This is a genomic window from Achromobacter sp. 18P8.1.1, assembly GCF_057799415.1.
In genome coordinates, this window is sequence record NZ_JBYOKH010000014.1 from 57672 (window position 1) to 113317 (window position 55646).

Genomic DNA, 55646 nt, shown 5'->3' on the forward strand with positions numbered 1-55646 from the left:
GTCCAGCGCGTCATCGGCACGCAAGAGGCGCTTCAGGCCATTCACACCCCAGACGCAGACGACACCGGCGATCACACCGATGACCAGCGCGCCGACCGGGCCCACCAGGCCAGCGGCGGGGGTGATGCCCACCAGGCCGGCAATCGCACCCGAAGCGGCGCCCAGCATCGAGGGCTTGCCCTTGACGGCCCATTCCGTGAACAGCCAGGCCAGGACGGCGCCAGCGGTGGCGATCATCGTGTTGAAGAAGGCCAGGGTGGCGTTCTCGTTGGCTGCCAGGGCCGAACCCGCGTTGAAACCGAACCAGCCCACCCACAGCAGGGCAGCGCCCACGAAGGTCATCGGCAGGTTGTGCGGCTGCATGGCTTCGCGGCCATAGCCCACGCGCTTGCCGACCACATAAGCACCCACCAGGCCGGCCACGCCAGCGTTGATGTGCACCACAGTGCCGCCGGCGAAGTCCAGCGCGCCCTTGGCGTTGAGCAGGCCCGGCGCCGTTTCGGAGGCGAACCACACCATGTGGGCGATCGGCACATAGGCGAACGTGAACCAGATCACCGTGAATACCAGCACCGCCGAGAAGCGGGCGCGTTCGGCGAAGCTGCCGACGATCAGCGCGCAGGTAATGCCGGCGAACGTGGCCTGGAACGATGCGAACAGCAGCTCGGTCAGGGTGTTCGACATGGCGTACTTGCCGTCAGCCGGCGTGAACATGCCAGAGAAGAAGGCGCGCGACAGGCCGCCGAAGAAGGCGTTGCCCTCGGTGAACGCGAGGGAATAGCCGTAGATGAACCAGAGAACCAGGCCCAGCACGAACGTGCACAGCACTTGCAGCAACACAGAGAGCACGTTCTTGCTGCGTACCAGGCCGCCATAGAACATCGCCAGACCGGGTACGGCCATCATCAATACAAGCAGGGTAGAGACGAGCAACCAGGAGATATCTGCTTTATCCATTTTCAGGCTCCAATGAGTCTTCTTTATTTATTTACAGCGCAGCTTCGCCAGCTTCACCCGTTCGGATACGGATCACCTGTTCCAGGGGGGCGGCGAAGATCTTGCCGTCGCCGATCTTTCCGGTACGGGCGGCTTGTTCGATCGCTTCGATGACCTGATCGACAAGGTGGTCGGGCACCGCGGCTTCAACCCGCAGCTTGGGCAAAAAGTCGACGGCGTATTCAGCGCCGCGATACAGCTCGGTGTGACCCTTCTGGCGTCCAAACCCTTTGACTTCGGTAACAGTCAGACCTTGGACGCCGATTCCGGATAGAGCCACCCGCACTTCGTCGAGCTTGAAGGGCTTGATGATGGCGATGATGAGTTTCATGGCATTTCCTCTCATGGTTGCACGTTGGCTCCGTCTATCAAGCAAGTTCCATGCCATGTTTGTTGAACCCGGGGAAGCGGGGTGGAGGCGCTCGAGTTGTGCTTGATTGCACCAATGCGGTGCGTCATGCACCACACATCAGCCTCAAGATGGTGCGTAAAGCGGGGAATCAGGGCTTGCAACGAAATATGTTTCAAGCCTGACATTTGTAGCCAGTTGATGCTGCCATTGTTGCGGTTTGTCGTGAATTTCGGACCGGGCGGGCTTGTCGCACGTTGACGCGCTTCGGGCCGCACAGCGTTACAGGCCGTGGGTGTGGCTTGAATCAGGGGGCGATTCAGCCGCCTGCCAGCCAAGGGGCTGGCCGCCCGAAAATGGGGATGCGCTTGATACCGGGGTTTACACGGATACGCTTGTTGCCAAGGGGCCACTGAAGAAGAATCAGCAACAGCTCATGGCTCATCCAAAAGGGTCAGGGCGAATCGGGTCGCTGGAGACGTTCCCGGTGTGGCGGCCCGCCCTAATAAGAAGCAAGAACGGAAAGAGGACACCATGAAGATTCAACGCAAGATGATCGGCATCCTGGCGCTGGCCGCATCGGTGGGCGTGCTGGCGGGTTGCAACAAGAGCGACGAAAAGGCGGCCCCGCCGGCCGCGTCGACGACTCCGGCACCGACTGCCACCCCGCCGGCGTCGACGCCGCCTGCGGCGACGCCCGCGCCGACGACGCAGGCACCACCCACCGCCTCCACGCCGCCGACCGCCAGCACCTCGCCTTCCGTGCCTGCGGAGTGCGAAGCGTATCTGGCCAAGGTCAACGCGTGCATGGACAAGCTCGGCAGCAGCAACCCGGCAGCGGCCAGCATCAAGCAGCAGCTCGAATCGGCCAAGTCACAGTGGGCGGCGATCCCCGACAAGACCCAATTGGCGGCGCAGTGCAAGCAATCGTCTGACCTGTTCTCGCAGTCGGCATCCCAGATGGGCTGCCCGTAACGATGTTGGTAGGGGGTTGCCGCCATGGCAGCCCGGTTTTCTCCTGTGCTTTGATGGGCGGTCACCGCATGCGGCCCGCCCTCTTTTTTTGCCCATTCGTCCTGCAGCGCGGGGCCCGAAGCACTACACTTGAGGCATCAAGAACACCGAGAGGCCGCTATGAACAATCGCACCCAGTGGATGGAAGACATCCAGAAGAACATTTCCGACCTGATCGCCCGCAGCCCCGCTGCCGACGTTGAAAAGAACGTGCGCGCAATGATGGCGCAGGCGTTCACCAAGATGGATCTGGTCACGCGCGAAGAGTTTGACGTCCAATCGGATCTGCTGGCGCGCACCCGCGCCCGCGTGGATCAGCTGGCGGCGCAAGTGCAGCAACTGGAAGAGCGTCTTTCGGCGCTGGACAAGTAAGCTCCCGCCTGTCTGCATCGCTGCATTGACGGCCGCCAAGCGCGGCCGTTTTTCATTTGGGATCCCGGCGGGCAAGGGACGAATACGTCCCTGCCTTGGCCACGGCGTTCTGCTGATTGCCGATACTGACGGCCTTGTTCCTTCGGGAGAGCGTCGTGACGCTTGCCGTTCTTGCCAGCCGGGCGCTCAGTGGGTTGCATGCGCACGCCGTCCGGGTTGAAACGCATCTGGGTCCTGGGCTGCCCAGCTTCAACGTCGTGGGGTTGCCCGACACCGAGGTGCGCGAAAGCCGTGAGCGCGTGCGTGCCGCCATTCTCAACAGCGGTTTCGAGTTTCCGGCCGGCCGCATCACGGTGAATCTGTCGCCCGCTGATATCCCCAAGGAATCGGGCAGGTTCGACCTGCCCATTGCGCTGGGGCTGCTGCTGGCCTCTGGCCAGTTGGCCGCGCCCACCGACGGCGGCGGGCCCGATCTGCCCGCGCCTGATCCTTCCCTGGCTGGCCTGGTGCTGGCAGGCGAGCTGTCCTTGACCGGTGCGCTGGTGCCGGTGGCGGCTCCCTTGGTGATTGCGCTGAGCGTGGCGCGCGAGGTGCCGGACGCCACCTTGATCCTGCCGGCGGGCAGTGCGGAGCAGGCGGCTTGGGTGCCGGGGCTTGGCGTGCTGTCGGCGCGAAGCCTGGCGGACGTGGCCGCACACGTCACGGGGGCCTGCCGGTTGCCGGATGCGGTCCCTAAGGCGTGGCCGGCATCGCCGCCCGCGCCCTGCCTGTCGGACGTGCGGGGTCAGCCCGGCGCGCGGCGGGCGTTGGAAGTGGCCGCGGCCGGTGGCCATAGCTTGTTGATGATCGGGCCGCCTGGCGCGGGCAAGAGCATGCTGGCGTCTCGCCTGCCGGGCCTGTTGCCGCCCCTGCAGCGCAGCCAGGCGCTCGAAGCCGCCGCCGTGGCTGCGCTGGCGGGCTTGTCCGAGGCGCTGATGGGCCATCGTCCGTTCCGGTCGCCGCATCATTCCGCGTCCGTCGCGGCGTTGGTGGGTGGCGGCAGCCGTCCGCGTCCGGGCGAGATCAGCCTGGCCCACCACGGGGTCCTGTTTTTGGATGAGCTTCCCGAGTTCAGCCGGCGCACGCTGGAGGCGCTACGCGAGCCACTCGAGACGGGCAGGGTGGTGATCGCCCGTGCCCTGCATGCCGCCCAATTCCCCGCGCGCTTTCAGTTGGTCGCCGCCATGAACCCGTGCCCTTGTGGCTGGCGCGGGCACCCGGGGCGCGCCTGCGTTTGCACGCCGGACCAGGTGGCGCGTTATGCGGGAAAGATTTCGGGCCCCTTGCTGGACCGCATCGACCTGCACGTGGCGCTGCCGCCATCCGACCCCGAATCCATGGGTGGTCCGCCCGGCGAGGCCTCCCGCCCGGTTCAGGAGAGGGTGATCCGTTGTCGCGACCGCCAGCAGGCCCGCCAAGGCAAACCGAACGCGGCGCTGGCCGGGGCGGAACTCGACCAGCATTGCGTCATGGACGGCGAAGCACAGGCGCTGCTGTTTCAGGCCATGCGCCGCATGGCGGGTTCCGGGCGGGCCCTGCACCGGACGTTGCGGGTGGCCCGCACGATCGCCGATCTGGAAGGGGCGGACGTGTTGGGCGCGGGGCATGTGGCGCAGGCGGTGCAGTACCGGCGCCCGGGGGTATGATGGGCGGCTGAAACTCCTGGCTGGGCGTCAGAGGCAGTCCCTTCCTCTTTTTGCCGCGCCCGACTCGACAAAGACCAGGAAATCACCATATAATCAAAGGCTTTCCCGGATCTGGCGTACCTTTTTGCCAAGAACCGGGAGGAACCCGTGCCTGGCAGCGATGCCATAGCCCGGGGGGAATCGACCCAGCAGTAACCCCGAAGTACCCCCAAGAAGTGACAACAGGTCTACAAGTTTTGCCGTTGCATCGGTGCTAGCCCTAGGGCTTTTTGCCAGCAACGCCAAGCACCTCGCGTCATGTCAAATCAACTACGAGTTTAAGTTTAGGGAATCATCATGCCCAAGATGAAAACCAAGAAAAGCGCCTCCAAGCGCTTTAAGGTTCGCGGCAGCGGCTCCATCAAGCGCGGTCAGGCGTTCAAGCGCCACATTCTGACCAAGAAGACCACCAAGGCCAAGCGTCAACTGCGTGGCTCGGCAGCGGTTCATGAATCCAACGTGGCCTCCGTCAAGGCCATGATGCCTTTCGCTTGATAAGGGAGATCTAATATGCCTCGCGTCAAACGCGGCGTAACTGCCCGCGCACGTCACAAAAAAGTCATTGCCGCCGCCAAGGGTTACCGTGGCCGCCGCGGTAATGTGTTCCGTATTGCCAAGCAAGCAGTCATGCGCGCTGGCCAATACGCCTACCGCGACCGTCGTAACAAGAAGCGCACGTTCCGTGCTCTGTGGATCACGCGTATCAACGCCGCCGTCCGCGAACATGGCGTCAGCTACAGCGTGTTCATCGCTGGTCTGAAGAAGGCTTCGATCGAACTCGACCGTAAGGTCCTGGCCGATCTGGCCGTGCGCGACAAGGCCGGCTTTGCCGCCATCGTGCAGCAAGCCAAGGCTGCCTTGGCTGCCTGATCGCGCGCTTTAACTCATCGCGCATCGCTGCAAACGGGGCTGTAATAGCCCCGTTTGCGTTTTGAAGGCTGGATTTCATGACTCTATTGGTTGACGACCTGGTCTCCCAGGCGCAAGAACGGTTCGCCGCGGCTACGGATGCCGCCGCGCTTGAGAACGCAAAGGCTCGATTCCTGGGTAAGGAAGGCGCACTGACGGTGCTGCTGAAAGGCCTGGGCAAACTCGATCCCGAGCAGAAGCGCGAAATGGGCGCCCGGATCAATCAGGCCAAGCAAAAAGTCGAAGAGCTTCTGACTGCTCGCCGCGCCGCATTGGCGCAGGCGGAATTGGACGCCCGACTGGCCTCTGAAACCATTGACGTCACCTTGCCTGGCCGTGGTCGCGCGCCGGGTGGTATCCATCCGGTGATCCGGACCTGGGAACGCGTGGAAGCCATCTTCCGTTCCATTGGCTTCGATGTGGCCGACGGCCCCGAAGTGGAAAACGACTGGACCAATTTCACCGCGCTGAACAACCCGCTGGACCATCCTGCGCGTTCCATGCAGGACACGTTCTACGTCGACATGAACGACGCCGACGGCCTGCCGCTGCTGCTGCGCACGCACACCAGCCCCATGCAGGTGCGTTACGCCCGCATGCACAAGCCGCCCATCAAGGTCATCGCGCCGGGGCGCACCTATCGCGTCGACAGCGACGCCACGCACTCGCCCATGTTCCATCAGGTGGAAGGGCTCTGGATCGCCGAGGACATCTCGTTTGCCGATCTGAAAGGCGTGTACACCGATTTCCTGCGTTGCTTCTTTGAAAGCGACGATCTTGTCGTGCGTTTCCGTCCGTCGTTCTTCCCGTTCACGGAACCGTCCGCCGAAATCGACATGATGTTCACCTCGGGTCCCAACCGCGGCCGCTGGCTGGAGATCTCCGGCTCGGGCCAGGTGCACCCCGAAGTGGTGCGCAATTTCGGTCTTGATCCCGAGCGCTACATCGGCTTTGCCTTCGGTTCCGGACTTGAGCGCCTGACGATGTTGCGCTACGGCGTGAACGATCTGCGCCAGTTCTACGAAGGCGATTTGCGCTTCTTGCGCCAGTTCAACGAATAACAGACGGCTGATCATGCAATTTCCTGAATCCTGGCTGCGTACGCTGGTCAACCCTCCGATCGCAACCGATGAACTCGCGCACCGGCTCACCATGGCCGGCCTGGAAGTCGAAGAGACCGTGCCCGCCGCGCCCGCCTTCACCGGCGTGGTCGTGGGCCATATCGTCGACATCGCGCCGCACCCCGACGCGGACAAGCTGCGCGTCTGCCAAGTGGACGACGGTTCCGGCGAACGCCTGCAGATCGTGTGCGGCGCGCCGAACGCGGCCGCCGGCCTGAAGGTTCCGCTGGCCCGCGTGGGCGCGGAGCTGCCTGGCGGCATGAAGATCGGCGTGGCCAAGATGCGCGGCGTGCAATCGTCGGGCATGCTGTGCTCGGCCCGCGAACTGGGTCTGTCGCAAGACCATGCCGGCCTGCTGGAACTGCCTGCCGACATGGTGCCCGGCCAGTCCATCCGCGACGCGCTGGACCTGGACGACACGCTCTTCACGCTCAAGCTCACACCCAACCGCGCCGATTGCCTGTCGATCCTGGGCGTGGCGCGCGAAGTCGCGGCCTTGACCGGCGCGCCGCTGTCGGTGCCGACCGCCGTCGCCGTGCCCGTCACGCTGGATGAGCGCGTGCCCGTCAAGATTGAAGCGCCCGACCTGTGCGGCCGTTTCGGCGGCCGCGTGATCCGCGGCGTGAACGCCCGCGCGGCAACGCCCGACTGGATGAAGTCGCGTCTTGAACGCGCCGGCCAGCGTTCGCTGTCCGCGCTGGTGGACATCTCCAACTACGTCATGCTGGAACTGGGCCGCCCGTCGCACGTGTTCGATCTGGACAAGATCGGCGGCGACATCAGCGTGCGCTGGGCGCATGAAGGCGAAACGCTGGAACTGCTGAACGGCCAGACCGTCACGCTGGACCCGAAGGTCGGCGTGGTGGTGGCGGGCGATCAGGTGGAAAGCCTGGCCGGCATCATGGGCGGCGAAGCCACCTCCGTGACGCTGGACACGCAGAACATCTATCTGGAAGCCGCGTTCTGGTGGCCGCAAGCCATTGCCGGCCGCGCGCGCCGCTACAAGTTCAGTTCGGAAGCCAGCCACCGTTTCGAACGTGGCGTGGACTACGCCAGCATTCCCGAGCACCTTGAATTCATCACCCGCCTGATCGTCGATATCTGCGGCGGCCAAGTCGGTCCCATCGACGACCAGATCGTCAACCTGCCGGCTCGTCCGCCGGTGCGCATGCGCCTGGCGCGCTGCCATCGCGTGCTGGGCGTGCCCGTCACGCAAGAGCAGGTCGCCAAGATCTTCGGCAGCTTGGGGCTGGAGTTCACGGTTGAAGGCGATGACTTCGTCGTCAGCCCGCCGTCGTACCGTTTCGACCTCGTGATCGAAGAAGACCTGATCGAGGAAGTGGCCCGCATCTACGGTTTCGAGAGCATCCCCGACGTGCCGCCGATGGCGCGCGCCAAGATGTTCTCGCAGCCGGAAGTGCATCGCGGCGCGCATGCGCTGCGCCGCCTGGCCGCCGCGCAGGACTACCAGGAAGTCGTGAACTACAGCTTCGTCGAAGCGGATTGGGAACGCGATTACGCAGGCAACGAGACGCCGGTTCGTCTGGTGAACCCGATCGCCAGCCACCTGTCGGTCATGCGGTCTAGCCTGATCGGCGGCCTTGTCGCCAACATCCGCCACAACGCCAACCGCAAGCAGTCGCGCGTGCGCCTGTTTGAATTGGGCCGCGTATTCATGCGTGACGCGTCCGTCGAGGACGGTCCGCTGGAAGTGGCGGGCGTGAATCAGCCGATGCGCCTGTCGGGTGCGGCCTGGGGTCCGGCCATGGAAGAGCAGTGGGGCGTTCCGACGCGCCAGGTGGACTTCTATGACGTGAAGATGGATGTCGAAGCGCTGTTCGGCGCACGCGGCCGCCGCCTGCGTTTCGAACCCGCTGCGCATCCGGCGCTGCATCCGGGCCGTAGCGCCCGCATCGAACTCGACGGTCGCGCGATTGGCTGGATCGGTGAACTGCACCCGCGTTGGGCGCAGCAAGCCGACCTGGCGCACGCGCCCGTGGTGTTCGAATTGAACGTGGATGCGTTGTCCGAAGGCGAGTTGCCGCAGGTGCGCGAGCTGTCGCGCCAACCGGTGGTGGTGCGCGATCTGGCGTTGTGGGTCGATGCTCCCGTGTCCACGCAATCGATGCTGGACACCGTGGACGCGGCCGTCAAGGCGGATGCGCAACTGGCCGTGGTGCAGGATGTGCGCGTGTTCGACGTGTGGCGCGAGAAGGCCCAGGGCAGCGAACCCGTCACCGAGAAAAGCCTTGCTTTCCGTTTCTGGCTACAGGACACTGAAGTTACGCTGGACGAAGCCCGTGTGGCGGATTGCCTGTCCCGCATCAAGGATGCATTGGTCAGTGCTCACGGCGCGCGCCAGCGTGCTTGAACCATGGGGAACAGTATGCTTGCTGCCGAGCCGCGCACTCTGACCAAGGCTGAGCTGGCCGAACTGCTCTTTGAGCGGGTCGGCCTGAACAAGCGCGAAGCCAAGGACATCGTCGATACGTTCTTCGAGGAAATCCGCGATGCCCTGGCTCGCGGAGACTCGGTCAAGCTTTCGGGCTTTGGCAATTTCCAGGTGCGCGACAAGCCGCCGCGCCCTGGCCGCAACCCCAAAACCGGCGAGACCATTCCCATCGCCGCACGCCGCGTGGTCACGTTCCACGCGAGTCAGAAACTCAAGAGCGTGGTGGAGCAGGCGACCCCTGCTGCACCCGACGCCGCGGAGTGATACGCTTTGTCGGTAATTGTTATCGGCTTCCAGCGCCCGCGCGGCATAAAATTCGCTTATGACACGTACTGAACCCACCGTTACCTTACCGCCCATTCCCGCCAAGCGTTACTTCACTATCGGTGAGGTCAGCGAGCTGTGTGGCGTCAAGCCCCACGTCTTGCGGTACTGGGAACAGGAATTCACGCAACTCAAACCCGTGAAGCGCCGCGGCAATCGTCGCTACTATCAGCATCACGAAGTGCTGCTGATCCGTCGCATCCGTTCGTTGCTGTACGAACAAGGCTTCACCATCAGCGGCGCGCGCAATCGCTTAGGCGACGCGCGCGACATGCCGCATGATCAAGACGCCGCCGTGCGCTTGTCGGGCGCCGAAATGCAAGCCTTGCGCAACGAGCTCGGCAACGTTTCGACGATGCTGGCCGACGTGTTGGGCATGCCGGCAAATGCCGCCGCCAGCGTCACCCCCAGCAATGCGGGCTCGGCCGTTTAAGCGCTGAATTCTTGTCGTCCAAGATTGTTTGATTGAACGCAGTATCTGCAACGCGCGTGGCTCTTGAAGCAACGCGCATTGCATCAAGCAGTACGTTGCGCCTCGCGCGCGCCGCCTTGCACGAAGCTCGTGCAGGCGACGAAGATGAGGCGCAAATTTTTTTGAGTATTCAGCACTTTTTTGCACCAATGCGTGCAAACTTATTTTTGTTCTGCTATACTCTTTTTCTTTCGGGGCGTAGCGCAGCCTGGTAGCGCACTTGCATGGGGTGCAAGGGGTCGCGAGTTCGAATCCCGCCGTCCCGACCAGCAATACCCTAGGGGGTTAGTGATGAAAATCACTAACCCCCTTTCTCATTTGCGTGACTTTTGCGTGACGTCTCCATCAGGCGAGTCGGCGCTTTAGCATCGTTAACGCAGGCGTGTGGGTTGCAGTGGCTGCAACTCTGTCAGCAAACTCAATCAACTTTCCCAGCTCTGCCGCAGAGTAGTGCGACGTCACGCTGCCATTGGTGTGACCCAACAGCACCTGCCTGTCTTCATGCGGTACATCCGCAGCCCGCAACCGGCGCCCGAAGGTGTGCTCAGGTCATGCACGCGCAACCGCTTGAATCCCTCGTGAGCCGGTTGGCCGTGGATTTTTTCCCACTTTTCTGCGGACCGCTTCCTGGCCTTGCGCCAGGCGCTATCGTTCATGCGATGCAGCGCGCCACCGTCATACGGAAACACCCACTCGGGGTGCTGGCCGCGCTGGCCCTCTATCACTGTCAGCGCCACGCGATTTTAGTATCACCAGACGCTCCTGGCGATTCTTCACCCCGCTATCGTCGAACCGACCGCCGAAGTCCGAAGGCAGCAAAAAGACCGAGGTCCGCAGCGTTGGTACGGGGATTTCCCATTCCCATCGCAGCTTGCAGACCTCTTGCTCGCGGCAGCCGGCGTTAACTTTATAAAGCGCCATGCGACGTAGATGGGCAGGTAGTTCACGGAAGAACACATCCTGCTCATCCCAGCCAATAGGGTAGGGCTGTCGGCTGTTTTTCTCGCTCAGCATTTCGATCATCGGCACTGAGTCCAACCACGGCCGCTTGCGCTCATCACGCCACTTGCGAGTGCATAGGTTCAAGATTCGAACCACGCGCTGCAATGCAATGTTGATCGTTCGGTTCGCCCGACCAGCTTCCAGTCGGTCCTCGATGTAGGACTCCAAGCTCTCGTTGTCGATCTCCCGGATTGGCAGATCTCCGATATAGGGGTCTAGCTGCTTGAGGTAGATGGCCGAATGCCAGATAGAGGGCTGGTCGGCATACTCCTCCCAAAATCTGGTCGCTGCCTCGCGCCAGATGCGGTCTTGGCGCACCCCATAGATAGTGCTCTGGCGGATACCTTCCAAGCGAAAAATTAGAAATTTCTCGGCTTCTTCGTGGTCGCTCGTTCCAGTGCTTTCGCAAAGTCGTCCATACCCCTTGATCTGTTTGTCGATGTGCCAGAGGCCGCCACGGAGTTGCAGGCCCGTGATCGTCTTTCGTGCCATAGGTCGTTTCCTCGTTTGCTATGAGCACGGCGACTGTTGCCTTGACCTGCTCCACGTGATTAGTACGAAATAGATGTAGAGTCCGTTCACAAAGGAACGGCAATGAAGAAACGATTTACGGAAGAACAGATCATCGGGGTGCTGAAGGAGGCCGAGGCAGGGGCCAAGGTGGCCGAACTGTGCCGCAAGCACGGGATCTCGGAGGCCACCTACTACAACTGGAAGGCGAAGTTCGGCGGTATGACCGTCTCGGACGCCCAGCGACTGAAGGAGCTGGAGCAAGAGAACAACAAGCTCAAGAAGCTGTTGGCTGAATCGATGCTGGACAAGGCTGCGCTTCAGGACCTTTTGAGCCGAAAGTAGCAAGCCCGCAGGCCAAACGCGAAGCGGTCAGGACGTTGATGACCGAGCGCGGCATGGGTATCACCCGGGCCTGCGGGCTGGTAGGCATTTCCCGGTCGCTATTCGCTTATGAAAGTAAGCGTACGGGCGTGTGGCATTGACCGAGCGCATGAAGGAGATGGCAGCGCTCAAGCGACGCTACGGCTATCGGCGCATCCATATTCTGCTGCGCCGTGAAGGCTGGCAGACGAATCACAAGCGGGTCTGGCGGCTTTACAGCCAAGCCGGTTTGAGCGTTCGTAAGCGTCGCCGCAAGCGCATCGCTCCCGCAGAACGAGTAGTTCGTCCCGTTGCGACGGCGCCGAATCAGAGCTGGTCGATGGACTTCGTGTCCGACGGTCTGGCCTATGGCCGCAGGTTCCGGTGCTTGAACATCGTCGATGACTACACGCGCGAGTGTCTTGCCATCGAGGTCGATACATCACTGCCGGGATTGCGGGTGGCGCAGGTGCTGCAACGGCTTGCGCAACTGCGTGGGCTGCCCAAATCCATCACCGTGGACAACGGCCCGGAGTTTGCCGGCAGGGCCTTGGACGCTTGGGCCTATCAGGTCGGCGTGAAGCTGTCGTTCATCAGACCAGGCAAGCCCGTGGAGAATGCATACATCGAGAGCTTCAACGGAAAATTCCGCGATGAATGCCTGAATGAGCATTGGTTCATGTCGCTGCGTCAACTCAAATCCTTGATCGAAGACTGGCGCGTCGAGTACAACACCGAACGCCCGCATAGCGCGCTGGGATACTTAACGCCAGAGCAGTTTGCTCAGGCGCATCGGCAACAACGGTTTTTAACCCTGGACTCTATGTCGGTGCCGTACTAAGTCTGGGGGCAGGTCACCCATGGTCATGACGTGGATGTAGCGCTCGCATGATGGAGTACATGCGGGTCTGGCCTTATACGGGCAGGCGAGGGGCATTGTGTCGGCGCTTCTCGGCAGGGGCCAAGTGCCCGCTTGAATCTTCCCCAATTTCTGGCCCCTGTTGGACCGTGCGCCAGATTCTTAACGGCCGGCCTAAAGGTCGCTTGCTCCATATTCTCGCGCTGCCCCCCGGCGGCCGTATCCTGGACGGCCCCGCAGCGCCCGTCACGACTGCCTTTCGGCCGTGCCTCTGCACAGTACGTAAATTTTCGATACATTGGCACCTGCGCGAAATCACGGAGTCGAGAAGTGCCCATACCAAAACAAAACAGTGGCAAGCCGTCAAGCAACCAACGTGGCGGCCGCAGGCTGATCGTTGTCGAATCAGACGAAATCGTGGCTGCTGCTCGCGAGAGACCCTATTCGTCACTTTCCGATCTCGTGGATAAAAGTCCGAAAACTCTTCTTTTAGGAATGTACGCGCTTACGGTTCCTGCATTTCTAGGACTGAAGGTCGCGAGGGACGCTACTTCTACCGTCATGGATGCATGGAATTCGGGGCGCGCAGGCGACCCGAGCGTTCAGCGGATCAGTTACACCGAAGCAAAAGCTCTCCAGATGCCGCCTGGCCATCCTGTCTTGGGAACTGTATATGCTGCTCATCCGTGTCTCGACAGCCGCTATTACGCGATTGCCTCTTTTCACAGCAAGGTTTTCGAGGACAAGGTCGCCGAGGCGAAGAGGCTTCTCATGAGCTTGGGCGCGACTAGCATTACGATTGAGCACGTCTACGGATGGGACAAAAACTTTAGCGTCAGTGCCACAGCACAGGCTGCTGGCGTCGATGCGGGCGCGGAAGCCGGCCGTACTGCGACCTCGTCGTCCAATCTGCGGTTTGAGGCCACCTTCGACAATGTCGACCCACCGGCATTGCCGAAGAACCTGCATTGGTATGCACATGAGCCGCTGTGGCAAGAGGTAGTCGAGGGGCGGCTCAAGCATGGCATGCGCAGCTTCTCTTTGGCAATTACCTACGACGAAGATCACAACGTCAACGCAGGATTGAAAGTAAAGCTCGAAAAAGCGGGCCTAGACCTCGGGGGCACCTTCCGAGAGCACGTCGCGACCACGTGGAAGATGACCGGCACGTTCAACGACAGGAAACCGGTCTGAAACTGCGGGGCGCGCGGCTCCGCTCCTACCGTGGCGCCATGCCTTTGTTGCGCCTCGCGCAATCCTCCACTCGCTCGGACACGTCACGGTCGCGCTCAATCACACAGGACTCCATGCGCAGGGCCGCCATGAAATCGTCATATAGCACCGCCGTCACGCAGGGCGGGCGCTTGAAGTCGTTGGGGAACTGGGGGGGCGCGCAGAAGCACCGAGCGCATCTGCTTGATTTCCCACAGCAGGGTGATCACGTCAGGATTCGCGGGCTGGCGCTCGCGGATGGCCCGAAGATCGGCATGGATGAGGGGGGGGCTTTGAACGGCATAGTCGAAAAAGCTGTACGAGTATACGGTTTGATGGGCGATAAAAAGGACCGGAAGATCCGACCACTGCGATATGGGCTTGAACTTGCCTCGGAGCAGCAAAAAGCGGCTACCAGAGCGGCCTCGACAGCCGCTAGATCTGGCCATGGAACCCAATCGCTGTTGGGCGCTGGACTGCATGCATGATGCGCTCTACTGCGGCCGACGGTTCCGGACACTGAACGTAATCGACGAGGCGAATCGGGAATGCTTGGCCATCGAGGTTGGCATTGTCCATTCCTTCGGCGCGCCTGATTCGCGTCTTGAGCCGCCTGATCGATTGTTATGGGCCTCCCGACGCAATACGCCTGGACAACGGCCCGGAGATGATTTCTGACGCTTTTACCGAATGGGCCGCTGCCAAAGGCATTTCGATCCGCTATATCCAACCTGGCAAGCCGAACCAAACCCCCTTTATCTAGCGCTTCAATCGCACTTATCGCGCTGAAGTGCACGATGCACATCTGTTCGCCAACCTTGAGCAGGTCCAAACAATCACTGAGCCGGATCGCCAGTCTGGTTCAAAAATTGCGTCGGCCGAGATGACGCGGTGTTGCACACCTCGCCAGGCGTTCCCGCAGGTGAAGGATTTGGGCGTTATCTTGCTGCGCGCGTTGACCTTGGACAGTTGCAAGCCTTGTCCAAGCTGACAGGTTTTGCCATGGCGCTGATAAAGCCCTATCGTGTGGCAACGGCTTCGCTCTCCTGTACTGCTTCGTCGGCAGCATCATGTTCCGCGGGCTGCAGCAAGAACATGCCTTGATATGGTTTTAACGAAAAAAATGGGAGAGTCCACAGGTTTATTCTTGAGCGCGGCATTGGGGCAGGAAAGCAATTCTTTGTTGTTGGAAAATACTCCCGAAGTCCAGCTCTGAAATTTTTTTCCGTCAATTATCATTGTGCCGTCCGGTGCCAGTCTTCCAATTATATTTTTTTCTTCGTCTAGCGAAACGGTGCACTTTCCAATGATTCCATCTGATCGGATAACAAAGCTGTTGACTGCCGCCGCGTAGCAAATTTTGGAACTGTCCTCTAACGGGAAGTGTGATTTTTGTGGTGCGCTAGATATAATTTCTCTGTATGCCCTGAGCTTTGCTTCTTCAGATGAGAACGGATCAATGGATTCATTTTTTGGACCGCCTAGCGCGTTTATTGAGTGTGGCAAAATTAAGAAGCGGCTGTCGGTCAGAAATAACTTGCTCAGCTCTTCTGCGTATTCTGCGATGTCTTCCCAGTTTGATGGTGTGAAATGGCAGCGAAGGGATATTTGAAAGTCGAGATTCGACTTCAGGGCTGCCCTCAGGTTATGCATTATTTTAGAATATGTCCCGCTACCATTACGCCTATGGCGGCTCTTATCATGCAGCGCCTGCGGTCCATCTAGTGTGACTTGAAAATTCTTGATGCCGAGGCTCAGGGCCCACGACAAAGTTTTTAAGTCTAATAGATATCCATTTGTAGTCATTTGACCGAAGTGGGAAAATCCGTGAATTCGACTTTGGCGCAATGCATGAGTTGAAATCGCTTCGATCACACGGGGGGCGATCAGGGGTTCACCGCCGAACCAACTAATCGCAAGTTCATTGAGAGTTGTAGCGCGATGGGATATCAAAGAAGTAATGCCGGACACAACCTGTTCGGACATTTCTCCTCGTTCAAACCGTTCATAGCAGTAGGTACAACGAAAATTGCATTGCTCGGTTGGCAGCAGGATTAAGTGAAGCCGATTCGGATTCAGTGCTCCTAGTCGGGCTTGATCGACATTTTGAAGCCAATGTTCAAGAGCTGCTAGCATGCTACACCAGTCGTACACTGGCCGATGTTAAGTTCCGGCCCTCCGCCATCCTCCGGCGTTCGGATAGCCTGTACTTTCTTAAAAATACTTGCGACTGATTTCCCGCCGATCACTAAATGGCCATCGCCATCGACCTCAACGTCATTAAGGTTCAAGGGTCCAAAGTCAGAATCAACTGTTGGTGCAGTCGCCTTTACAAACAGCTCAGTAAGAGCAGGCGAGGCAGGAAGTGTTAATTTCTGATGAGCATCATCAAAATTTAGCTCATCGGGAAGCACCCTAACCGATTTAATCATGGTTCACCTCAAGTTTGGCCGCCGCGGACGCGGATGTTGATGTGTGAAGCTTGTGTTCGTATTTCTACAACGAACACACCCCTAGAGCAATGAGAAAATAAAGGGGTGCATCCAGATTTGACGGAACCTGGCTTGGTTTGGTCTGAATGGGCGATAAAAGCGGATAGCCGTGGTTTATTGGATGTGGACTAAAGTCTTATTTTTGATATTTAGGTTGTGAGGCAGCGTGGATAACGTCTCACGCGACTTGCGGAAGGCAAAGCTAGGCAACGTGTGTCAGTTTATTTGGCTCGTCGCCTGCTTCGACCGTAGGTATGCGCGAAAATTGGGGAATTTTGCCACGCAGTAACGTCGGGTTCATGTCGGGGAAATGTTGGCAGTATGCGCAATTCCTAGTATCAGGCAGGCGATTACGAGATTTGAAGGTCAACATATCATCGACTCGCGGCACCGCGATAATCGTGCCCGTTGAGTCATAATTTGTTGGGGCCAGTTCGAATCTTGGGACCTCAACGATGCGCCGGTCTCCGTCGGAAAGCGTCTCCAACGAGCTGGGTAGAATGCTGGGATAGGAGGAGGCGTCCAGGCGGCAAGAAAATGGTCGCAGTAGTCGTGGCGCGATCGCTCTGTCTGTCGTAGAGCAAGTAAGGGGTAAAGATGAGGGTCAAGGGCCAGGCGGGTGAGGCCTAGAGCCTTTGTGGTCAATGTCCTGTGCTGCGCTTCCGCTTCCAATTCCGACTACTAAATTTGTGTAAGCAGCGACATACGCCGCCTGGATCGCATAGAGGACGGCGGCCAATTTGGCCTGCGTGACTTTTGCGTGAGTCCGTTGAACATCATGTGGCGGCGTTGACCTTGGTAATTGCGGCTGATTTCGCTAACTGCTTGATAAATAAAGAACTAAGTTCCTTCGTCATGCATGGGGTGCAAGGGGTCGCGAGTTCGAATCCCGCCGTCCCGACCAGCAATACCCTAGGGGGTTAGTGATGAAAATCACTAACCCCCTTTCTCATTGGCGCTTCGGAATCTTCATATTGATGGACAAGCATTGCTGATGTCGCAGACATTACGAGCATTCACTCAGCTCTTTGCTGTGCGCGTTATCAACGCTTAGCATTGTCAGTATTGTGGGCGAATCGCGTCGACATGCCGAACACGGGAAGTGCTGGTATAACACCAGCGGATTAGGTCAAATATCTTCGCGCAAAGGATCCCCGTGACGACCAAGCTTCCGGCAAGCCGCTATTTCGCACTGACGGCAAGTACGCTCCGGCAACGGGGCGGCGCGCTATGGCGGTCTACGCCTTGGGCATTCGCCGTGTTCGTCCTGACGCTGCCCATCGCGCTGCTGTTGCCGCACCTGTCCTTGGTGTACTCGCCATTCTTCTTGCTTGTTGTCGTGAACGTGCTGGCGTTGACGCGCCTGTCGGTCTCGTGGCTTCGGCAGACCGTGGCGGGCGGCCACGCGGATGATGCGGATTGGCGCTTGGGCAAACCGGAGTGGAAGGTCGTTGCCTTGCTTGCGCTGCTTATCGCGATAGGCATGGGGTTGATGTACGCCACCGCTAGAGTGCCGATCCTTCTTTATTTTTCATTTGACGCCAACGCCGATAGCGTGTTCTTCGTATGCCTGTTTCTGGCGCTTGCGGCGATATGGGCGCCTGTGCTGTATGGGGTCAGCACGTTTGCGCCGAGCCTTGCACGCGTTGCGGTATCGGGCCAGTACGATTTCTGGCGGACGCGTCAGGCGCGGCGTGTGCATGCGTGGCCGATGATGAGCATGCTGTTCCTGCTGGCGGTGTTCGTGGTGATCACGGGCGCCTTTCTATCCACCGCCGTTTCTGACATGTCGGCGGCCGCGATCGCACTTGGTCTCGCGGGCATCCTGCTGTGCATCGCGCTGGTGATGATGGCCACGACGATGTCCGCCGTGGCGTATCGCGAGCAGGCGGCCGGGGTCGCGGGCGCCGGGAATTGATTCGCCAGCAGTTCACGCCGTACGCACCGGGGTTTATTCCCCCAGCAGTTCGCGCAATTCGTCGGCCCTTTGAATGTTCAACAGCATGGGGCAATAGCCGAACATCGGTGAGCCCACATAGGATGTCGCCAGGTCGCATTGGCCATTGCGGTATGCGAGCCATGCCTTTTGCGTTTGCTCCAGCTTGTTGGCGTCTTCCGCCGATTGCTGAGCCAGGCGCGCATGCAGTTTGCTGTACAGCGCATTGATTTCCGCTTTGACCGACGCGGACACCGTACTGGAGCAATTCAGCACCGAAGTATTGTTGGTGGCGCCGGCCTCCGACAGGCAGCGGTCGTATTGGGCGGTGTAGTCTTTCGCGCCGGCGGCGTGGGTGGCGGTGGCCATCAACATCAGGGCAAGGGCGGTCAGCGGGCGGATCATGGGTGTGGTGTGTGATGAAGTTGCGCTGGGCACCAGTTTCCCATGAGCCAGAGGTGTTGTGTGGGGCAGCGGTATATTGGTCGCTTCGCACTCCCTCCCAACGCCTGACGTCATCCACTATGGCTTTCACGCATCAGATCAAATCCGGCCGCGCCCTGTTGGCCGTGGAAGTTGTTGGCGCCGGCGATCCGGTCATTTTCCTGCACGCGGCCATTTGTGACCGCCGGATGTGGCGAGCGCAGATGGCCGCCGTTGGCGCGACGCATCAAGCCATTGCGTACGACCGTCGCGGCTTCGGCGAGACGCGCGCAGAAACGGAGGACCATTCAGCCGTGGGCGATCTGTTGGCGGTGATGGATGCCGTTGCAGATGGCAAGGCGGTGACGCTGGTGGGGTGCTCGCAAGGCGGGCGAATCGCGCTGGACACGGCGCTTCTGCATCCCGCCCGTGTCCGTCGCCTGGCGCTGATCGCACCGACGGTGCCGGGCGCGCCCGAGGCGGCGTGTCCGCCCGGCGTGCAGGCGCAAATGGCGGCGTTGAAGCAGGCCGAAGTCAGCGGGGACCTGGACCAGGTGAATGCGATGAAGGCGCGTCTGTTTCTGGACGGGCCGCGAGAAGCCGAAGGACGAGTGGGTGGCGCAGCCAGGCAACTGTTCCTGGACATGCATGGCACCGCAATCCGATCGACGCCGGCAGGGGCCAGCCTGGATGCCCTGGATACGTTTGGCCGATTAGGAGAGATCACCGCACCGACGCTGGTGATGTGGGGAAGTTTTGACTTTCCCCACATCCAGGAGCGGTCGCGGCGGGTGTCGACGCTGATCAGGGCGGGCGTAGGCAAGGAAGTGCCTGACGCCGCCCATCTGCCCAGCCTGGATCAGCCCGAAGTGATCTCACGCCTGCTGGCGGATTTCATTTAGCGCCGCTTGTCTGCCCGCCGTGGCGCGGGCGGCAGCGGATTGCCGACATGGCTGGCCAACCAGTGTTCGATCTTGTCGTCCCGGCGGGCGGCCCAATCCTTGCCGATTTCCAGCACCAGCATGTTGCGGGTGTCGCCGTAGTCCTGGCCCGGTTCCTTCTGGAACATTTCACGCCAGATGTCGGACGCGACCAGATCCGTCGTCAACAGCACGCCGATGCCCTTGGCGTCGATCCACAAGGGCGCGGCCCGTTCGTCGACGTGTTTCTTCAGGTTTTCCAGCAGCTTCTGGGCGAGTGAGGCGTTGTCTTTCGAAGCCGAAATCAGGACCAGATATTGCCGGTGGTCGCTGGAGGGTTCGTCGGAGTCGCCAAAAGGGTTTTCCATGGTGTATTCCTTTCGGGTAAGCGTGCATTGGGGCGCAGATGCGTCCTTGGAGGACAGGTTACTCGACCGGGGCGCTGGTCCGGGGGTTTGCGGGGGCCGGGGACGGAGCTGTTATGACGAAAGTTCTTTCGATCTGTGCCTGTCGCGCGCTGGGGGCCCCTTGCATACTGGGTCTTTCCCCTTGGACAAGAGAAGCTCCCATGCGCTACCGATACGTCACCGCCGATGTTTTCACCACCCAGCCCTATAGCGGCAACCCGTTGGCGGTGGTGCTGGATGCCCACGGCTTGGAAACCGCGCAGATGCAGCGTATTGCGCGTGAATTCAATTATTCGGAGACCAGCTTCGTGCTGCCGCCGAAAGACCCTGCGCATACCGCCTGGGTGCGGATCTTCACGCCGGATCGTGAGGTGCCTTTCGCCGGGCACCCGAACGTGGGCACTGCCGTGGTGCTGGCTCGTGAGATGGTCGCTGCCGGACGTCCGGCGCCGGACTCGTTCATTTTCGAAGAGGCTGCCGGCCTGGTCCGGATCTCGTTGAAAGCGGGCGCCAAGGGCGTGGAAGGCGTAGAGCTATTGGCGCCGCAGCCCTTGTCCCGCGCCAGCGAGGCGCCAGTGGCGGCGGTGGCCCGGGCGTTGAAGCTTGCGCCGTCCGATATCGACACGTCCGAGCACGCTCCGCAGGTGGTCTCGGTGGGGCTGATCTTCCTGGTCGTGCAATTACGCAGCCGGGATGCCCTGCGCCGCGCGGCGCCGGATTCTGATGGCTATGCGGCCCTGCTGCCGCTGGATGGCGCGAAGTCCATCTATGTGTACACGACCGATACCGGTGGGGACACCGTGGACGCGCCGACGGACATCCAGGCTCGGATGTTCACCGGACGCATGACGGAAGATCCCGCCACGGGCAGCGCAACGGCGGCGATGACGGCGTTGCGCGCGGCGCTGCGCGGCGAGGGGACGTTGCACTTGCGCGTGGGGCAGGGCGTGGACATGGGCCGCGCCAGCCTGTTGCTGGCGCATGCCGAGCCGCGCGCCGACGGCGTATGGGCGGGGGTGGCGGGCCAGGCGGTCATCGTTATGGAAGGAACGCTGCCCGCGCCTGACCTCGCCTGATCGGCATTGGCCTGAGCCTGCCAGCCATGTCCGCTCGCGAGGCGGATCAAAATCAAGGCGTAATCGCGCCGTCATCACCCAAGCCGGCGCGCAAGTGCACGATGTCGCGCTTGACCGCGTGCGTGAACGCTCGCCATGCGGCGCCGGACTGTTGTTGGCGGCCGTCCACCCACATCAATTTGTGGAAGAAGGGCGGCGATACGACGGGAACTACGAACAAGTGCGGGTCGCGGCGCTCGCTCAGCAGCCCGGCAGACTCGAAGATGGTCACGCCCACGCCGTCGCGCACCAGCAGCATGCGAGCGCCCAGGGCATCGACTTCGTGCACGATGTTCGGCGCCAGCGGCACCTGCTTCATCGCCTGATCCAGATCCAGTCGCGTGCCATGGCGGCGAGTGGGAATGAGCAAAGGCAGCCTCGCCAACTGATCGAGCGTGAGCCCCTGGGACAGGTCCAACCCATAGCGCCGGGCCAGTTCGCGCGACCCCACGACAAAGACCGGCTCAAGGAACAGCAGGTCCCCGGCCAGCTGGCGTGGCCGTTTCGGTTCATAGATGACGGCCGCCGACAATTCACCGGCAAGCAGCCAGTCGTGCAGGTCGCCGCTGTGCCCCTCGCGAACCACGAAGGTCAGGGCGGGGTACTGGCGCTGGACGCTGGCCATGAGCTTGGGCGCGATGGACTGCGAAAAGAACATCGGCACGCCCAGCTTGAACACGCCGGACAGATCGCGGTCGGCGGCTTTGCCGGCCGCCTTGATCTGCGCCACTTGCTGCAGGAACACGCCCGCCAGCTCCAGCAGCTGCTCGCCGGCCTGCGTCGGGGCAACGCCGCGGCCATGCCGCCGCAGCAACGGACATCCCATTTCCTGTTCCAGGGCGGCGACCTGCCGGCTCAGAACCGACTGATTCAGGCCAAGCGCGTCGGCTGCCCGCGAAAAACTGCCCAGGCGCACTGCCTCTTTCAGATATTCGAGTTGCTGCGTATTCATGAGTGCCGAGCCCGTTGCGCCATGCATGCCGGGTCGACGCGACCACGTTTGCTGCAAGCTATGCAAATAATGCATGGCTGATAGTAGCGTAACAGGCTAGGTCCAGGCCAGGGCGCTCCGTAGACTTCCTCCACGTTCTCACATGCCGAGACGACACATATACAAGGGGAATTCATGCGTCTGCCTACTCTTCTGGCCGGCCTTGCGCTGGCTGCCATCACCGTGTCCGCGAACGCGGCCTCTACGCTGGACACAATCAAAAGCCGGGGCACCGTGCGTTGCGGCGCCTTGAACGACATGCCGGGCTTTGGATCACCGGACAGCCAGGGCGCGCTTCGCGGCATCGACGTGGACTTCTGCCGCGCCATCGCCGCCGCCACGCTCGGCGATGCCAATAAGGTGACCTTCGTGGCCACCTCGCCGCTGAACCGCTTTTCCGTGCTGCAGTCGGGCGACGTGGACGTGCTGATCCGTCAGACCACCCAGACGTTCACGCGTGACACACAGCTTGGCCTGGTCTGGGCCGGCATCACCGTCTATGACGGCCAGGGTTTCATGGTCCGCAAAGACATGGGCGTGAAATCCGTCAAGGAATTGGACGGCGCCAGCATCTGCCTGCTGCCGGGCAGCAATACGGAACAGAACATCGCCACCTTTTACCAGGCCAATGGAATGCGCTACAAGCCCATTTCCATCGACAATGCCGACGCCCTGCGCCGCGCTTTCTTCGAGGGCCGCTGCGACGTCTACGTGGGCGACAGGGCGCAACTGGCGGCCAACCGTTCTGTCGCGCCCAAGCCGGACGACTACGTCATCCTGCCCGAAGTGCTGGCCAAGTCCCCGCTTGGCCCCATCGTCCGCCAGGGCGACGACCAGTGGCTCAACATCGTCAAATGGACCATCTACGCAACGCTGCTGGCCGAAGAAAACGGCGTGGACAGCGCCAACGTGGACGCCAGGCGCGCCTCGGATTCCAATGCTGAAGTCTCGCGCCTGCTGGGCAAGACGGTGGGCCTGAGCAAGCAGCTTGGCCTGTCGGACGACTGGGCCTACCAGATCGTCAAACAGGTGGGCAACTATGCCCAGATCTATGACCGCTCGCTGGGCGAGAAATCCCCGCTCAATCTGCCGCGCGGCCTGAACAAACTCTGGACCGAGGGCGGACTGCAATATGCACCGCCGTTCCTGTGAACCGTGCCATGACGGATGCGACGACGATGCCGCCGCCGGTGGAGCGCGCCGCGCTCCGTACGCCCGCCGCGCTGCGCAGCAAGCTGTGGCAATGCGCGGTGGGAGCGGTGCTGGCGCTGTTGCTTATCGCCAGTGGTTTCATCCTGCGGGAGAATCTTCAGAGGTTGGGGCTGTCGGTCGGCTTTGACTTCCTGCAGCGGCCCGCGGGATTCCAGATCGGCGTATCGCTGTTGCCGTACGTCCCGACGGACACCATCGCGTATGCGATCCTGGTCGGGGCGCTCAATACAGTGATGCTGGTGGTGCTGGCGGGCCTCTGCGCTACCGTGCTGGGCGTGGCGATCGGCCTGGCGCGCCGTAGTGTCAATCCCATGGTGCGCGGCTTGACGCTGGGGTATGTGGAGCTGCTGCGCAATACGCCGCTGCTGATGCAGATCCTGCTGTGGTCGGCCGTGCTGCTGAAACTCCCGCCCGCCGCCAAGGCGACCGAGTGGGCCGGCCTGACCCTGAGCCAGCGCGGCATCTATTTCCCTGTGCTGCACTTGGCGCCGGAGCGCGGGCTGGCGCTGGCGGCCAGCCTTGCTGCCGCGCTGGGTTGCGCGGCGGCGGTGCGGATCCTGTTGCGCCGCTTGCGTCCGGGCGCAGGCCGTGGCATGTGGACCGTGTGCGCGACTGCCTCGGGGCTCGGGATGCTGGCGCTCTGCTGCGCGGCGCTGGGCGTGTTCGAGGTCAGCGTTCCGGTGCGCCGGGGCTTTAACTTCCAGGGCGGCGCCAGTCTGTCGCCCGAGTTCGCGGCCATGCTGATCGCCCTGACGTTGTATTTTGCGGCATTCATCGCCGAGATCGTCCGCAATGGCGTGGAGTCGGTGGCGCGCGGGCAATGGGAAGCTTCCCAGGCCCTGGGCCTGTCCGGCATGACCACGATGCGGGAGGTCGTGTTCCCGCAAGCCCTGCGCATGATGGCGCCCGCGCTCATTGCCCAATACGTATCGCTGATCAAGAACTCCAGCCTGGCCATCGCCATCGGCTATCCCGACCTGTTCTGGTCCGTGTTCACAACCATCAACATCACGGGTCACGCCATCGAGGGCGTACTGCTCCTGGCAGGCGCATATCTCGTGCTGACGCTCGGCACGTCGTGGGCGTTGAACCTCTGGTACGCGCGGCTGCGCCGTAAAGGATGAATCCATGACGCTTCCACTTTTCTTGCGGCCGTACTTCGGCACGGCCGGGCGTACGGCGCTAACGGTCTGCAGCCTGATCGTCCTCTACGGCCTGGCGCTGCCAGTGTGGCGCTGGGCCATCGCGGACGCCGTCTGGTCGGGCGATGCCCAGGCGTGCCGTGCCGCGGCGGGCGCGTGCTGGAGCTACGTACATGTCAAGCTGGACTTTTTCCTCTTCGGCTTTTTTCCGCAGCAGGAGCAATGGCGCGCCGGCATCGCCATGGCGATCCTGGCACTGGTCGTGGTGGCCAGTCTGTTGCCGCGGTTTTGGCGCGCACCCCTGCTCGCAGCCTGGGCGGGCAGTGTGGTGCTGGTGCTGTGGCTGATGGGGGGCGGGGCAGGCCTGGCTCCTGTCGCTTCCGACAGCTGGGGAGGCCTGCCGCTGACGCTGCTGCTGGCCGCTTACGGCCTGGCACTGGGCTATCCGCTGGGCATCCTGCTGGCGCTGGCTCGTACCGGCAGCATCCCGCTTCTGCGTTACGTGGCCGTCGTCTTCATCGAGGGTCTGAGGGGTGTGCCTTTCGTGGCCATCCTGTTCATGGCAAGCGTGACGTTGCCGCTTTTGCTTCCAGATGCGGCCACACCAGGCAAGCTGTTGCGTGCGTACATCGCCTATAGCTTCGTGGCGGCCGCGTATTTCGCCGAAGGGTTCCGCGGCGCGCTGCTGGCCATGCCGCGTGGCCAGACTGAAGCGTCCAGCGCACTGGGCATGGGATATTGGCTGACGATGCGGCATGTGATTCTGCCGCAATGCGTCAAGAATTCGCTACCCATGCAGGTCAACACGGTCGTCAGTTTTTTTAAGGACACCTCTCTGGTTGTCATCATCGGCTTGACCGATTTCCTGCGCGCCGTGTCCGCAGGGTCGCGTGACGCCGAATGGCTCGGATTCGACGTTGAGGGCTACGCCTTCGCCGCCGCCACCTACTTTTGCATCTGCTTCGCCATGAGCCGTTATTCGGCCTGGCTGGAAGGACGTCGCGGCGGGGTGGCCGTCATTGGCTCCGCGCCCGCCGCGGGGCAGACGCCGTAATGGAGAACACGATGGTTCAACACAACAAGCAAGCCGGGGCCCTGGCAGTGAAGCTCAAGGATGTCGAAAAGTGGTATGGCCGCATGCACGTGCTGCGCGGCATCACGCTGGACGTCGCGCAAGGCGAGAAGCTGGTCATCTGCGGCCCCTCGGGTTCCGGCAAGTCGACGCTGATCCGTTGTATCAATCAGCTCGAAGCGCACCAGCGCGGCAGTATCACCGTGGAAGGGATCGAACTGTCCGACGATCCGAAGACGCTGCGAAGCATCCGACGGGAAGTCGGCATGGTGTTCCAGGGGTTTTACCTGTTCCCGCATTTGACCATCCTGGAGAACTGCATCCTGGCACCGATGCGCGTGCGGGGCCTGGACCGCAAGACGGCGGAGCAGACTGCCATGCAATACCTGGAAAAAGTCCGCATTCCCGACCAGGCTGCCAAATACCCCAGCCAGTTGTCGGGCGGCCAGCAGCAGCGGGTGGCGATCGCCCGGGCCCTGTGCATGCAGCCGCGCATCATGTTGTTCGATGAACCCACTTCCGCGCTGGACCCGGAAATGGTCAACGAGGTGCTGGACACCATGATGGAGCTGGCGGGAAGCGGCATGACGATGCTTTGCGTCACCCACGAGATGGGATTTGCGCGCAAGGTCGCCGACAGGCTGGTGTTCATGGACCAGGGGCAGATCGTGGAGGAGGGTGCGCCCGACGCGCTCTTCGATAACCCGCGATCACCTCGCCTGCAAGCCTTCCTGGGCAAGCTGATGCGGCCTGTCGCGCCGGCCCAATACGCGCCGGCGGCGCATTGATCGATCCGAATGCCTACGCGCTCGATCGGGCGCCGTTCCTTCAATTCACAGCTATCAACATGACCGTTCATCCCTTATTCGACCCTTGCGATTTCCGTATCCCCGAGGGCGTTTCCCATGTCTGCGCCGCAGGCGAAACGGCGTTCCTACGTCGGCACGACGAGGCCTACGGCCGCTATGTGCGCGATAAATCTGCCGGCGCGCGAGGACGCACTGCCCAGGAGGAGGTTGTCGAGCGCAGCCGCCGCCAGCTCGCGGCGTTGTGGGGCATGGATGCGGGTGACATCGGCTGGGTCGGCTCCGTGGCCGAAGGCGTTTCCCTGGTGCTGGAGAGCATCGATTGGCGCCCGGGCGACAACATTTGCGCCATGTCCACCGAGTATCCCTCGCTGGTGGCGCCCTTCCTGGCGCGGCAGCAAGCCCCTTACCAGGTGAAATTCGCCGATCCGGCGACCGCCGAGGACGTGGCAGCCCTGGTGGACGAGCGCAGCCGCGTGATTCTGGTCAGTTATGTTTCCTACCTGAATGGCGAACGTTTCGACCTCGGCATCCTGCGGCGGGCTGCTGATGCGGTGGGCGCGCTACTCGTCGTGGACTATACGCAGGCCTCCGGTTACCTACCCATTTCGGCCGACGTGGCGGACTTTGCATTCAGCGCCAGCTACAAATGGATGCTGGGCATGACCGGCGTGGCCACGGCCTGCTGGAACCGCCGCCGCCAGCCGGACTGGGCGCCTTCTACCGCAGGGTGGTATTCGCTGGCTAACGACAACACCCGTTTTGACGCCGGCATCACCTTGCGCGGCGACGCGTTGCGCTTCACCCGCGGCAATCCGGCACACGCCAGCCTGTACGTGTTGTCCAGTGCGTTGGATTACCTGTCGCAATTCGACACCCAGGCGATCCAGGCGCACGTGCAACGACTGACGGCGGACCTGCTGGCGCGGCTGGCCGGCTTGGGCATCCACTCCTCCACGCCCGCCGATCCCGCCCGGCACGGCGCGAGCGTCTGCGTTGCCCGCGCGGACGCCAAGGCGCTTCACGGGTTCCTGGACCGCGAACAGGTGTTGGCCTGGAACGGCCGGGGACGCCTGCGTATCAGTTTCCATGGCTACAACGGCACGGCTGACGTCGACAGGGTGGAAGCCGCCTTGGCCAAGGCGCTTGCCGAGGTGGTGGCCTAGCTTGGCGTGGTGGTTTGTAGCCGAATGGGTCGGCGACAACCCGCTGCGGCATGACTTGCAATGAGGGCCATCGCCTGCGTTGCGCTGGCGTGGTAACGATAGCTCTGCTGCCCCCCTTGCGGGAGGGCAGGCAGAGGCAACGGCGCATGACGGACCTGAATCCGGATAGCTGCCCAGGCGGTTCAGGCCACTTTACGATTGGTGCTGAAGCCGTCCTGCTTGCCCAGCACCGCCGCCGGATGGTGCAGGTCTTCTTGCCACAGCAGCGATTCCATGAAGATGTTCAGCGGTTGGTCCTGTACCGTCAACTCGTAGACGTAATCGTCGTACGAAGCATGATTGTGCACTGCCCAGCCTGGCGCCGAGAGCATCAGGTCGCCCGCCTTCCATTCATAGCGGTTGCCGGCCACCATGCTGTACCCGCTGCCCGAAAAGTAGTAGTTGATGGCCGCCGAGACGTGACGATGCGGACGGTCCACGATTTTCGGTGGGCGGATCGTCATCGTCGCGAAGAAATTGGGCGTGATCCCATTGAAGCGCCCGGTCGCCGGGTTGTAGTACATGTACAGGCGGCGGCCGATATAGTCCTTGCCCAGCGCTTCCAGCTTGTCTAGCTGTGGCTTGACCTTGTCCCAGGCGAAATGCAGCGCCCGCGATTCCACGGCGGTCGGGTTGATCAGCGTTTCATACGGCATCAATAGGCCGCCGTCTTCCGACACCGGAAAGGTGCCGAAAGGGTTACGGCGGCGCGGGTCGGCGGCATCCCCGGACGCTTCGGCCTTGGGTGCCGGTGCGGCCCATTCGCTTTCAGCCACGTAGACGTCCATGAACTGCAGCAGCGGCACGTTGGAGTAGGTCAGCCGCACCTGGAGCGTATCGCCGTCGTTGACGTGCGAATAGTCGCTGTAGCTGGGATGGTTCCAGACGTCGTATTGCTTGAAGGCGATCTGACGGCCACCGACGTCGCAACGGCCCGACCCTGCGATGCAGAAGTTCACCTCGGTGGCGTTGTGCCGGAAAGGCGCCGTGCGTTCACCGGGTTTCAGCACCGACAACCGGACCTGGATGCCAGGGGCCATGCCTGGCGCGAAGTCGCGGCTGTTCGGATGCACGATCAGCGATTCGCGGCGTCCCGATGGGGGCAGGTCGACGCTGGCCAGACGCTGCACCTCGGCGTCGATCTCCTCCTTGGTGATGACGATGGGGGCCCACTGGGTATTGCGCGATTGCGGTGCGGCGCCTCCCAGATCCAGGAAACGGCCGTTCAGGCGATCGAAGTCGCGGCGCAATGGATTCATGATTGTGCTCCAGAGTATGAAGTTGACGGCGCGTCGGCCGCGCCAAAGAATCGGGGTTTGCTTTTGACGGGCATGGCGATGACTCGGCCGATGTCCGACTGGCGCGCGCGCAGCAGGACCTCGACGCCTAGCGCCACATCGGAGATGCCCATGCCCATCGCCTTGAACAGAGTCAGGTCGCAATCGGCTGCACGGCCCTTGCCCGCCAGGACGAGGTCGGCCAGGCGGCTGACGCTGGCCCAATTGCCGTCTTGCGCATCGCCGTAGCGCGTGCGGAATTCGCGCGACAGGTTTTTCACGCTGGTCACATCGTCAACCGCCACCACGCGGGCACGGTCGAAGACATCTTGAAAGAACTCTTCCCGATCCGGCGCAATCGCGCCGACGGCGTTCAGATGCGATCCGCGTCCGAGCAGGGCGGCATGCAGGAAGGGTTCGCTGGCGCGCGTGACAAGTGTCACGACATCGGCGCCGTCAGCCGCCGCTTCCATCGAGGCGCAGCTACGAGTTTGCACGTTGCGGCCGGCGAATTCGGTGGCGAGCAAATTGGCGAATGCGATGCGCGATGCTTCGGTGGGGCTGTAGACGCGAATTTCGGCAATATCGCGCACGGCCAGCACTGCGGCCACCTGTGACAACGATTGTTTGCCCGTGCCGGCGATCGCCATGATGCGGGCGTCGGGCCGCGCCAGCCAATGCGTGGCGACGCCCGACGTGCCGCCCGTGCGCAGGTTGCCCAGCGCGAAGGCTTCGATCACGGCGGCCAATTGTCCATCCGAGGCGTTCCACAAAAGTAGCAGCGGGCAGGTTCCGCCTTGCGTATGGGCCCACGTTTTGGTGCCGACGTAGTCACCCACGCGTGCGCCCAACGCGTGCAGATTGTTGCTATCGAATTGCAGCATCGTCTTGGCCATGTTGGCCGCGCTGGATTCGGCTTGCAGCCGCAAGCCTCGCTCGAGCGCAGGAATGGCTTGCTCGAGGGTAAGCAGCTGGGTGACCTGGGATTCGCTGATCCAGAGGGGAGGGGACATCGTTTTTCCTAAAGGGACGGGGAAGGCGCCGGCGTGTCGGATCCGAAGCCGTCTTCCCAGATGGAGGGAACCGGTGGAGAAAGCCGTAGCGTGTTGACCATGATGGCGTGGGTGATGTAGCGGCCAATCAGCATGGCAATGGCCACGGCCTCTTCGGCGGGCAGACGCCGCACTACCTCTTCGAACGCGCCGTGCGCATTCAAGCCGCGCGTTTCGACGGCGGCAATGGCGTAACGTTGCACCGCCCGCTCGTTGTCGGACAGTAGGGAAGGCGCGTCGGGTTCGAGGCGTTCGACATCGCGCACCCAGTCTCGCGACATGCCGGTGCGTACGCATAGCCGCTCGTGCTGATTGCGTTCATAGGCGTTTTGCATCAGCGTGGCGGTAGTCAGCACGGCCGTCTCCGCCAGGTTGTCGGGTAGCGCGGCTTTCAGTGCGTCCGTGAACTGCATGAACCCCAGCAGCACCTGCGGCGCATGGCCGGCCACCTGGAACAACTCGCCCAGATAGCCCAGGCGCTTGACGCGCGGCGCCAGGTAATGCGCCAACTCAGGCGTGAACTCGGGCATTTGTAAACGGGTAAGGGCGGTGCTCATGGCGTCAGTCCACAGTGATGCGGTATTGATCGGCCAGCTTCTTCCACTTGACCAGTTCGTCGGCGATCTGTCGGCGCAACTGTTGGCCGTCCAGGCTGACGGGCACGAAGAGCCGGTCGGTCAGGGCAGTTTTCATCTCGGGGGTCGAGGCCAGTTCCAGCGTCTTCTTTTGCAGCAACTCCGTGACCGCGGCGGGCGTGTTAGCCGCCGTGAACACGCCTAACCAGACGGAAAAGTCGTAGCCTTCGAAGCCGGGAAGCTCCGCGATGGCCGGCACGTCCGGATAAAACGGGACACGGTCCTTCGTGGCGACGGCCAGCAAGCGGATCCGGCCGCCCTTGACCTGCGGGCTGATATTGGTGATCGCGTTGAACATGACCGGCACCGTTCCGCCCAAGCCGTCGTTCAACGCCGGCGCGCAGCCCTTGTACGGAACATGCACCATATCGATCCCCGCGCGGTGCGAGAACTCGACGCCCGCAAAATGCTGCGCGGTGCCATTGCCGCAGGACGAAAAACTCAGCTTGCCCGGATTCGCCCGGCCATAGGCGATAAGTTCCTGCACGGTGCGCACCGGGAGGTCGGCGTTGACGGCCAGCGCCACCGGCGTGACGGCGATGGCCGCGATCGGCTGCAAGTCCTTTTGCAGATCGAAACTTTGCCGCACGCCCAAAGCCGCGTTGATCGTCATGGTGTTGTTGCCGATCAGCACGGTATAGCCGTCCGGCTTGGAGCGCGCCACGTACTCGCTGGCGATGTTGCCCGATGCGCCGGCGCGGTTCTCCACCACGAACGTTGTGCCTAGCTGTTCACCCAGGCGCGGCGATAGCAGGCGCGCGATCACATCGGTGCTGCCGCCTGCGGGGAAGGCGGACACCAGCGTGACCGGATGATCGGGGTATGCCGCGTTGGCGACGCTGACGGCGCCCAGCGCAAGCAGCGCGCAAATGCGCCTTGCTGCCGCCGCGGCCCGTCTCGGGACGCCAGATTCAATGACCCACATGCATGTCTCCTTGGCTTTATGGATTCCGCTTCTTGCCTATCGGCGCCGGTTGGAGGCGCCGAGGGGCGGATGCATGGATCTTAGATAGTCAATCAATGTACGTATAGCTTGATTTACAATCAATGCCGACAGACGTGGGGTGCTTGAATTCCCTGAAGCCGCCCTGTCAGCCACGATAAAGCGGGGCATGCCTATCGGCGTCGCCAACAGGCCCCTTACCGTGCCAATCAATGTCAAGTCCGGTGACGATCTGCGCGGGCAGCCCAGGCCTGCCGAGAGGGGTTACCGACTCGGCGGTGGCTTCCGGCGGAACGCGGGCGCCATCATGGCGCGGCGTTTGATAGCGCTTGCGCGCTTACACGAAACGAAAGCGCAGCTCGCCCAGCGCGCCATAATCGACTTCGAATACGTCGCCAGGCCGGGCTGCCACCGGACGCGTGAAGGAGCCAGCCAAAACCAGGTGCCCGGGTTCCAGGCTATCGCCCAAGGGCGCAAGCTTGTTGGCCAGCCAGGCGACTCCTATCGCGGGGTGCCCCTGAACCCCGGCCGCCAACCCGGTTTCTTCCACCACCCCGTTTTGACGCAAGACTGCCCCGCACCAAGGCAGGTCGAGCGAGGCAGGGTGCGCGTGCTTTCCTCCTACGACCACGCCTGCATTGGCGGCGTTGTCGCTGATCGTGTCGTAGACCTTGCGCATCTGTTTGCTGTGACGGTCGAACTGTTCGATGCGAGCGTCGATGATTTCCACCGCCGGCGTTACGTAGTCGGTGGCGGCCAGCACGTCTTCCAGGGTCACCGTCTTTCCATCAGGCAGGCCTGGGCCGCGTAGAGGCGACCTGAGCACGAATGCCAACTCAACTTCAACACGAGGCGCAATGAATCGACAGGCGGGTATGTCCAGAGTCGCTCCTGGCGTGCAGGTATAGAGCATGGAGTCGAGCAGTGTGCCGAAATCCGGTTCATCTATCTGACTTGCCATTTGCATGGCACGCGAAGTCAGACCGATCTTGTGGCCAATAACCTTTCGCCCGGCCTCGATCTGCAAGCGTACCCAAGCGCGCGATACCCGGTACCCATCTTCGATGGTCATCCCGGGATATTGTTTGGAAAAGTGCTCGATCTGTACTCGGGTTTTTTCGCTGATATCGAGATCTTGGGCAAGCTTATTCAATAGGTCGGCGGAAAACATGCGCACTCCATCCCAATGGGCTCATGAAGTGCGAATTCTATATCCGCAATCAATGCTTGCATGCGTTGATTTACAATCAATGCACTACAAGTATGGCGCCGATGGGCGTGTCGATGGAAGCGTCGAGCATCTCAATCGTTCTGCTGCATGCGCATCCACGCGGCTGATGTCGTCTTTGGCCTCGCCTGCGTATTCGCACTTCGCTCCGGCGCGGCGACGGTGCAAAGAGGACTATGCGTTTCTCGCATAGGGTGGATTAGGGCCATCTATTGGACAGCCGCCAAAGCCAGGCCCTATCTTTCGTCTCCATGAGGTGACCGAGGTCATCCAAAACAGGCTCCATCATAAAAAGGGGCAGGAGACAAAATGAATCACGACCACAAGCCTATTCGCAGCGGCATGGGCCGCAGTACGCCTGATCGCATTTTCGTCCGAGGACACGATCTGGTCCATGACGTCATAGGCAGCATCAACCTGGGTGACATGGCCTATCTGGAGATGACAGGCAGGCTGCCCGATGCGCACCAGTCTCGCGTCTTCAATGCCATCCTGGTGACGCTGGTCGAGCATGGAATGACGCCGATGGCTATTGTGTCGAGGCTCGTCTACCTGGGGGCACCGGAGTCCCTGCAGGCGGCGGTTGCGGCCGGGCTGTGCGGGATGGGCACGACGTTCGCCGGAACCGCCGAAGGCGCTGCGCGGATGCTGCACGAAGCCTGGGACGAGCATGGCGACCAGAATGTTGACGCCCTCGCTCGCGACATCGTGGCCGGCTTCCGCGCCCGGGGACAGTCCATTCCTGGCCTGGGCCACAACCTGCACAAGCCGCAAGACCCCCGCACTGCGCGGCTGTTCGCCGTCGCCTCGGAGGAGGGGCTTGCGGGCCGCTACGTCGCGTTGATGAGCGCGATCGGTGCGCACGCCCAGGCGGCGTATGGCAAGCCGCTGCCCGTCAACGCCACGGGCGCCATTGGCGCATTGTGTTGTGAGCTGGGCATCTCCTGGAAAGCTGCCCGCGGGATCGCGGTGATCGGACGGGCGGTGGGCCTGGTGGGGCATCTGGTGGAAGAGCAGGGCAACCCCATCGCACGCGAAATCTGGCAGCGTACCGAAGCGGAGACGAGCCGCCAGGACGATACCGCTGTTGGCTCCGGCTGCTAGGAGGCGCCATGTTCTTCAGGAAAAACGCGGTCCTGGCGGTGGCCGCCGTCGGCTTGCTGCTGGGGGCGCAGATGGCGTGCGCCGCCTGGCCCGACAAGCCCATCCGCTTCATCGTTCCCTATCCTCCCGGCGGCGGCACCGACATCGTGGCGCGCGCCGTGGGCAAGCGGCTGTCCGATAGTCTCGGACAGCCCGTCATCGTCGAGAACCGCCCCGGGGCCAGCACGATCATCGGCACGGACGCCGTGGCCCGTGCGGAGGGTGATGGCTACACCATTGGCCTGGTCACGGATTCGCATGTGCTCAATCCGCTGTTCTACCCCAAGCGGCAGCCCTATGACGCGCGCAAGGACTTCGCGCCCGTCGGCCAGTTGGTGTCCGTGCCGTTCATCCTGGTGGCCAATCCCAAGACAGGCTGGACCGATGCCAGCCAGATGATCGAGGCCGCCCGCGCGCGGCCGGGCAAGATTACCTACGCGTCGATCGGTAACGGCACCCCGCATTACCTGGCCATGGAACTGACCCGCGCGCTAGCTGGCGTCGATATGGTGCACGTGCCCTACAAGGGCGTTGCGCCGGCGCTGGCCGACCTGCTGGGCGGACAGGTGGACGTGATGTTCACCGGCATGTCCACCGGCCTGCCTCAGGTGCGCAACGGGCGGTTGACGGCGCTCGCGGTGTCGGGGCCGAAGCGCTCGCCGATCGCGCCGGACATTCCGACAGTGGCTGAGTCGGGCCTGCAGGATTTTTCCTTTATGACGTGGTACGGCGTGGTGGCGCCCGCCAGCACACCGCCCGACCGGATCGAGCGCTTGAGCGCCGAACTGCGCAAGGCGATGCAGGACCCGACGCTGCGGGAACAACTGGACCAGTTGGGGGTCGAGGCGGCGCCGTCCAGCCCGGCGGAGTTCGCCCGCTTCATGGACGAAGAATCGGCCAGGTACGAACAGATCATCAAACTGACGGGCGCAAAGGGTGAATAGTGGAACTGACTGAAGAGCAGCGGCTCATCCGCGACACGGTAGGTGCCCTGGCGCAGGCGCGATTCGCGCCGACGGCCGCGAATGCCGACAAGGAATACCGACCGCCTATCGAGAACCTGAAGGTCCTGGCCGAGCATGGCTACACGGGCGCCTTCCTGCCCGAGTCCCATGGCGGCGCTGGCCTGGGCATGCTGGAAACCGTGCTGATCGTCGAGCAACTGGCACGTTCGTGCGCCAACACCGCCATGTTGTTCTCGTGCACTGACGGGGCTACTCCGCGCGCCATCCTGCATATCGGCTCGGAGGCGATCCAGCGCCGCTATCTGCCGGCGTTCGCCAAGGCGGAACGCTACGCGGCGTGGAGCATGTCCGAAGCCAATGCCGGTTCGGACGTCGGCAACGTGCAGACCAGGGCTGTCCTGTGTGGCGATCACTATGTATTGAATGGCAGCAAGCTATGGTGCAGCGGTGCCCAGGTCGCCGACGTCTTCCTCGTGCTGGTGCGCCTATCCGATGAGCCGGGCATGAAGGGCGTCGGGGCTTTGTTGGTCGAGCGGGGCACGCAGGGGTTTTCGGTGGGCCGCCATCTGGACCTGCTGGGCCTGCGCGGCACAGGCATGGCCGAGCTGGTGTTCCAGGATTGCCAGGTGCCGGCCGAAAACCTGTTGCTGCCGGCCGGCAGGATGAAGGATCTGCTCCAGGTGTTCGACGCCGATCGCATCATCGGCAATCCGCCCATTTGCCTGGGCCTGGCGCACGCCGCCCTGGCGCAGGCCGTGCAGCATCTTAAAGACCGGGTCCAATTCGGCCGAGCCCTCGCTGACAACCAGGGCCTGCAATGGAAGCTGGCCGACATGGCGATCGATCTGGAGGCGGCGCGGGCGCTGGTGTACGAAGCGGCCGCCAGCCTGGACCGCGGCCAGCATTCGGTCGCCCAGGTGTCGATCGCCAAGACCTTTGCCAATGAAATGGCGGTACGGGTCACCAACCAGGCCATGCAACTAGCGGGGGCCTTTGGCCTGTCCGAAGAGTATCCCTTCGAGCGCTATTTCCGCGACGCGCGCGGCATGTCCATCGGCTATGGCACGACAGAGATCCATCGCAATGCGATCGCCCGCGAAATACTGAAAGGCAATTACCTGGCCTGAGGCCAACGAGGATTCCATGCACTCCGGATTTGAACCTATCGCGGCCGGCGACGGCCACACGTTTTCCGCCTACCTGAGCGTGCCTGCGCAACCCAACGGCAACGCGGTGATCATCCTGCAGGAAATATTCGGCGTGACCGACACCATCCGCGCGTTGACGGACCGCTACGCGGCCGAAGGTTATCTTGCGCTGGCGCCGGACCTGTTCTGGCGCATGGAGCCTGGCGTTGAACTGCCGCACGACAAGGCTGGCGTGGCGCGGGCTTTCGGCTACCTGGAGCGCTTTGACGAATTGGCGGGCATCGAGGATATCGGGCGGACGGTGGCGCATGTGCGCGCCATGCCGGGGTTTTCAGGAAAGGTGGCGGTGGTGGGGCTGTGCCTGGGCGGCAAGCTGGCCTATCGGGCGGCGGCCAGATTGGACATCGACGCGGCGGTGACGTTCTACGGCGTGGGGGTCGAAGCGCATCTGGACGAAGCCGCCAGACTGGCGTGCCCGTTGATGCTGCACTACGGCGACCGTGATCGCTATGCGCCGCCGGACGCCGTCGACCGCATCGAAGCGGCGTTGCCGCCCGCACCGCAGGCCGTGCTGCACCGTTACCTGCATGCCGACCACGGCTTCTATACTCGCGGCGCCGGCCCGGATGCCGACACGGCGCACGCGCGCACGCAGCAATTCCTGCAAGACGCGCTGGGGGAAGGGCGATGAAAGTGCTGCAAGGCCTGCGGGTCCTGGACCTGGGCAATTTCATTACTGCGCCGCTGGCGGGCATGCTGTTGGGCGAGCTGGGCGCCGACGTCATCAAGATCGAACGGCCGGGCACGGGCGACCCGTTCCGTGCCTTCAAGGGGGGGCTGTACAGTTCGCAGTTCCAGGCGCACAACCGCAACAAGCGCAGTCTGTCGCTGGATTACACCCGACCGGAAGGACTGGCCGTGCTGGACCGGCTTGTCCTGCAGGCCGATGCCATCATCCTGAACATGCGCCCCGGGGTGGAAGAAAAGCTGGGATTGGGCGCACAGCGCCTGCAGGCGCTCAACCCACGCCTGGTGTACTGCTCGATCACGGGCTTTGGCGCCAGCGGACCCTACGCCTCGCGTCCGGCCTACGACAACGTGGGCCAGGCCGCATCGGGCTGGCTGTCCATGTTCCATGCCGGCACGGATCCGAAGGTGGCCGGTCCGGCGGTATCGGATGCGGTGGCCGGCCTTTACGCCGCGTTGGGTCTGCTGGGCGCGCTGGTCGAGCGTGCCGGGACCGGGCGCGGACGCAAGGTCGAAGTCAGCATGCTGGAGGCCATGATCGCCCTGGCGTGCGAGCCGTTGGGCGCGATGATGGCGACGGGCCAGGCGCCGTCCCTGCATGGCCGGGCCGCGATGTCGCAGTCATACATCGTGACCTGCCGCGATCAGCGCCGCATCGGCTTGCACCTGTCGTCGCCCGAGAAATTCTGGCTCGGCCTGGTGGCAGCCATCGAACGCCCCGACCTGTTGACGGCCTACCCCACGCGCCTGGAACGAGTCGAGCGCTACTCGGCGCTGGCAGCGACCCTGGCCGAGGTGTTCGCCGGGCACGACCGCGATTATTGGGAGCCGCGGCTGGAGCAGCACGACGTGCCGTTCATGCCGGAACGCCGCCTGGATGAGCTGGCCGATGATCCCCAGGTCCGCCATCAGGCCGTGTTCTACGAGCAGGTTCATCCGCGCCACGGCACCTTGCGCGCCGCCCATCGGCCCGTTCGGTACGACGGCGACAACCGCAGCGATTTCCGACCGCCGCCTGACCTGGGCGAACACTCCGGCGAGGTGCTGCGCGAGGCCGGGCTGTCGGATCAGGAACTGGACATTTTGCAGCAGGCCGGCGTGGTCTGATCCGCAACGAAGAGAGGCTCTCATGTTCACTCGAATGCAATGCGCGCGCGGCCTGGCCGCGCTGGCGCTGGGATTTCCCTGCGCGGTCGCTTTGGCCGCCTGGCCCGACAAGCCCGTCCGCCTGGTGGTGTCGTCGGGGGCGGGCGGCACGGCCGACATCCTGGCCCGGGCCCTGGCCGAGAAACTGGCGACGACGTTTGGCCAGACGTTCGTCGTGGAGAACAAGCCTGGCGCGGGCGGTCATCTGGGAGCGTCGCAGGTGGCGCGCTCGCGGGCTGATGGCTACGTTTTTCTCGTCAGCGGCAGCCCGACACATTCAGTCGGACCGCATCTCTATAAGAATCTGACTTACGACCCCATGCGCGATGTGCCGCCCGTGGCCATGGTGGCGGTGGCGCCCAACATGCTGGTGGTCGGGTCCGGCTTGCCGGTCGAGTCCTTGGCCGAACTGGTCGCGCTGGCCCGGCAAAAGCCCGAGGAATTGACGTATTCGTCCGCGGGCCGCGGCACGTCCGGCCACCTGGCGGGCGCCATGCTCGCAAGCCTGGCGCATATCAAGATCAAGCACGTGCCGTACAACACCGGGCCGGAAGCGGTCACGGCGGTCATGGCGGGCAATGTGTCCATGACGTTCTTCACGCTGCCGGGGGTAATGCCGCAGGTGCAGGCGGGCAAGCTGCGGGCCCTGGCCGTGACCTCTCGAGTGCGGACCCCGCTGGCGCCGGCGGTGCCGACCGTGGCGGAAGCGGGCTTTCCGAATTTCGAGGCGTTGGCCTGGTACGGCCTGTTCGCGCCCAAGGACACACCGCCCGACGTGGTAACCCGGCTAAGCGCGGAAATCGGGCGGATCGTGCAGCAACCCGACATGCAGGCCAGGCTGGCCCAGCTGGGCACCGAACCGCACTACCTGGACGCCGAGCAGGTGAAGGCCTTCGTGGCGGTGGAGTCGCCCAAATGGAAAGCCTTGATCGATACCTTCGGTGCGGAGCAGGACTGATGGATGCCCATTTCCCCGATCCCGAACCCATCACCGGGTGGTGCGTGTATGTGCGCCGCCTGGCCTATGAACACGCTGTGCAATGGAGCGACCTGAGCGAGACGTCCGCCACGTTCGTGGTGTTGCGCATCGAAACGGCATCCGGCTGTGCGGGAGCCGCCGAGCTGGCGGTCAAGCCGACCTGGGTCGGCGCCACGGCCGCCAGCATGGTCTGCGTGCTGGCCGAAATGTTCGAGCCGCTGGTGCGCCAGCAGCGGCTGTCCGACCCGCGTCAGCTGCGGGCCGTGCTGGACGCCATTCCTGGCAACCAGCCGGCCAAAGCCCTGATCGACAACGCCTGCTGGGACTGGCTGGGCGCCCGCACGGGCATGCCGCTCTGGCGCCGGATGCGGGGCCGGGCCAAGGTGCCGGTATCGTGGGCGGTAACCCGCCAGCCGCCCGCCGCAATGGCCAACGAGGCGCGTGAGCGGGTCGCGCGCCACGGCTTTCATACCCTGAAGATCAAGGGCGGACAGGGGGTGGCGCTGGACCTGGCCTGCCTGGATGCCGTCCGGCAGGCCGTCGGCGACCACGTCGCCCTGTATGTGGATGCCAACGGCGCCTATCCGGCCGCCGAGGCAGCGGGGTATGTCGCAGCCCTGAGCAAGGCTGGCGCGGTCATGGTCGAGGATCCCTGCGCCTTCGTGCCTGACCACGGGTTCACCGCCTTGCAGCTCGCGGCAGACGTGCCGCTGCTGGTCGACTTCGGCATGACCGGGGTCCGCGATGCGCATTTGTTCCTGGAGCGCGGGGCAAAGGCCTTGAGCATCAAGCCGGGGCGTTTTGGCCTGTCGGACGCGCTACAAATGCTGCAACTGACGCAGGGCGCCGACGCTGCGGCGGTGGCGGGCTTGATGGGCGAGAGCGCGTTGGGTACGTGGGCAGGCCTGCAATTCGCCGCCGCCTTGCCGCCTGGTGTATTGCCGGCCGAATTGACTTGGTTCCTGGCGATGCGCGAGCAAATGATCGCCGACGAGCCCGCCGTGGTCGATGGTGCGATCGCCATGCCCGACTGGCCATCCGTGTGCGAACGCGTCGATTGGGCGGCGATGGCCGATTTCAAGGTGGCGTCATGAATCCGGTGTCCTTTCACGACCTGGAGGTCGGCGCGAGCTATGCCAGTACTGCTCGTACCTTGACGCAAGCCGATCTGTCTCTGTCGTGCATGCTGACCGGCGACTGGCACCCCATCCATGCCGACGCGGACTATTGCCGCGATCACGGCATTCCGGGCCCCATGTTCCACGGGCCTTACGGAATCCTGCTGGCGCTGGGGATGTCGACCCGTTTGCCGGAATTCGCAGAGCCGGTCGTCGGCGCGTTGGGCCTGCGGGAGTGGCGCTACAGGCGCCCGTTGTTGGCGGGCGATACCGTGCACGTGCGCGCGTCCATCAGCGCGAAGCGGCTTGTCTCTGACGGCGGGCGCGCCATCGTCGAGCGGCATTTCGAGCTACTGGATACCCAGTCGCGAATCGTCCAGGAGGGCTTCGGCAGCACCTTGCTGCTCCTGGCTACGGGAGGGAATAAAGCATGATTCTTGGCGACGTCATCGAGCGCAATGCGCGCTGTTATCGCGATCATCCGGCCTTTCTGTTTGAGGGGCGCCATATCACCCACGGCGAATTCGCCGAACGTGTCAGGCGGCTTTGCAACGCCTTGATCAGCCTGGGGCTGGAACGGGGCAGCCGGATCGCAATCCTGGCGCAGAATTGCCCGCAGTACCTGGAGATCTACGCCGCGGCGGGGACCTGCGGATTCATTGCCGTGGGAATCAATTACCGGCTGGCGGTGGCCGATCAGGCCGCCATCCTGCGCGACTGCGAACCTGGCTTGCTGATCCACGAGCCCGAGTATGCCGAGAGCGTGGCGGCCTTGCGCCCGGCGTTGCCGGCGCACGCCAAGGTGCTGTCCCTGGGGGGCGGACAGGGCGACGGCAGCTACGAGCGCGCCCTGGCCGGCGCTGGCATGCAGCCGCCGCGGTGGCGGGCCCGGCCAGACGACACCATGCTGCTCATCTACACCAGCGGCACCACGGGCGTGCCAAAGGGGGTCATGTTGGCCAACGGCGGGCAGGTGGAGCAGGCTCGAATGCTGGCGCTGACCCACGCCTCGGGGCAGGATGATCGGATGCTGATCGTCATGCCCCTGTATCACATCGGCGGCACCACGGAATTGCTGAGTTATCTGATAGGTGGCGCGACGATCGTGCTGCACCGCAGGTTCGATGCCCGAGAAGTACTTGCCAGCATCGCTGCACACCGTGTGACGTCCGCGCATTTTGCGCCCGTCATGATCCAGGCACTGGTCGACGCGCAGGCCGAGGCGCCCGTCGACGTGTCCAGTCTGCGAGTGGTGTGCTATGCATCTGCTCCCATGTCGGTGACCTTGTCGCGGTTGGCCCGCGCGACCTTCGGGCCGATTTTCATGCAGACCTACGGTATGACGGAACACGGGCCCGGCACCGTCCTGCTCAAGCACCAGCACGTGCCGGACGGTTCGCCGGCAGAGGCGGCGCGCATGGCGTCGGCCGGGCAGCCCATCCTCGGCGTTGACCTCCGCATTGTCGATGACCGTGGGGGGGCACTGGCGGACGGTTGCATCGGCGAAATCCAGCTGCGGTCCGCCGCGGTCATGCAGGGCTATTGGCGCAAGCCCCAGGAGACCGCGGCGGTGCTGGTCGACGGCTGGATGAAGACGGGTGACATCGGCTATGTAGACCCGGACGGTTACCTGTTCATCGTCGACCGCAAGAAGGACATGATCATCTCCGGCGGCGAGAACATTTATTCGCGCGAGGTCGAAGAGGCGCTGCTGCGGCACTCTGCCGTCAGGGAGGCCGCTGTCATCGGCGTGCCGGACGAGAAGTGGGGTGAATCCGTCAAGGCCTTCGTCGTGCTGAAGCCGGATGCGCAGGCCGGCGAAGCCGACTTGATACAGCATTGCCGCGATCACATTGCCAGTTACAAGAAGCCGCGAAGCGTCGAATTTCTGGATGCGCTGCCGCGCATGGCCAGCACCGGCAAGATCGACAAGAAGGCGCTGCGGGCGCCGTACTGGGTCAAGGCGGGCAGGCAAGTGGCCTGACGGTCGACCCGCAACCCCAAGAGGAGACAGACATGGCCAGGTTCAAGATGCTGGCGGCAGGCGTTGCCGCACTGTTGCTGGGCACGGCGCAGGCTGCGCCGGCCACTGCGTTTCCCACGAAGATGGTGCGCATCGTCGTGCCTTTCACGGCGGGCGGGTTGGCCGATGTGCTGGCCCGGGGACTGGCGCAGGAACTGAGCATGCAGTGGTCGCAACCGGTCATCATCGAGAATCGCCCGGGCGCCAATACCATTATCGCGGCGGAGTACGTGGCGCGCTCGCAACCTGACGGCTACACCTTGTTGATGGCCAATGACCCCACGGTGTCGTCCAATCAATTCCTGTATCGCAAGCTGCCCTATGACCCGGTCAATGGGTTCACGCCTGTCGCGGGTGTGGCACAAACGCGCGAAATCCTGTTGGTCAGCAACGAGTTCCCGGCTCGTGGGGTGGGCGACTTGGTGACGCAGGCAAAAGCCCGCCCGGGCCAGGTGACCTACGGCTCCTATGGCCATGGCAGCAAGGCGCACCTGGACGCCGCCGCATTCTCCGCGCAGGCGGGGATCGAATTGAACCATGTGCCGTACAAGGGCGTCGCCGATGTCATGACGGCGCTGGCGGGCGGGCAGATCAATATGGCGATGGTGGGCGTGCCGCCGTCCATTCCCATGGTCAAGGGCGGCAAGGTGCGCCTGCTGGCCGTGGCCGCGCCGCAGCGGATCGCGGCATTTCCTGATACCCCCACGTTCGCCGAATTGGGGTTTGCGAAAATGGTGTCGCAGTCGTGGTTTGGTCTGGTTGCGCCGGCCGGCACCCCGCCCGCCGTGGTGGCCGATATTGCCGCGGCGGTGCGCAAAGTAGCAGCCCAGCCTGCCTTCCAGGAAAAATTCATCACCAGCGTCGGACTGGAACCGCTGGATCTCGGACCGGACGAATTTGCGCGCTTCCTTGCGCGCGACCGCCAGGAATACGAACACGTCATCCGTAGCCTGGACATCAGGCTGGATTGAGCGCTGGAGCCTCCCATGGATTTCCAATTGCCGTCTGAATTGCGCCAGCTACGCGATTCCACCCGCCGCTTCGTGACCGAGATGCTGATGCCGCTTGAGGCCCGCTATGGCAACGCGCCCGATATTCCGGACGATGTGCGCCGGTCCTTGCAGGACAAAGCGCAGGCGCTTGGGTTCTGGGCCTTTGACCTGCCACAGGCCGTGGGAGGAGGTGGCGTCGGCCCGGTCGGGATGTGCGTCGTCTTCGAAGAACTGGCGCGATGTACCGTGCCTGCGTTTCGCGCCCCGACTGTATTCACGCCATACCTGGGGCCCGTGCTGTTCCACGGCGACGACCGGCAGAAGGCGCATTACCTGATGCCGGTCGTGCAGGGCGACAAGCGCACCTGCTTTGCGCTGACCGAGGCGGAGGCCGGCTCGGACCCCGCCGGCATGAAAACTACCGCGGTGGCCGATGATGGGGATTTCGTGATCAACGGCGCCAAGATATTCATCACTGGCGCCGACAAAGCGGATTTCGTGCAGCTGTTTGCCCGAACGATCGTGGACGGCAAAGACCTCGGCGTGTCCTGCTTCCTGGTCGATCGTGGCACCCCCGGCATGCGGCTGGGGCAGTCGTTCGAGATGATGTCGCCGGATAAACCCTGGGAACTGTTGTTTGAGAATGCAAGGGTGCCCGCCAGCCAGGTCGTCGGCGGCATCGGCAAAGGGTGGCAACTGGCCAGGGAATTTCTCGACTCGGGCCGCCTGGCTCATGGCCCCAAGGCAATCGGCCGGGCCCAGCGTGCGTTGGATCTGGCCATCGCCTACGCCAATTCGCGCCGCACATTCGGTCTGCCGCTGGCCCAGCGGCAGGCCATTCAGTGGATGATCGCGGACTCCATGGTGGAGCTGCACGCGGCCCGTGCCATGGTCTACCATGCGGCCTGGAAGGCCGAGCAGGGCTTGAACTATCATCTCGAAGCGTCTGCCGTGAAACTCTACGCGGACGACATGTTGGTCAGGGTCGTCGACCGGGCAATTCAGATTCACGGCGGCATGGGGCTGTCGCGCGAGTTGCCGCTGGAATTGATGTTCCGCGACGCTCGCAGCCGAACCATCACGGAAGGGTCGTCCGAGATGCAGCGGATGATCATTGCGACGGGCGTGCTGTCCGGCAGGGAAGGGGTGAACCGCTACGAGTTCTGATCTTCTTGCGCCGCCGCTGGCGGGCCGGGACCCGCGCTACGGACAATTGCGATGAATATCGAGAACATCGACCTGAATCTTCTTGTGGCGTTCGACGCGATGATGCAAGAGCGCAATGTCACGCGGGCGGGCCTGCGGGTAGGGCTGTCGCAACCGTCGATGAGCCATGCGCTGGTCCGGCTCAGGCAATTGTGTGGCGATCCGTTGTTCGTCCGGGTCAAGACCGGCATGGAGCCTACGCCCTTCGCTCATCGTATTGCGCCGGCCGTGCGGGCAGGGCTGGCCGTCCTGCAGGCCGGATTGCAGAACGCCGTACCTTTCGATCCCGCGCAGTCCGCGCGTACTTTCGAGGTGCTACTGAGCGATCTGGGCGAAGTCGTCTTCCTGCCGCGGCTGATGCAGCATCTGAAGGCGGTGGCGCCCGGGGTCAGCCTGCGCATCCGGCAGTTGCCGCGGGAAAGCTATCGTGACGCGCTGGAAGCGGAGGACGCCGACCTGGCTATCGGCTTCCTGCCGGCATTGTCGGCAGGTTTCTACCAGCAACGCCTGTTCGGCGATCATTATGTCTGCCTGATGCGCGCCGGCCATCCCCGGATCGGGCAGCGCCTGGGTGTTGAGCAATTTGCAGCGGAATCGCACGTGATGATCGAACCTGCGGGTTCCCGTTATCGTCGCGCCTCGCCGCAGTCGTCGACGACGACATTGATCGAGCAGTACCTGGAGAAGCAGGGCTTGCGTAGGCACATTGCACTGCGGGTTCCACATTTCACGGTAGTCCCGGAAATCATCGAGACGAGCGACCTGCTGGCTGTGTTGCCCAGCACAGTGGCGCGCATCATGGCGCCGCAGCGACGCATCAAGATCCTGCCGCTGCCGCTGGAAAATCCGCCTTGCTTCGAGGTCAAGCAGTTCTGGCACGAGCGCAACCACCAGGACGAGGGCACGCGCTGGTTGCGTGGCGTCATCGCAGAGCTGTTTATGGAGCAGCGGTAGCCCGTAGCGGGGCGGGTTCGGCCGCGTGCAGGCCTGTTACGCAACCGAAGCCGGGTAGCATGCGCAACATGGCGCGGCCGGCATCCGCCGCGGCGTCACTCGAAAATCCGGGTATCGCTCAGGACTGCCGCAACCTCCTTGTTTCTTTCGGAATAGCCGTCAAACGGCTTGCCTTGCTCGTCGACCCGCGCCAGCACGTCGGCCGCCGGGTCCATGGCCGCGCCCACCCGCAGCATCACCAGAGGCTCTGTCTCATCGGCGTGGAACGAATAGAACGCGCCGGCCGGTACCAGCACGCAGTCGTTGCGGCCCACCCGCCGCGTTTCTCCACGCGGACCAAAGAACGTCGCGCCGCCCTGCAGCACGACAAAGACGTGGTCCTCATTTGTATGGGCATGGATCTCGTTCTCTCCGCCGCCGGCATAGGTCTTCAGAACGACATTCATGTAAGGCGATGCGCCCAGGACCTGATTGGTTCGCCCCTGCTGCGGCAGCCGGGTGCGGATATGAAAGAAACTCGGCGTCTTGCGTTTTGCCATCTCCGCCATCGCGTCCCGCCACTCCTGCGCGGTGTTGACGATGGGAGCGAACTCGCGTTCCGAAATTGTTGCTGGCATGGGTCTTTCTCCTGGATTCTCTGACGCATGGCGTCGCGTCAGTCGACGGTGATGTGGTATTGGTCAGCCATCTTTTTCCACTTCACCAGTTCGGTGGCAATCTGCTTGCGCAATTGCGGGCCGTCCATCTGCAGCGGCACGAACAGGCGATCGGACAACGCGGACTGCATTGCCTGGGCGCGTGCCAGAGCCATGAACTCCTGGCTCAGCTTGTCCACGACGGGCTGCGGCGTTTTGGAGCTCACGAAAAACCCGATCCACACGGCGAAGTCGTAGTCTTCGAACCCCGGCAACTCGGCTAGCGCGGGCACGTCGGGATGGAAGGACACGCGGTCCTTGGTGGCGACGGCCAGCAGTCGCACTTTGCCGCTCTTGAGCTGCGGGCTGATGATGGAGAGCGCGTTGAACATCACCGGAACCTGCCCGCCGATGCCATCTGTCAGCGCTGGCGCGCAGCCCTTGTAGGGCACGTGGACCATGTCGAGGCCGGTCCGGTAGGCAAACTCTACGCCCGCGAAATGCTGTGCCGTACCCGTGCCGCACGAGGAGAAGCTGAGAGCGCCGGGATGGGCGCGGCCGTAGGCGATCAATTCCTGTACGGAATGCACGGGCAGGCTGCTGCTGACTGCAAGCGCGACCGGCGTCTCGGCAATCGCCATGATCGGGGTCAAGTCCTTCTGCAGATCGAAGTTCTGGGCCACGCCCAGCGCGGCATTCACCGTCATGGTGTTGTTGCCGATCAGGATCGTCTCCCCATTGGGCGCGGACCTCGCCACATAGCCGCTGGCGATGTTGCCCGAAGCGCCCGAGCGGTTTTCGACCACAAAGCTCTGTTTGAAGATCTCGCTCAGGCGCGGCGACAGTAGCCGCCCGATGACGTCGGTGCTTCCGCCAGGCTGGAAGGCCGACACCATGGTGACAGGGTGTTCGGGGTAGCCCGCCTGACATACGCCGGCCAGTGTTACGCACAGGGCAAAGGGGAGGGCATAGCGGCGGGCCTTCTGCCACAGGCGGGCGGACTGCTTCATCATGACTTGTCTCCTGACTTTATGGTTCTTCTGCCGAGATTCGGCTTTCGTATTTGTTGCTATCCTAGAATCCAGATCAATGTGTGTATAGGTTGATTTACAATCAATTTACCTGGCTGGAAGATCTCGGTAAATCACGTTGCCATCGCCGTCCTGCGTGCCCGCCCAGGCTTATATATTGATTTGAAATCAAGATTGACCAACGTCTACCCATCGAAATAGCCTAGCAGCTCTTCATCACCCCGCCGACCGCGCACAACTCGCATTTTTTGCAAGCGCAGGCCGGCTAGTCAGAGAGCTCATCGATGATCACTTCCGACCTGGGTCCGGACCTGTCCGCGCAGGTGCCCCAAGCGTTGCCCACCCGACGCGACCTGTACTACGGCGGCGCCTGGCACGCGCCGCGTAGCGGCAACTACCAGCAAAGCCGCAGCCCGGGCACCCAAGCAGACCTGGGCCACTACGCGGTGGCAGATGCCGATGACGTCAATGCCGCGGTGGCTGCGGCCGGACTGGCCTTTGAATCATGGCGCGACACGCCGCCGTTGGCCCGCGCCGCGCTACTGCGCCAGGCCGCGGCCGTCATCCGCGACCACGATCTTGAGCTGGCCCTGATCGATGCCGTCGATTGCGGCAATCCGGTCAGGCAGATGCGGGACGACGCGGTGTTCGCCGCGACGCAGTTGGAGTACTTCGCAGGCCTGGTGATGGAGCTGAAGGGCGAGACCATCCCTACGATGAACGGCTCGCTGGACTACACGCTGCGCGAGCCGCTGGGCGTGGTGGCGCGCATTATTCCCTTCAACCATCCCTTCATGTTCGCGGCTGGCAAGATTGCCGCCCCGTTGGCCGCCGGCAATTCGGTCATCGTGAAGCCGCCCGAGCAGGCGCCCTTGTCGACCTTGCGCCTGTTCGAACTGATTGCCGACATCTTTCCGCCCGGCGTGCTGAACTGCTTGACCGGCGATCGCGAGACGGGTGCCGCGCTGTCGGCGCACCCGGATGTGGCGGCGGTGGCCCTGATTGGCAGCGTCAATGCGGGCAAGGCGGTCATGCGCACGGCGGCAAACGACCTGAAGAAAGTGCTGCTGGAATTAGGCGGCAAGAACGCGATGATCGTGTACCCCGATGCGGACCTGGACAAGATGCCGCTGGGCGCGGTGCGCGGCATGAACTTCACCTGGTGTGGCCAGTCGTGCGGATCGACCAGCCGGCTGTTCCTGCACGAGTCCATCCACGACGAGGTGCTGGCGCGCATCGTGAAGCTGACCGGGGAGATGCACACACCCGGCCTGCCCACGGACATGCGCACGACCATGGGCGCACTCGTGTCGAGTCAGCAGATGGACAAGGCGCTGTCCTATGTGGAATCGGCGGTGTCCGAAGGCGCGCGCGTGGTCCATGGCGGCAAGCGCAGTACCGATCCCGGACTGGCCCAGGGATACTTCGTCGAGCCCACCATTCTGGCCGGCGTGACGCCGGCAATGCGCGTGGCGCGCGAAGAGATTTTCGGTCCCGTGCTTGCGGTGCTGAAGTGGTCGAACGAGGAAGCGTTGTACGCGGCGGTCAACGGCGTCGAGTATGGCTTGACGGCCTCGATATGGAGCACGGATCTGCGCACTGCGCATCGCGCCGCAGCGCGCGTGCAGGCGGGCTACGTGTGGATCAATGGCGCCTCGGTGCACTTCATCGGCGCGCCGTTCGGCGGTTATAAGCACTCGGGCATCGGCCGCGAGGAATGCAAGGAAGAGCTGCTGGAATTTACGCAGATCAAGAACGTCAACGTCACCCTGGATTGATGCATCCGATGTCTACCCCTACGCCTGACACCCTTCACCAAGACGTCCCGGCCCCGCAGTGGGGCAGCGACTACCTGGCCGCGCTGATGCGGCATCTCGGCCTGGAATACGTGGCGCTCAATCCGGGCGCCAGTTATCGCGGCCTGCATGACAGCCTGGTCAACTACCTGGGCGACGAATCGCCCAAGATGCTGACGGTTCTGCATGAGGAACACGCAGTTGCGATCGCGCATGGCTATGCCAAAGTGACGGGCCGGCCCATGGGCGCGGTCTTGCACGCCAATGTGGGTCTGATGCACGGTTCGATGGCCATCTTCGACGCCTATTGCGATCGGGTGCCCGTGTTGGTGTTCGGCGCCACGGGGCCGGTCGATTCGGCTCGTCGCCGTCCGTGGATCGACTGGTTGCACACGTCGAAGGACCAGGGCGCGCTTGTGCGCACGTTCGTCAAATGGGACGCGGAGCCGTCCTCACTGGAAGGCGCGCGCGATGCCGTGCTGCGCGCCCGGCAGATCGCCATGACGCAGCCGCAAGGCCCGGTATACGTGTGTTTTGACAGCGCGCTGCAGGAAGCATCGTGCGCGAAAGCGCCGCCGCTGCTGCCGCTGGCGCGCCATGCGCCACCGCCGCGCCCGGGCATTGCAGACTGCGTGGCGCGTGAGGCGGCGGAACGGTTGTATGCCGCCAAACGGCTCGTCATCCTGGCCGGACGGGTCTCGCGCTCCGAAGCCGACTGGGACCGCCGCGTAGCGCTGGCAGAACACTGCGGCGCCACGGTCCTGACCGACTTCAAGGTGGGCGCGGCGTTTCCGACGCGCCATCGGCTGCACGGGACGACGCCGTCGTTCTTCATGGCCGAGGAGGGCCTGCAGGCCTTGCGCGAGGCCGATGTGGTCCTTAGTCTGGACTGGGTGGATCTGGCCGGCACGCTGCGCACGGCCTGGGGCGATGCCCACACGCCGGCCCATGTGATTCAGGTGTCGTTGGACCAGGTGCTGCACAACGGTTTCGGCGGCGAGCACCAAGGGCTGGTTGGCGCAGACACCTACGTCATGTGCGACCCCGACGAGTTCGTGGCGCAGACGCTCCGGGCGCTGCGCGACCTGGGCGGTCCGCGCATGGGCGTGGTCGAGCTGCCCGCCGAGCCCGACATATTGCCGGAGGGATCGGGCGACGCCGCCGAGGGCATGCCGCTGGCCGTATTCGCTGGCACGATCAGCCAGCGCCTGCGCCGCCATGCGCCGGCCTGCCTGATCCGCGCGAATCTGGGCTGGCCCGGCGATGCGCACCCGCTGTCGCATCCGCTGGATTACCTGGGATATGACGGCGGCGGCGGCATCGGCTCGGGTCCGGGCATGGCGGTGGGGGCGGCCCTTGGCCTGCGCGGCACGCCGCGATTGCCGGTGGCGGTGCTGGGCGACGGCGATTACCTGATGGGGGCGACGGCGCTGTGGACGGCCGTCAGCTATGGCATTCCATTACTGGTGGTCGTGGCCAACAACCGGTCGTTCTTCAATGACGAGGTCCACCAGGAAAAAGTGGCGCAGATGCGCTCGCGTCCAGTCGAGAACAAATGGATCGGGCAGCGCATCGAAGGGCCGGAGATCGATCTGGCGGGCATGGCGCGCGCACAAGGGGCACTGGGCTGGGGGCCGGTGCAGACCGCGGACCAGCTGGCGAAGGCGCTGGATGAAGCGATCGCGGCCGTAAAGGCGGGCAAGGTCGCCGTGATCGATGCGCGCGTGGCTCGGGAGTACGCTGCGACGATGGCCAAGGCGCTGGGGCGGGGCCACTGAGGTTGGACGGTGCGGGCTCCGGCATGCGCGGCATGCTCCGGGCCCGCGGCCGTCTCACGAAGGCCCGATGTACCGCGCGCGCGGCCGCACCAGGAACCCGGCCAGGCGCTGCTCCAGTGCATGCGCCACCCAGCCTGCCGCACGCCCCACGGACATCAGCGCGCCGGCGGTCCCCACCGGTGCGTCCAGCACTGCCGACAATACGGCTAGGGCCAGTGGCAAGTTGGGTTTCAAGCCCAGTTCGTTGCTGGCCTGGTTCACCGCCTGCAGGGCCATCTTGCCGCGCGCACCCGCGGGGCCGACCTCGCGCATCAGGTCCAGCAGGAGCGTGGCGCGCGGATCGCCATCGGGATAGAGCGGATGCCCGAATCCCGGAACGGGACTCTTGCGCGCCAGCAGGCTTTTCAGATGCTCGAGATACGCCGCGCTCGAACGCGCTTGCACAAGAACGGACTCTGCCTGTTCGCACCCCAATCCGGTGAGCATGCCCTCGAAAGCTCCCAGCGCGGTCGTCACGCAAGAGAACAGGTCGGCCGCTGCCGACGCGGCGATGCGCGCGGCAAACGTGGCGGGCGCCAGTTCGTTGTCGGCACTCAGTATCAAGGCTGCATCTAGCAGGCGCAGATGTTCTGGCGTATCGCCCACTCGCAGGTTGAGGGCAAGAATCTGCGCGATGGACTGCGGCGTGTCGTTCAGCGCATAGGTTGGCTTGGCGGTCAGCAGCCCGGTCGCCGCGGACATGGCTTGAATCAGCTGGCGTGCAGCCAGAGTCGGCGCGCCCAGCACCAGTTCCGGGTTGCGCCCCAGGCTGGCCGCGTAGGCCTCGACGGCGACAGACAATAGCCGGCGCGAGTGGTTACGCGGGGCTACCTGTACGATGCCTTCGGCCAGGGCCTGGAAGCCGGCCCCGGGGCGGGCGGGCTGCCAGGCCACGGAGGTTTCGGGCAGCATGCCGTTCCACAGCAGTTCGGTGCAGTCCTCGAACGTACGATGGTGGAGCACCAGTTCAGACGCAGGTTTGCCGCGATAGCGCGGGCCCTCGGGGCCTATGGCGGTGATCGAGGTCTGCATGACGGCGTTGCCGCCCCAGCGAATCATGCGCTCGGCGCCCGCGCCGGTCATGGAACGCCCACGCCCGCGCGCGGCCAGTGCATCCAGGTCTTCCACGTAGTACAAGTTACCCTTGCCGCCTACGGCGGGTACGACGCGCACCCAGCCGCGGCTGACATAGGCATATAGCGTCTGCATCTTGATGCCCAGGCGCTCGACGGCGGTGCGCGCATCGACCAGCGTGCCCGCGGCCTGGACGTCCTCGTCGGGCGCGCGTGGGGACGTTTTCGTGCGTCGGTTTGTCATTCGGTGAATTTTCCTTGCTGGCAGCGCTGCGCGCCCGTGTAGCGGTTCTTCAATGTTCTCGTAACCACGGCAGTTGACTAATTCTAAATCAATCTGTACGCAGGTTGATTACGATTCTGTGATGATGTCGACAGTCACAACGCGAAGGCGGTTATCGCCATGGAGGGAACGCTGCCCGCGCCTGTCGTCGCCTGATCGGCACTAGCTCGATCTTGCCTGCCGCGCGGGGGCTCGTGTATGCTCTTTCGCATGAACGCGATCCCCTTTGCACCGGCATGCCGGGCAGATAACCGACGAATCACTCGACGACTACGTTGAGTGGCAAGTCACGTTCAGGCGCCGAGTCTTCGGCGCTTCACCCTGAAGGCCACGATACCCCTCGTGGCCTTTTTGTTTGTGCTTTATCCGTTCCCGCTCGCGAGGCGTATCGCAAGGCCTTCGTTTCTCTCATCCAAGGAACGAAGCATGACCCAGCAAGCCTTATCCATCCGGCCCTACCATCCCGCCGACGAGTCGGCCATCGTCCAGCTATGGCGCGATTGCGGCCTGACGCGGCCGTGGAACGATCCGGCGAAAGACATCGCCCGCAAGCTCACCGTGCAGTCCGACCTGTTTCTGGTGGGCGAAGCGGACGGCGTGATCGTGGGCACGCTGATGGGCGGTTATGACGGCCATCGCGGCTGGATCAACTATCTGGCGGTGTCGCCCGCGCATCAACGGCGCGGCTATGCCACCGTGCTGATGCGCGCGGTGGAGCGCAAGCTTCTGGAGATGGGGTGCCCCAAGATCAACCTCTTGATCCGCTCGGGCAACGTCGCGGTGCAAGGCTTTTACGAATCGCTGGGCTTCTCGTGCGACGAGGTGATCAGCCTGGGCAAGCGCTTGATCCCGGACCTTTGAAATGAAAAAGTCCGGCACGCGCTGGTGTCGGACTTTTTCATGTGCGCGGCAGCATGCTGCCGGCGATTCGGCTTAGATCGCGACCGTCAGGTAGACGGCTTCGCGGCCGACGATCGGCATGCGGGTCGGCATGAAGATCGTGCAGTTGTTGCACGGCGAGCGGATTTCTTCGGTGCCGTTCATGGCGATCAGCTCGTCCTTGTCGAAGGTCTCGAAGCCGATGACCGGGCGGGTGAAATGGAAGTCTTCGGACTTCACCATGTGGACTTCCAGCAGCCGGTACCGCTGCGGCGCGGGCGGTGGCGTGGCGTCGGCCGGGGCATCGATCAGGCCCGTGTGCGCCAGGAACCGCAGCGTGACGTCGGTTGCCAGTTCAGCAGCGGACTTGGCGAAGTGCTGGCCGCATTCCACCACCAGCGCGCCGCCGCTGTCGGACAGCGGATCGCCGTGATGGCCGTAGCCCATGACGCCCGTGCCCGGGAACTTGTGCTGCGGCATCACCAGGTGTACGAGCGGTGCGCCGACGGCGGAGGCCAGCGCGGTATTGCGGTCCATCTCGTTGTAGACCCAGAAAGGCTGTACGGGCGCGCGGGTCGAGTGGATGTCCAGCACGAAGTCAGCGGCGTCCAGCACAGGGCGCAGTTCGCGGGCGCGGCGCAGTTCGGGGCTGTCTTCAGTGCCATCCAGCATGGCAGCCGACCAGATGCGGTTCAGGTTGTGAACGAGCTGGCGGTTTTCATAGGGCTGGTTGATGTCGAAGGCCTCGTAGGCTTCGACGTGGGCGAAGCTGACCGTCAGCGTACCGATCTTGGGTCGCACGCCGGAGTCCAGCAGATGGGTCGCGGCGACCATGCCACAGATCTCGTTGCCGTGGGTGATGGCGTTGATCAGCACGTGCGGGCCGGGCACGCCCGACTCGAAGCGGTGGACGTAGGGGATGCCGGTGTTGCCCTCGCGGTATGCCGAGAGGTCGCGGGGCAAGACTTCAAGGGGGGCGGTGTCGGGTTCGAAAGCGGGATTTTGCATGGGATGGAAGCCTATTCGGGGCGGATGCCGGCGCGGTCGATCAGGTCTTTATACAGCGCCAGGCGTTCGCTCATCATGGTGGTGAACTGTTGAGGGGTCTGGTTTTCAGGCGGCAGGGCGCCGGCCTTCTCCAGGGCTTGCGGCATGCCGTCCTGGCCGGCGACGGTGCGCACCGCGGCCAGCAGGGTCTGGATGATGTCGTCCGGCGTGCCGGCGGGGGCGGCCAAGCCGATCCACGACATGGCGTTGAGCACCGGGTAGCCCAGTTCGGCGAACGTGGGCACGTCGGGCAGCGCGTCCAGGCGTTTGGGCGCCGCCACAGCCAAGGCGCGCATCTTGCCGACCTGAATGTGGGGCAGGAAGGGTGCCAGGTTGTCCAGCGCGAACTGCGCCTGGTTGGACAGCAGGGCATTGATCAAGGGCGCACCGCCGCGGTAGGGCACGTGCATGGCCTGGGCCTGCAGCGTGTTCTTGAATAGTTCCGCGTTGAGCTGACCCATGCTGCCGATGCCGGCCGTGGCGTAGTGCAGTTCGTCGGGCCGCGCCTTGAGCAAGGCCACGAATTCGGCCAAGGTCTTGGCGGGCACGTCGATGTTGGTCACCAGCACATTGGGCGTGCGCGACAACTGCGAAATGGACGTGAAATCCTTGATCGGGTCGTAGCCCAGGTCGCTGCGCATCAGCGGGTTGGCCAGATGCGAGCTTTGCGACGAGGCGACCAGCGTGTAGCCGTCCGGCTTGGCGCGCGCCACGCGCTGGCTGCCGATGGCGCCGCCAGCGCCGTCTCGGTTCTCAATGATGACCGTCGTGCCCAGCGCCTTGCCCAGCGCTTCGGCATAGATGCGGCCGATCAGATCGACGGATCCGCCTGCGGGAAACGGCACGACCAGCGTAATGGGGCGGGAAGGATAGGCGTTGGCACGCGCGGCCAGGGGCAGGGCTGCGGCGCCCAGGCCGGCAAGGACGAGGCTGCGGCGCATCAGGGACGGCGCAGCGGAGTGGTGCTTCATGAAGCTCTCTTGTGAAGGCGGTCGGATTGGTCTATTTTGCAATATGCATTGCAGAGTGAAATATAAGATGCAATGAATATTGTGAAATTTGGGGTTATCACCTAGAGCCGTCCCTTGCGGAATCGCTGCCATCATGAATCTGAATCAACGCATTGCCACCTACGCCAAGAAACTCAGCAAGACGGAAAGTCTGCTAGTGGAGGAAATGCAGGCGCGCTACCCGCAAAGCTTGCTGGAATCCGCCACCGCGCTGGCCAAGCGCGTCGGCACCAGCGCGTCCACGGTTGTTCGCTTGCTGGCCAAGCTGGGCTACGACAGCTATGCGCAGGCGCAGATGGAGGCGCGCTCTGAGGTGACGGCGCGCCTGGCCTCGCCGGGCGAACGCGCGGATGCGGTCAGCGGCGACAATACTTCGGCCCGGGCCTGCCTGCACAACGCGTTGCTGCATGACCAGCACAATCTGCAAGAGACCTTTGCGGCGATCGATGTGGCCGCGTTCGAAGCCGCCGTGCGCCTGCTGACCCAACGCAAGGGCCGCGTGCATGTGCTGGGCTTGCGGCAGGCCGCGCCCCTGGCCAGCCACGTGGCGCTCTACCTGAACCTGTGCCTGCCGTCGGTCAGGCCGATGGGCGGCGCAGGGCCGATGTTTCTGGAAGATCAACTGCTCTGGATCGACAGCAACGACGTGCTGCTGGCGTTCACGTTCAGGCGCTACTCGGTTGCCACGGCGAATGCGGTGAAGGTGTTCCGGCAGCGCGGGGGTAAAGTGGTGTTGATCACGGATGCGGCGTCCGCGCCAGCGGCCGCGTCCGCCCATCACGTGCTGGTCGCGCGCAGTTCCAGCGCATCGCCGTTCGATTCCTATACCGCGGCCTTCTCGGTGTGCAATGCCCTGCTGGCCGCTGTTGCGCAGCGCCGCCGGAAAGAGCTGGGGGCGGCGTTGGAGCGCGGCGAAGACCTGTGGGAGTCAAAGTGGATCCGGCCGGCGAGCGAGGGTTCGGCCGCGAAATAACAGGACCCGCCCTTGGTTTGGGGTAATCCAAAAAACTGGCCCAGTGGCATTCCGAGGCCCGATTTGGCCTGTTTTTTCGCGTCTGCAAGATGCGTTTGCACTACCTCGATTAGTGCAATGTGACCCGTTGAAAGGATCACTTTTCA

54 protein-coding genes, 1 tRNA gene and 1 pseudogene (1 of these 56 only partly in view) are annotated in these 55646 nt (G+C 63.2%); 38 read left to right on the forward strand and 18 right to left on the reverse strand.

What is annotated here, in order from left to right; genetic code table 11:
- Together amt and AC27VE_RS11535 are read right to left on the reverse strand one after the other, a co-directional pair.
- Nucleotides 1-957, reverse strand: the 5' portion of a protein-coding gene (gene amt, locus AC27VE_RS11530; protein ID WP_488703899.1) for an ammonium transporter. Its footprint begins 282 nt before the window's first position; 957 of the gene's 1239 nt are visible here — the first part of the coding sequence; its start codon is at nt 955-957; the stop codon falls past the left edge of the window.
- 31 nt (nt 958-988) lie between these two features.
- Nucleotides 989-1327: a P-II family nitrogen regulator gene (locus tag AC27VE_RS11535; protein WP_006218735.1), complete on the reverse strand. Its 339-nt coding sequence runs from the start codon at nt 1325-1327 to the stop codon at nt 989-991.
- Between the two features lie 552 nt (nt 1328-1879).
- On the opposite strand from AC27VE_RS11535, the gene AC27VE_RS11540 reads away from it, so the two are divergent.
- The 11 genes from AC27VE_RS11540 to AC27VE_RS11590 all read left to right on the forward strand — a co-directional run bounded on the left by AC27VE_RS11540 (nt 1880) and on the right by AC27VE_RS11590 (nt 10002).
- The gene (locus tag AC27VE_RS11540; RefSeq protein WP_006226959.1) at nt 1880-2320 is read left to right on the forward strand and encodes a DUF5339 family protein; all 441 of its coding nucleotides are present in this window, start codon (nt 1880-1882) and stop codon (nt 2318-2320) included.
- Between the two features lie 159 nt (nt 2321-2479).
- Entirely contained in the window at nt 2480-2731 is a 252-nt protein-coding gene (locus AC27VE_RS11545; protein WP_006226958.1) for an accessory factor UbiK family protein, read from the forward strand.
- A 155-nt stretch (nt 2732-2886) separates the two neighbouring features.
- A complete protein-coding gene (locus AC27VE_RS11550) occupies nt 2887-4416 on the forward strand; it encodes a YifB family Mg chelatase-like AAA ATPase (protein ID WP_488703900.1) in 1530 nt (509 codons plus the stop codon).
- 336 nt (nt 4417-4752) lie between these two features.
- The gene (rpmI, locus tag AC27VE_RS11555; protein WP_006226956.1) at nt 4753-4950 is read left to right on the forward strand and encodes a 50S ribosomal protein L35; all 198 of its coding nucleotides are present in this window, start codon (nt 4753-4755) and stop codon (nt 4948-4950) included.
- Between the two features lie 15 nt (nt 4951-4965).
- Nucleotides 4966-5325 carry a 50S ribosomal protein L20 gene (gene rplT / locus AC27VE_RS11560; RefSeq protein ID WP_006218741.1) on the forward strand — a complete coding sequence of 120 codons (360 nt, stop codon included), beginning with the start codon at nt 4966-4968 and terminating at the stop codon, nt 5323-5325.
- 77 nt (nt 5326-5402) lie between these two features.
- Complete coding sequence (gene pheS / locus AC27VE_RS11565) at nt 5403-6425, forward strand: phenylalanine--tRNA ligase subunit alpha (RefSeq protein ID WP_035213969.1); 1023 nt, start codon at nt 5403-5405, stop codon at nt 6423-6425.
- Between the two features lie 13 nt (nt 6426-6438).
- Nucleotides 6439-8856 (forward strand): phenylalanine--tRNA ligase subunit beta, encoded by a 2418-nt coding sequence (gene pheT / locus AC27VE_RS11570; protein ID WP_488703901.1) that lies wholly within the window; start codon nt 6439-6441, stop codon nt 8854-8856.
- Between the two features lie 3 nt (nt 8857-8859).
- A complete protein-coding gene (locus AC27VE_RS11575; protein WP_006218744.1) occupies nt 8860-9201 on the forward strand; it encodes an integration host factor subunit alpha in 342 nt (113 codons plus the stop codon).
- 58 nt (nt 9202-9259) lie between these two features.
- Entirely contained in the window at nt 9260-9694 is a 435-nt protein-coding gene (locus tag AC27VE_RS11580; protein WP_488703902.1) for a MerR family transcriptional regulator, read from the forward strand.
- A gap of 32 nt (nt 9695-9726) precedes the next feature.
- The gene (locus tag AC27VE_RS11585; protein ID WP_488703903.1) at nt 9727-9948 is read left to right on the forward strand and encodes a hypothetical protein; all 222 of its coding nucleotides are present in this window, start codon (nt 9727-9729) and stop codon (nt 9946-9948) included.
- A tRNA-Pro gene (locus tag AC27VE_RS11590) sits at nt 9926-10002 on the forward strand. The genes AC27VE_RS11585 and AC27VE_RS11590 overlap by 23 nt, the downstream gene beginning before the upstream one ends.
- A gap of 406 nt (nt 10003-10408) precedes the next feature.
- Here the strand turns inward: AC27VE_RS11590 and AC27VE_RS11595 are convergent.
- On the reverse strand, nt 10409-11227 hold the full coding sequence (locus AC27VE_RS11595) for a hypothetical protein (RefSeq protein ID WP_488703904.1): 819 nt from the start codon (nt 11225-11227) through the stop codon (nt 10409-10411).
- A gap of 102 nt (nt 11228-11329) precedes the next feature.
- Between AC27VE_RS11595 and AC27VE_RS11600 the strand changes: the two are divergent.
- From AC27VE_RS11600 to AC27VE_RS11610, 3 genes and pseudogenes are all read left to right on the forward strand, one after another.
- Nucleotides 11330-12449 (forward strand): annotated as a pseudogene (locus tag AC27VE_RS11600) (IS3 family transposase).
- Nucleotides 12450-12797: 348 nt separating this feature from the next.
- Nucleotides 12798-13661 carry a hypothetical protein gene (locus AC27VE_RS11605; protein ID WP_488703905.1) on the forward strand — a complete coding sequence of 288 codons (864 nt, stop codon included), beginning with the start codon at nt 12798-12800 and terminating at the stop codon, nt 13659-13661.
- Between the two features lie 589 nt (nt 13662-14250).
- Nucleotides 14251-14442, forward strand: coding sequence for a DDE-type integrase/transposase/recombinase (locus AC27VE_RS11610; protein ID WP_488703906.1), 192 nt, complete (start codon nt 14251-14253; stop codon nt 14440-14442).
- A gap of 305 nt (nt 14443-14747) precedes the next feature.
- On the opposite strand, the gene AC27VE_RS11615 is transcribed toward AC27VE_RS11610, so the two are convergent.
- Both AC27VE_RS11615 and AC27VE_RS11620 read right to left on the reverse strand, forming a co-directional pair.
- The gene (locus tag AC27VE_RS11615) at nt 14748-15815 is read right to left on the reverse strand and encodes a radical SAM protein (RefSeq protein WP_488703907.1); all 1068 of its coding nucleotides are present in this window, start codon (nt 15813-15815) and stop codon (nt 14748-14750) included.
- A complete protein-coding gene (locus AC27VE_RS11620; protein WP_488703908.1) occupies nt 15809-16111 on the reverse strand; it encodes a hypothetical protein in 303 nt (100 codons plus the stop codon). The genes AC27VE_RS11615 and AC27VE_RS11620 overlap by 7 nt, the downstream gene beginning before the upstream one ends.
- A gap of 1216 nt (nt 16112-17327) precedes the next feature.
- On the opposite strand from AC27VE_RS11620, the gene AC27VE_RS11625 reads away from it, so the two are divergent.
- A complete protein-coding gene (locus AC27VE_RS11625) occupies nt 17328-18089 on the forward strand; it encodes a hypothetical protein (protein ID WP_488703909.1) in 762 nt (253 codons plus the stop codon).
- Between the two features lie 33 nt (nt 18090-18122).
- On the opposite strand, the gene AC27VE_RS11630 is transcribed toward AC27VE_RS11625, so the two are convergent.
- Complete coding sequence (locus tag AC27VE_RS11630) at nt 18123-18512, reverse strand: lysozyme inhibitor LprI family protein (RefSeq protein WP_488703910.1); 390 nt, start codon at nt 18510-18512, stop codon at nt 18123-18125.
- A 14-nt stretch (nt 18513-18526) separates the two neighbouring features.
- On the opposite strand from AC27VE_RS11630, the gene AC27VE_RS11635 reads away from it, so the two are divergent.
- Nucleotides 18527-19432, forward strand: a complete 906-nt coding sequence (locus tag AC27VE_RS11635) for an alpha/beta fold hydrolase (protein WP_488703911.1) — start codon at nt 18527-18529, stop codon at nt 19430-19432.
- Here the strand turns inward: AC27VE_RS11635 and AC27VE_RS11640 are convergent.
- Complete coding sequence (locus AC27VE_RS11640; protein ID WP_006226948.1) at nt 19429-19818, reverse strand: hypothetical protein; 390 nt, start codon at nt 19816-19818, stop codon at nt 19429-19431. The two genes, AC27VE_RS11635 and AC27VE_RS11640, sit on opposite strands and share 4 nt — an antisense overlap.
- A 200-nt stretch (nt 19819-20018) precedes the next feature.
- Between AC27VE_RS11640 and AC27VE_RS11645 the strand changes: the two genes are divergently transcribed.
- Nucleotides 20019-20933, forward strand: a complete 915-nt coding sequence (locus AC27VE_RS11645; RefSeq protein WP_488703912.1) for a PhzF family phenazine biosynthesis protein — start codon at nt 20019-20021, stop codon at nt 20931-20933.
- Between the two features lie 52 nt (nt 20934-20985).
- Here AC27VE_RS11645 and AC27VE_RS11650 read toward each other — a convergent pair whose 3' ends face one another.
- Nucleotides 20986-21924, reverse strand: coding sequence for a LysR family transcriptional regulator (locus AC27VE_RS11650; RefSeq protein WP_488703913.1), 939 nt, complete (start codon nt 21922-21924; stop codon nt 20986-20988).
- Between the two features lie 174 nt (nt 21925-22098).
- On the opposite strand from AC27VE_RS11650, the gene AC27VE_RS11655 reads away from it, so the two are divergent.
- From AC27VE_RS11655 to AC27VE_RS11675, 5 genes are read left to right on the forward strand one after another with little or no spacing between them, the layout of a single operon-like run.
- On the forward strand, nt 22099-23115 hold the full coding sequence (locus AC27VE_RS11655) for an amino acid ABC transporter substrate-binding protein (protein ID WP_488703914.1): 1017 nt from the start codon (nt 22099-22101) through the stop codon (nt 23113-23115).
- 8 nt (nt 23116-23123) lie between these two features.
- Entirely contained in the window at nt 23124-24299 is a 1176-nt protein-coding gene (locus tag AC27VE_RS11660; protein ID WP_488703915.1) for an ABC transporter permease subunit, read from the forward strand.
- A 4-nt stretch (nt 24300-24303) separates the two neighbouring features.
- Nucleotides 24304-25371: an amino acid ABC transporter permease gene (locus AC27VE_RS11665; protein WP_488703916.1), complete on the forward strand. Its 1068-nt coding sequence runs from the start codon at nt 24304-24306 to the stop codon at nt 25369-25371.
- A gap of 11 nt (nt 25372-25382) precedes the next feature.
- Entirely contained in the window at nt 25383-26177 is a 795-nt protein-coding gene (locus AC27VE_RS11670; protein ID WP_488703917.1) for an amino acid ABC transporter ATP-binding protein, read from the forward strand.
- A 59-nt stretch (nt 26178-26236) separates the two neighbouring features.
- Entirely contained in the window at nt 26237-27361 is a 1125-nt protein-coding gene (locus tag AC27VE_RS11675; protein ID WP_488703918.1) for an aminotransferase class V-fold PLP-dependent enzyme, read from the forward strand.
- Between the two features lie 182 nt (nt 27362-27543).
- On the opposite strand, the gene AC27VE_RS11680 is transcribed toward AC27VE_RS11675, so the two are convergent.
- The 5 genes from AC27VE_RS11680 to hpaH all read right to left on the reverse strand — a co-directional run bounded on the left by AC27VE_RS11680 (nt 27544) and on the right by hpaH (nt 32478).
- Nucleotides 27544-28659: a cupin domain-containing protein gene (locus AC27VE_RS11680; protein ID WP_488703919.1), complete on the reverse strand. Its 1116-nt coding sequence runs from the start codon at nt 28657-28659 to the stop codon at nt 27544-27546.
- Nucleotides 28656-29690 (reverse strand): ornithine cyclodeaminase family protein, encoded by a 1035-nt coding sequence (locus tag AC27VE_RS11685; RefSeq protein WP_488703920.1) that lies wholly within the window; start codon nt 29688-29690, stop codon nt 28656-28658. Before AC27VE_RS11685 ends, AC27VE_RS11680 begins: the two co-directional genes overlap by 4 nt.
- Before the next feature lie 8 nt (nt 29691-29698).
- Complete coding sequence (locus AC27VE_RS11690; RefSeq protein WP_488703921.1) at nt 29699-30286, reverse strand: carboxymuconolactone decarboxylase family protein; 588 nt, start codon at nt 30284-30286, stop codon at nt 29699-29701.
- A gap of 4 nt (nt 30287-30290) precedes the next feature.
- Nucleotides 30291-31289 (reverse strand): Bug family tripartite tricarboxylate transporter substrate binding protein, encoded by a 999-nt coding sequence (locus AC27VE_RS11695; protein WP_488703922.1) that lies wholly within the window; start codon nt 31287-31289, stop codon nt 30291-30293.
- A gap of 355 nt (nt 31290-31644) precedes the next feature.
- A complete protein-coding gene (gene hpaH, locus AC27VE_RS11700; protein WP_488703923.1) occupies nt 31645-32478 on the reverse strand; it encodes a 2-oxo-hept-4-ene-1,7-dioate hydratase in 834 nt (277 codons plus the stop codon).
- Nucleotides 32479-32844: 366 nt separating this feature from the next.
- On the opposite strand from hpaH, the gene AC27VE_RS11705 reads away from it, so the two are divergent.
- From AC27VE_RS11705 to AC27VE_RS11760, 12 genes are read left to right on the forward strand one after another with little or no spacing between them, the layout of a single operon-like run.
- A complete protein-coding gene (locus AC27VE_RS11705; protein ID WP_488703924.1) occupies nt 32845-33639 on the forward strand; it encodes a citryl-CoA lyase in 795 nt (264 codons plus the stop codon).
- 8 nt (nt 33640-33647) lie between these two features.
- Complete coding sequence (locus AC27VE_RS11710) at nt 33648-34622, forward strand: Bug family tripartite tricarboxylate transporter substrate binding protein (protein ID WP_488703925.1); 975 nt, start codon at nt 33648-33650, stop codon at nt 34620-34622.
- Complete coding sequence (locus AC27VE_RS11715) at nt 34622-35770, forward strand: acyl-CoA dehydrogenase family protein (protein ID WP_488703926.1); 1149 nt, start codon at nt 34622-34624, stop codon at nt 35768-35770. The genes AC27VE_RS11710 and AC27VE_RS11715 overlap by 1 nt, the downstream gene beginning before the upstream one ends.
- A gap of 16 nt (nt 35771-35786) precedes the next feature.
- Nucleotides 35787-36482, forward strand: coding sequence for a dienelactone hydrolase family protein (locus AC27VE_RS11720; RefSeq protein WP_488703927.1), 696 nt, complete (start codon nt 35787-35789; stop codon nt 36480-36482).
- Nucleotides 36479-37645, forward strand: coding sequence for a CaiB/BaiF CoA transferase family protein (locus AC27VE_RS11725; RefSeq protein WP_488703928.1), 1167 nt, complete (start codon nt 36479-36481; stop codon nt 37643-37645). Before AC27VE_RS11720 ends, AC27VE_RS11725 begins: the two co-directional genes overlap by 4 nt.
- A 22-nt stretch (nt 37646-37667) precedes the next feature.
- Nucleotides 37668-38642 carry a Bug family tripartite tricarboxylate transporter substrate binding protein gene (locus AC27VE_RS11730; RefSeq protein ID WP_488703929.1) on the forward strand — a complete coding sequence of 325 codons (975 nt, stop codon included), beginning with the start codon at nt 37668-37670 and terminating at the stop codon, nt 38640-38642.
- Complete coding sequence (locus AC27VE_RS11735; RefSeq protein ID WP_488703930.1) at nt 38642-39757, forward strand: mandelate racemase/muconate lactonizing enzyme family protein; 1116 nt, start codon at nt 38642-38644, stop codon at nt 39755-39757. The genes AC27VE_RS11730 and AC27VE_RS11735 overlap by 1 nt, the downstream gene beginning before the upstream one ends.
- Entirely contained in the window at nt 39754-40215 is a 462-nt protein-coding gene (locus AC27VE_RS11740; RefSeq protein ID WP_488703931.1) for a MaoC/PaaZ C-terminal domain-containing protein, read from the forward strand. Before AC27VE_RS11735 ends, AC27VE_RS11740 begins: the two co-directional genes overlap by 4 nt.
- Nucleotides 40212-41765 (forward strand): long-chain-fatty-acid--CoA ligase, encoded by a 1554-nt coding sequence (locus AC27VE_RS11745; protein WP_488703932.1) that lies wholly within the window; start codon nt 40212-40214, stop codon nt 41763-41765. The genes AC27VE_RS11740 and AC27VE_RS11745 overlap by 4 nt, the downstream gene beginning before the upstream one ends.
- 32 nt (nt 41766-41797) lie before the next feature.
- Nucleotides 41798-42775 (forward strand): Bug family tripartite tricarboxylate transporter substrate binding protein, encoded by a 978-nt coding sequence (locus AC27VE_RS11750; RefSeq protein ID WP_488703933.1) that lies wholly within the window; start codon nt 41798-41800, stop codon nt 42773-42775.
- Between the two features lie 15 nt (nt 42776-42790).
- Nucleotides 42791-43963, forward strand: coding sequence for an acyl-CoA dehydrogenase family protein (locus AC27VE_RS11755; RefSeq protein ID WP_488703934.1), 1173 nt, complete (start codon nt 42791-42793; stop codon nt 43961-43963).
- Nucleotides 43964-44014: 51 nt separating this feature from the next.
- Nucleotides 44015-44956 (forward strand): LysR family transcriptional regulator, encoded by a 942-nt coding sequence (locus AC27VE_RS11760; RefSeq protein WP_488703935.1) that lies wholly within the window; start codon nt 44015-44017, stop codon nt 44954-44956.
- Between the two features lie 95 nt (nt 44957-45051).
- Here AC27VE_RS11760 and AC27VE_RS11765 read toward each other — a convergent pair whose 3' ends face one another.
- Together AC27VE_RS11765 and AC27VE_RS11770 are read right to left on the reverse strand one after the other, a co-directional pair.
- Nucleotides 45052-45573 carry a cupin domain-containing protein gene (locus AC27VE_RS11765; protein WP_488703936.1) on the reverse strand — a complete coding sequence of 174 codons (522 nt, stop codon included), beginning with the start codon at nt 45571-45573 and terminating at the stop codon, nt 45052-45054.
- A 38-nt stretch (nt 45574-45611) separates the two neighbouring features.
- Nucleotides 45612-46604 (reverse strand): Bug family tripartite tricarboxylate transporter substrate binding protein, encoded by a 993-nt coding sequence (locus tag AC27VE_RS11770; RefSeq protein ID WP_488703937.1) that lies wholly within the window; start codon nt 46602-46604, stop codon nt 45612-45614.
- Nucleotides 46605-46906: 302 nt separating this feature from the next.
- Between AC27VE_RS11770 and AC27VE_RS11775 the strand changes: the two genes are divergently transcribed.
- Nucleotides 46907-48400: an aldehyde dehydrogenase family protein gene (locus AC27VE_RS11775; protein ID WP_488703938.1), complete on the forward strand. Its 1494-nt coding sequence runs from the start codon at nt 46907-46909 to the stop codon at nt 48398-48400.
- A gap of 8 nt (nt 48401-48408) precedes the next feature.
- Complete coding sequence (locus AC27VE_RS11780) at nt 48409-50196, forward strand: thiamine pyrophosphate-binding protein (RefSeq protein WP_488703939.1); 1788 nt, start codon at nt 48409-48411, stop codon at nt 50194-50196.
- A 54-nt stretch (nt 50197-50250) separates the two neighbouring features.
- Here the strand turns inward: AC27VE_RS11780 and AC27VE_RS11785 are convergent, their stop codons facing one another.
- The gene (locus tag AC27VE_RS11785) at nt 50251-51552 is read right to left on the reverse strand and encodes a citrate/2-methylcitrate synthase (RefSeq protein ID WP_488703940.1); all 1302 of its coding nucleotides are present in this window, start codon (nt 51550-51552) and stop codon (nt 50251-50253) included.
- A 465-nt stretch (nt 51553-52017) separates the two neighbouring features.
- Between AC27VE_RS11785 and AC27VE_RS11790 the strand changes: the two genes are divergently transcribed.
- Nucleotides 52018-52452: a GNAT family acetyltransferase gene (locus tag AC27VE_RS11790; protein WP_088590396.1), complete on the forward strand. Its 435-nt coding sequence runs from the start codon at nt 52018-52020 to the stop codon at nt 52450-52452.
- Between the two features lie 72 nt (nt 52453-52524).
- On the opposite strand, the gene AC27VE_RS11795 is transcribed toward AC27VE_RS11790, so the two are convergent.
- On the reverse strand, nt 52525-53478 hold the full coding sequence (locus AC27VE_RS11795) for a M14 family metallopeptidase (RefSeq protein ID WP_488703941.1): 954 nt from the start codon (nt 53476-53478) through the stop codon (nt 52525-52527).
- An 11-nt stretch (nt 53479-53489) separates the two neighbouring features.
- Complete coding sequence (locus tag AC27VE_RS11800; RefSeq protein ID WP_488703942.1) at nt 53490-54488, reverse strand: Bug family tripartite tricarboxylate transporter substrate binding protein; 999 nt, start codon at nt 54486-54488, stop codon at nt 53490-53492.
- A gap of 133 nt (nt 54489-54621) precedes the next feature.
- Here AC27VE_RS11800 and AC27VE_RS11805 point away from each other — a divergent pair, with 133 nt between their 5' ends.
- Nucleotides 54622-55500: a MurR/RpiR family transcriptional regulator gene (locus AC27VE_RS11805; RefSeq protein ID WP_488703943.1), complete on the forward strand. Its 879-nt coding sequence runs from the start codon at nt 54622-54624 to the stop codon at nt 55498-55500.
- Nucleotides 55501-55646 lie beyond the last annotated feature (146 nt).

Bases quoted from the DNA above. Each gene is read 5' to 3' on its own strand.
- AC27VE_RS11535 (WP_006218735.1), bottom strand. From the start codon at position 1,327: ATGAAACTCATCATCGCCATCATCAAGCCCTTCAAGCTCGACGAAGTG.
- AC27VE_RS11540 (WP_006226959.1), top strand. From the start codon at position 1,880: ATGAAGATTCAACGCAAGATGATCGGCATCCTGGCGCTGGCCGCATCG.
- AC27VE_RS11545 (WP_006226958.1), top strand. From the start codon at position 2,480: ATGAACAATCGCACCCAGTGGATGGAAGACATCCAGAAGAACATTTCC.
- rpmI (WP_006226956.1), top strand. From the start codon at position 4,753: ATGCCCAAGATGAAAACCAAGAAAAGCGCCTCCAAGCGCTTTAAGGTT.
- rplT (WP_006218741.1), top strand. From the start codon at position 4,966: ATGCCTCGCGTCAAACGCGGCGTAACTGCCCGCGCACGTCACAAAAAA.
- pheS (WP_035213969.1), top strand. From the start codon at position 5,403: ATGACTCTATTGGTTGACGACCTGGTCTCCCAGGCGCAAGAACGGTTC.
- pheT (WP_488703901.1), top strand. From the start codon at position 6,439: ATGCAATTTCCTGAATCCTGGCTGCGTACGCTGGTCAACCCTCCGATC.
- AC27VE_RS11575 (WP_006218744.1), top strand. From the start codon at position 8,860: ATGGGGAACAGTATGCTTGCTGCCGAGCCGCGCACTCTGACCAAGGCT.
- AC27VE_RS11580 (WP_488703902.1), top strand. From the start codon at position 9,260: ATGACACGTACTGAACCCACCGTTACCTTACCGCCCATTCCCGCCAAG.
- AC27VE_RS11595 (WP_488703904.1), bottom strand. From the start codon at position 11,227: ATGGCACGAAAGACGATCACGGGCCTGCAACTCCGTGGCGGCCTCTGG.
- AC27VE_RS11615 (WP_488703907.1), bottom strand. From the start codon at position 15,815: ATGCTAGCAGCTCTTGAACATTGGCTTCAAAATGTCGATCAAGCCCGA.
- AC27VE_RS11620 (WP_488703908.1), bottom strand. From the start codon at position 16,111: ATGATTAAATCGGTTAGGGTGCTTCCCGATGAGCTAAATTTTGATGAT.
- AC27VE_RS11630 (WP_488703910.1), bottom strand. From the start codon at position 18,512: ATGATCCGCCCGCTGACCGCCCTTGCCCTGATGTTGATGGCCACCGCC.
- AC27VE_RS11635 (WP_488703911.1), top strand. From the start codon at position 18,527: ATGAAGTTGCGCTGGGCACCAGTTTCCCATGAGCCAGAGGTGTTGTGT.
- AC27VE_RS11640 (WP_006226948.1), bottom strand. From the start codon at position 19,818: ATGGAAAACCCTTTTGGCGACTCCGACGAACCCTCCAGCGACCACCGG.
- AC27VE_RS11645 (WP_488703912.1), top strand. From the start codon at position 20,019: ATGCGCTACCGATACGTCACCGCCGATGTTTTCACCACCCAGCCCTAT.
- AC27VE_RS11650 (WP_488703913.1), bottom strand. From the start codon at position 21,924: ATGAATACGCAGCAACTCGAATATCTGAAAGAGGCAGTGCGCCTGGGC.
- AC27VE_RS11655 (WP_488703914.1), top strand. From the start codon at position 22,099: ATGCGTCTGCCTACTCTTCTGGCCGGCCTTGCGCTGGCTGCCATCACC.
- AC27VE_RS11660 (WP_488703915.1), top strand. From the start codon at position 23,124: ATGACGGATGCGACGACGATGCCGCCGCCGGTGGAGCGCGCCGCGCTC.
- AC27VE_RS11665 (WP_488703916.1), top strand. From the start codon at position 24,304: ATGACGCTTCCACTTTTCTTGCGGCCGTACTTCGGCACGGCCGGGCGT.
- AC27VE_RS11670 (WP_488703917.1), top strand. From the start codon at position 25,383: ATGGTTCAACACAACAAGCAAGCCGGGGCCCTGGCAGTGAAGCTCAAG.
- AC27VE_RS11675 (WP_488703918.1), top strand. From the start codon at position 26,237: ATGACCGTTCATCCCTTATTCGACCCTTGCGATTTCCGTATCCCCGAG.
- AC27VE_RS11680 (WP_488703919.1), bottom strand. From the start codon at position 28,659: ATGAATCCATTGCGCCGCGACTTCGATCGCCTGAACGGCCGTTTCCTG.
- AC27VE_RS11685 (WP_488703920.1), bottom strand. From the start codon at position 29,690: ATGTCCCCTCCCCTCTGGATCAGCGAATCCCAGGTCACCCAGCTGCTT.
- AC27VE_RS11690 (WP_488703921.1), bottom strand. From the start codon at position 30,286: ATGAGCACCGCCCTTACCCGTTTACAAATGCCCGAGTTCACGCCTGAG.
- AC27VE_RS11695 (WP_488703922.1), bottom strand. From the start codon at position 31,289: ATGTGGGTCATTGAATCTGGCGTCCCGAGACGGGCCGCGGCGGCAGCA.
- hpaH (WP_488703923.1), bottom strand. From the start codon at position 32,478: ATGTTTTCCGCCGACCTATTGAATAAGCTTGCCCAAGATCTCGATATC.
- AC27VE_RS11705 (WP_488703924.1), top strand. From the start codon at position 32,845: ATGAATCACGACCACAAGCCTATTCGCAGCGGCATGGGCCGCAGTACG.
- AC27VE_RS11710 (WP_488703925.1), top strand. From the start codon at position 33,648: ATGTTCTTCAGGAAAAACGCGGTCCTGGCGGTGGCCGCCGTCGGCTTG.
- AC27VE_RS11720 (WP_488703927.1), top strand. From the start codon at position 35,787: ATGCACTCCGGATTTGAACCTATCGCGGCCGGCGACGGCCACACGTTT.
- AC27VE_RS11725 (WP_488703928.1), top strand. From the start codon at position 36,479: ATGAAAGTGCTGCAAGGCCTGCGGGTCCTGGACCTGGGCAATTTCATT.
- AC27VE_RS11730 (WP_488703929.1), top strand. From the start codon at position 37,668: ATGTTCACTCGAATGCAATGCGCGCGCGGCCTGGCCGCGCTGGCGCTG.
- AC27VE_RS11735 (WP_488703930.1), top strand. From the start codon at position 38,642: ATGGATGCCCATTTCCCCGATCCCGAACCCATCACCGGGTGGTGCGTG.
- AC27VE_RS11740 (WP_488703931.1), top strand. From the start codon at position 39,754: ATGAATCCGGTGTCCTTTCACGACCTGGAGGTCGGCGCGAGCTATGCC.
- AC27VE_RS11745 (WP_488703932.1), top strand. From the start codon at position 40,212: ATGATTCTTGGCGACGTCATCGAGCGCAATGCGCGCTGTTATCGCGAT.
- AC27VE_RS11750 (WP_488703933.1), top strand. From the start codon at position 41,798: ATGGCCAGGTTCAAGATGCTGGCGGCAGGCGTTGCCGCACTGTTGCTG.
- AC27VE_RS11755 (WP_488703934.1), top strand. From the start codon at position 42,791: ATGGATTTCCAATTGCCGTCTGAATTGCGCCAGCTACGCGATTCCACC.
- AC27VE_RS11760 (WP_488703935.1), top strand. From the start codon at position 44,015: ATGAATATCGAGAACATCGACCTGAATCTTCTTGTGGCGTTCGACGCG.
- AC27VE_RS11765 (WP_488703936.1), bottom strand. From the start codon at position 45,573: ATGCCAGCAACAATTTCGGAACGCGAGTTCGCTCCCATCGTCAACACC.
- AC27VE_RS11770 (WP_488703937.1), bottom strand. From the start codon at position 46,604: ATGATGAAGCAGTCCGCCCGCCTGTGGCAGAAGGCCCGCCGCTATGCC.
- AC27VE_RS11775 (WP_488703938.1), top strand. From the start codon at position 46,907: ATGATCACTTCCGACCTGGGTCCGGACCTGTCCGCGCAGGTGCCCCAA.
- AC27VE_RS11780 (WP_488703939.1), top strand. From the start codon at position 48,409: ATGTCTACCCCTACGCCTGACACCCTTCACCAAGACGTCCCGGCCCCG.
- AC27VE_RS11785 (WP_488703940.1), bottom strand. From the start codon at position 51,552: ATGACAAACCGACGCACGAAAACGTCCCCACGCGCGCCCGACGAGGAC.
- AC27VE_RS11790 (WP_088590396.1), top strand. From the start codon at position 52,018: ATGACCCAGCAAGCCTTATCCATCCGGCCCTACCATCCCGCCGACGAG.
- AC27VE_RS11795 (WP_488703941.1), bottom strand. From the start codon at position 53,478: ATGCAAAATCCCGCTTTCGAACCCGACACCGCCCCCCTTGAAGTCTTG.
- AC27VE_RS11800 (WP_488703942.1), bottom strand. From the start codon at position 54,488: ATGAAGCACCACTCCGCTGCGCCGTCCCTGATGCGCCGCAGCCTCGTC.
- AC27VE_RS11805 (WP_488703943.1), top strand. From the start codon at position 54,622: ATGAATCTGAATCAACGCATTGCCACCTACGCCAAGAAACTCAGCAAG.